Genomic DNA, 57,671 nt, shown 5'->3' with positions numbered 1-57,671 from the left:
CTGAGCCAAGCAATAAGGCACGCTTTATACCCCTTTTAAAATCAAAACTTGGTACATATAAGGTGGTTTCTGCTAATTCAGGGTTATGCGTAAACAGTGACTTGAGTTTAATTAATGCAAGTAACCCAAGTGAGGGGTTTAAGCTGGGTGAACAAATTGTGTTTGGCTCATTACATAACGGAACTCAAACTATACAAAAGCCAAACTTTTGCTTTATTACTAGTTCGTTAAAATATAAAAGTGATGGGCTTGATAATGGTTTACGAATGAGCCGTTGTGAGGATCCTGTAAACGAAAAAACAATTCGACAAAGCATTCGTTTTTTACCTAACGACATGCTTATTTATACATTAAGCTCACCAAGTGTTCAGTGTAAGTTTGAATTAAAGCGTCTATAAATCGCATTTTATTTTTGGTATATCTCGCCAGCGGGTTGTGTACTGAGGCGATAAAAAATCTCTGTTCATATGCCAGCGATCGTTTAATTTACTACTTGCTAAGCCCAACATACCCTTGCCGTATCGGGTATTAATAGCATCTAAACAGCCCATTAACTTTGGGTTATCTTGTTGTGGTGAAAATAAGTCATTTTGCTGAAATTGCTCAGCGGTGAGTTCTAGTGCACCTACACCACATTTATAAAACCGCACGCCAGGTTGGTAAATTTTTTCAAACACCTCAGACACCGCATTGGCCATAACGCAAGTATCGTTTGTTGGCATGCTAAACTGATACATATAAGACTTTTTATAAAATACATCTTCATGAGATGAGCTAGATGCAAAAATATATAATTGCTTTGTTAGCGACTTTTGGGCTCTTAGTTTTTTGCCCACAATAGTGACATGGTTAATTAAAGCAGTTTTAAGAGCGGTTGGTTCATAAATACGCTCTCCAAAGCTGCGAGTTGAGTAAATTTCGCGTTTATCTTGGCGTACATCATCCCAGTTTAAACATACTAAGCCATTAAGCTCGCTTACTGTGCGCTCTACCACCACACTAAAAGCGCGGCGCATAGTTTTTGGGTTTTGTTGTGCAAGCTGCCATGCGGTATTTATGTTCATTATTTTTAGCTTTTTAGCTAAGCGCTTGCCAATTCCCCATACATCTTGGCAGTCCATGCGCTGTAAAATAGCTCGCCGGCTTGCTTCGTCATATATGACAGCAACACCGTCAAAGCCTGTTAATTTTTTAGCTGCATGATTTGCCGCTTTTGCAAGTGTAGGCGTTGGCCCAAACCCCACGCCAACGGGGAGTTTTGTTTCTCGCCATACGGTTCGTCTAATAAGGTGCCCGTAAGTATGCCAATCTTTTACAACGTTTTCGTAGCCGCTAAAGTGCAAAAACGATTCATCAATACTGTAAATATGCTGGGTATCACAAAAGCGGCCAATCACACTCATCATTCGGTCGCTTAAATTAGCGTATAGTTCATAGTTACTAGAGCGTACAACCACATTGTTTTGTTCTAGTAACTGCTTAACTTTAAAATAAGGGCCAAATTTAGGAATATTTAAACGTCGCGCAATAGGGCATACCGCACATACGCAGCCGTCGTTATTAGTGAGCACAACCACAGGTTTTGAACGAATGGCGGGATCAAATACTTTCTCGGCGCTGGCATAAAACGCCACGGCATCGACTAAGGCATACATGAAAGTAACTCAGGGCTTTGGCGATGCATACGAATTGACAAACTGACTACGCCTTCAAGCTGAAATTCATCGCTAGGCGTAATATTAACGGGTTGATATAAAGGCGAAGCCGATAGTAATCGAGCGTTTGTTTTATCAAGTAGCTTACACACAAATAAGCCATTTAAATTAGCCACAATTACATCGCCATCTTTAGCGTGCTCTGCTCGGTCTACTACGAGTAAATCACCCTCAAAAATCCCTACTTCTTGCATAGAGCTACCCGACGCAATACCAATAAAAGTGGCATCAGGGTGCTTTATTAATAGCTCATCAAGGGAAACGCCAAGCTCAGTGTATTGTGCGGCAGGAGATTCAAACCCGCAAATACCCGCTTCTATATAAATAGGAATAACAAACATAAATAAACAACCAAAACACATGTACTGTATAAGTGTACAGTATATGTGTTTTGTTTAACTTATGCCAAGTAATGAAGTAAAGATCATTGCATATTTTTGATCATTTGCTGAGCCGTGTTTAAAAAGTCATTGATTTGATTGGGGTTTAACGTTTTACACATTTGATCGTTTACATGTTTTTCAGCGGCCAGTAATTTTTCAAAAAGCACGGCACCCTGATCTGTAAACGTTAAAATAAAACAGCGCTTATCGTGTTCGCTGGCACACTTATTTATAAGCTTTAAAGCTATAAGTTCTTTTACAAGCCGCGCTATTTGAGCCTTATCTCGTTGGGTTTTATTCACAATGTCGTTTGCTGTGCACTGCGAGGTACTTGCAATAATATGTAAGCAACGTACATGCATTGCATTTAAACCGAGCTCGCTGGCATTAATGGCTTCGCGTATGGTTACCCGGTAGTTTTGCATTAACATAAATAGCGTATTGGCTAAAGAGGTGTTCATAATACATTCCAAATGGTTGACAAAGTCAATTAAATCTATATAGTTGATTTTATCAACCAATGGGGCGTTGTGCAATGTCTGCTTTATAAAGCAGTGATTTTTAATCAATGAGGTTAATTTATATGGCAAAAAAAGTACGCAAAGCAACAGTATTAAGCACACAGCAAATAACCCCGCATTTACAACGTATAGTTTTAGGCTCTGAAGAGTTTACAGATTTAACTTCTGATCACATTGGTAGTTATGTAAAAGTGCTTATTCCAAAAAACGGTGTGGCCGACTTCAATTTAAAAACAGCGTGTATGCGTTCGTACACAATACAAAATGTAAATAAAAGTAATGGTGCAATTACGCTCGATTTTGTTATTAATATGCACCAAGGCCCTGCAACTAACTGGGCTAAAGCCGCTAAAGTAGGTGATGAACTGGCTATTGCAGGCCCCGGTCCTAAAAAGCTAGATAATTTTACCCACCCTCATTATATATTGATGGGCGATTTGACCTCAGTAAACGCTATAAAAGGCTACATTAAGCAATTGCCAATAAACGCCAAAATTGACGCGTTTATTCACGCCCCAACTGATGCGGATATAATCAGCTTAGATTCAACGCGCCAGGTCACTTGGTTAATAACTACAACGCCAGAGGTTGAGATGGCTAATGCATTAACCACACTACAGCATTATGAACAGCCACCTATTGTATTTATGGCACTTGAAGCTGGGCTAGTGCGTGAGCTTAAAGCAGCATTAACTAACACGCATTCAATACCAAGGTGCAACATAGTGGCATCAGGTTACTGGAAAAAAGGCTTAAATTCAGAAAACTACAAGTTAGAGCGCCAAGCTAATAAACAAACGGCTTAATTCTTTGTAGCTAAGTAAAATAGGTTACTTAGCTATTTAATACACTCGACAATACTCATTTTTATTTTAGTTAAGCAAGCGTACACCTAAGGCTTGTTAAAGTAGTGGCATCAATCAGTAATTTACAATTTAAATTAATTGATGTGATGCCTAAATATTTAAAATCAGAAAAACGCATTAGTCATTATTAGTTAAGTGTACTAATGGATAGTTTTTCGTTCTATTTTATCAATCAAGCTGATTTAAACAATCAATTTTAAGGCATTACTTTAATTCTATAAGATGTATTTATTGAAACAAACATTATTAAATTAAAGGCAGGTACACCGTGAACTCTCTAAACAGCGCAACAGCTTCTTCAGTAACTAAAATAGCACAGCCTAAGGTTGCGTTAATTGCTGAAGGTGGCGGGCAGCGAGGGATTTTCACCGCAGGTGTACTTGATGCGTGGTTAGAACAAAACTACGACCCATTTGATTTATTTATTGGTACGTCGGCAGGATCACAAAACTTAACAAGCTATTTAGCTCGTCAAAAAGGTTACGCTAAACGCCTGATTAGAGGGCTGTCTCGTAATAAACGTTTTTTTCAGCTAGGTCGTGGCCTAATGGGAAAACACATTGTTGATTTAGACTGGTACTTTGATAAAACAAAAGAAGTAAATAGAGCGATTGACTTTAAAACAGCTAAAACGTCTTTAGGTGAACGTGAGTTACTTATTACTGCTACAAATGCAAGAGACAGAAAAGCGTATTACTTATCGCCAACGGGTGAAGAGCACCAATGGAGAGAGCTATTAAAAGCGTCAAGTGCTTTACCATTTTTATACAAACAAGGTGTTAAATTAACGCCTTGGTTAAATGCGCAAGCGGCTAACGAAACCGCGCAAATAAACAAAGCCCAAGAAGATTTTTTTCTTGATGGTGGGCTAGCAGCACCATTACCAGTACGCGAAGCGTATAACCGTGGGGCACGTAAAATTGTGGTTATTAGAACGGTAGATGCTGATTTTCAAGCGCAATCTGCATGGGTTCAAAAGCTTAGATCGCTTGCTACAGCTGCCGGTTACTGCCCAAAAACACTCGACTACCTAATTCAGCACGAACAAGCTTACTTAGACGAACTAAACTTTATGGCAAACCCGCCAAGTGATGTAGAAATTATACAAATTTTTGCAGACGAAACACTGCACAGCAAATTATTAGGCAGTACAAACGACGATCTACGTAAAGATCACAAACTTGGTGTAAAAGCAGGCCGAGAATACTTAAAAAGCCAAAATGCACGTATTGTAGATTATGCACACAGCTACGCCATGTAGCTGTGATTAAGGCTTAAACTTAAATTACCACTTAAGTTTAAGCCTTAGTAAAGTGCCTTGGCAAAATTAAAGCGATGCTTTTTTTAGATTTATCGATGGCTTTTTATTGCTAATTGCCGCGCCTAATAAAATAAGTGCTAAAGCAATAAATACTGACCAGCTAAAGGGAGCCTGCGAGGCGAGTATTAAAATAAAAGTAGAAAGCACCGGCGTTAAAAAACTTAACGAGGCTAATAGAGAGCGGTTACCAAATTTTAAACCATGATCCCATAAATAAAATGCACCTCCCACTGGGCCTAATCCTAATAAAATAGCGCCTAGCCATTGTGAAACAGACAAACTAGTAACGGTTGTTTCAAAATAAAAATGTGCACAAAGGGCAAGCACAGCCACAATAAGTGAAAGCCAGCCTATGTCATCTACATGGCTATTAAATTGCGACATTAAATAAGAATAACTAGACCACAATACTGCGCAGCAACCTGCAAAAAAATACCCTAAGTAATACTCACTATTGATAGATAACCCACTGCCATCGGTAATTAAACTAAGCGTGCCTAAAAATCCCAGTAACCCGCCCAATATTGCTTTAAATTTAGACCCAGGGCTAGCCACAAATACACCCAGTATTAATGGCCAAAGATACACTATTAAACTTACCTCAATTAAAGGACCGTATTTTAAAGCCATAAAATAACAAAAGTGAAAACCAAATAAGCCGGTAACACCTATTACAATTTGTTTTTTAGAAAGCTTTGGAGGGGTCAATAATGGCTGTTTTGTAGCGAAACGTTTTACTAATAAAATAATAAAAGAAAGTGCAAAGCACATAAAAAGTAACTGAAAAGCAGGGAGCGCTTTGGTTAAATTACCCAGTAAAGCTAAAAGCCCCCACGAAAATATTGCTAAAAAACCTATGTGTGTTGCCATTAATTACACTCCGTAAATACTATGTACTGAGTGTATCAATATAGGTTTATAAAAATGTGCTAAAAAGACGGTGTTATTGTTTGCTCTGACGCTATTTAACCTACTCTCTGCTTGAGCTTTATTTATTATCTCGTGTGTAGGTTATCTAAATTACTGCTTTGCAAATGCTTTAGGTGGCTGTCCAAAGTATAAATTAAACCGGCGGCTAAACGCAGAGGCATCGCTATAACCAATGCGCTCGCCTACTAAAGCAATCGGTAAGTCTGAATGGGTTAAAAGGGCGCGAGCGTGCTGCATTCGCAACATAGTTAAATATTGCAGCGCACTCATAGTGGTACTTTTTTTAAACACGGTTTTAAATTGCGTAACGCTTAAACAGGCTATATCAGCCAGCTCTTTTAACGTGTAGGGGTAGGCTAAATTTTGCTTAACAGTGGTTATTACATTATCTATTCGCTTATCAATATTACTGTGGCTGCTTTGCTCACAAAGTAATAAGTAAAATAAATCAAAAGTTGAATTAGTAAGCTTTTCGTCGTTAACAACGAGCAGTTGCTGCTCTATAAACTGTAAGTAACTTAATAAACGGCTATCTATTGGGATTTTAGGGCATAAAAGGTTAATAAGGTTATCAGGAAGCGCGTCTAAATCTGCCACAATAAAACGCGCGGCTTCATCGGCTGTAAAAGCATGCACTACGTTTTTCTCTATAACGATACAACTGCCCGTACTCACCGTTGTTTTAAAGTCATTATTTAACGTTATGAAAATTTCACCGTGTAAGGGTAAAACAAGTTGATGGTAATTATGCTGGTGGCACTTTATATCTTGCGAATAATACCGAATAGAAAGCTTATTCGTTGCCTACTCCATTACCTAATAAATAAACCGAGTATTGCCTAAAATACTTAAGTAAAACATGGCGTTAATAAAACCTAAGTAGATGATAATAATATACTGGTTTCGCTATTTAAAATGCCTTCTATTTCGCGCACTTGCCTGAGTACGCCATCAAACTCACCTAAATTTGCCGCCTGTATTTCTGCTACTAAATCCCAAGCGCCGTTAGTGGTATGCAATTTAGTGAGCTCTGGTATGCCCCGCAGAGTTTTAATTACCTGCGATGTAGATTTACCCACCACTTCCACCATCATTATTGCTCTTATAGCTTCGGTTTCTATGTGTTCGTGTACACGCACCGTAAAGCCTAATATAGCGCCCGATGAAACTAAACGGTCTAAACGATTTTGTACTGTACCGCGCGACACCTTTAAAACATCGGCTAGGGCTGAAATAGAAGCACGCCCATCTTTTCTTAATTCGGCTATTAAGGCGTTATCTAATGAGTCGTAAATGTATGGGATCATTCGCTTACCTCTAATTAATTTCATACAAAATACTAAAATTTTACATTTATGCATAGCAAATTGATAAAAATTACTACTATTTGTATAAAGTATTGCCATATTAAATGGCATCTGTAGTCGATAAACTTATTTGAATTAGTTCATATTATTATTACAGAGGTAGTCATGAGTCATTTTATAGCAGAGCCAAAACAAGGCGTTCCATTTGTAAGTGTTCAAGCTATGGCTAAGCTAATAAATACAATAGGAATAGAAAACGTATTAGTTAGCCTAACTAAAACGTTAAAACACGATTTTGCTCGGTGGCATGAGTTTGATAAATCGCCGCGTTATGCAGCTCACTCTCCGGATGGTGTAATAGAGCTTATGCCGGTAAGTGATGGAAAAATGTTTAGCTGTAAATATGTCAATGGCCATCCAAAAAACACGTTTAAGGAACTTCAAACGGTTGCGGCATTTGGTATTTTGTCAGATGTTGATAGCGGCTACCCGGTAATGATTAGCGAAATGTGCTTATTAACCGCACTACGCACTGCTGCAACATCAGCGCTGGTGGCTACTTATTTAGCACCAAAAAACTCAACAACCTTAACTCTGATAGGCAATGGGGCTCAGTCAGAGTTTCAGGCTTTAGCATTTAAAGCGGTATTAGGTATTACGCACATTCGTTTATACGATATAGACGAAGCAGCTTCTCAAAAAGCATTTAATAACTTAAACAATAAAGGCTTAACCGTGACTATCTGTGAAAGTGTAGAGGAAGCAATAAAGGGCGCGCACATAATTACCACATGCACGGCCGATAAAACCAACGCAACCATTTTAACAAACGATATGATCCCACAAGGTGTTCATATTAATGCGATTGGTGGCGATTGTCCTGGAAAAACTGAGCTTGATTCAGCGTTGTTGGAGCGTGCTAATGTATTTGTAGAGTACGAACCACAAACTAGAGTAGAGGGCGAAATTCAACAAATGAGCAGGTGTTTTGCTGTAACCGAATTTCATAAAGTAATTAATAAACAGCACCTTGGTCGTACAAGCGAGAAAGAGCTTACTATTTTTGACGGTGTAGGCTTTGCAAGCGAAGACTTTAGCGCGTTAGTGTATATTCGCGAGCAGCTTATTAAGTCAGGAGAATACAAAATACTTGACCTGATCACTCAGCAGGGCGACCCGCGCAATTTATTTTCAGTTCTTGAAATACCGCATAAAGATAAAGAGAATGCAGCATGAGCCTAACACAACAAGCACCGAGCGCGGTTGTTATGGTTCGTCCGCATCACTTTACTTCTAATCCACAAACCATGCTCGACAATGCATTTCAAAGCGAATGTGAAGTAAAAAATGAAAGCGAGCAAGCATTTAAAGAGGTGACCCACGCGGTTGAGTTACTACAAAGCGAAGGTGTAACCGTTCATTTATTTGAAGATGAGCAAACACACACACCCGACTCTGTTTTTCCAAACAACTGGTTTTCTACCCATCAAAATGGGCAATTAATTATTTACCCAATGTTTGTTGAAAACAGAAGATTAGAATATCGTAAAGATATAATTGATTTTTTAACCGATCACTATAAAGTGGCGGTAGTGACTGATTATGCGCATTTAGCGAAAGAAAATTCATTTTTGGAAGGTACCGGATCACTGGTGCTCGATCACCAATATAAACTTGCCTACGCGGTAGAATCTAAACGCACAACAAGGTCGGTCGTTAATACGGTGTGTAATTTACTTTCGTTTAAGCCGGTTGTGTTTAACGCAACTGACGAGCAAGGTATAGCGGTGTATCACACTAATGTACTAATGTGTGTGGCTAGCAAGTTTGTAATGATTGGCTTAAATATGGTGCCTGAAGACCAACGCAGTGAGCTGGTAGGGCATTTTTTACAAAGCCATCACGAAGTAATTGATTTGTCGGTTGAGCAAATAAATAAATTTTGCGGCAATGCCATTGAATTACACGGTAAAAATGGCCGAATTTTAGCGCTGTCACAAACCGCTTATGATGCGCTAACAGCCGAGCAAATAATTGCAATACAAAAAACGGCTAAACTGGTCCCTTTGCCCATACCTACCATTGAATCTGCTGGTGGTTCAGTAAGATGTATGATTGCAGGGGTACATTTACAAAGCAAATAACAAAAGCTAAAGGCAACATGGTTGCCTTTATTACGTATAAAATATTAAGCGTTGCCAGTACATTTTAAAATGCCTATGTTAAAGCGCATAACTATAAAATATAATAAGGAATCTGCAATGTTCGATACGGTAGTAAAAAGTGTGAATAACCTTTTGTGGGGAGAAGGTCAGGTACTCATTTATATTTTACTTTTCACCGGCGTATGGTTTTCTGTGCGTTTAAAAGCAATTCAAATAGTTAAATTTAAGCATATGTTTAGCCTATTAAAAGGCAGCAGTAAATGTAATAAAAACGATATTTCATCATTTCAGGCATTGTGTACAGGGCTTTGTGCTCGGGTAGGTACGGGTAATTTAGCCGGTGTTGCAGTCGCTATATCGCTTGGTGGCAGTGGTGCAATATTTTGGATGTGGGTCATTGCTATATTGGGCATGGCAACCGGATTTGCAGAAAGTATATTAGGCCAAGTGTATAAAATTCGCGATAGTAACGGCGAATTTAGAGGTGGCCCTGCGTATTATATTCAACAAGGACTGGGAAGCCGTGCCTTTGCAATTGTATTTGCCGCGTGCTTATTTTTAGGGTACGGGTTTACTTTTAGCGCAATGCAAACCAATACGATTACTGATGCCTTAAACTACGCATTTGAAGTACCCACGTTTTACTCCGGTATTGTTATTACAGTCCTTGCAGGCTCAATTATATTAGGCGGCTTTAAAGCCATTGCCCGTTTTGCCGAGCGCGTTGTGCCCATTATGGGCATTATTTTTGTATTAGCCGCCGTTATTATTACCGTTATAAACTTTACTCAAGTACCGGCCATGCTCAAAGATATATTTTTGTCAGCCTTTGGATTACAAGAAGCGGGCGCAGGCGCGATGGGGGCTGCCATTAAAAATGGTATTCAACGTGGTTTATATTCTAACGAAGCCGGCGCAGGGAGTGTTCCGCATGCCAGTGCAAGTGCAAGCCCTATTCCTAATCACCCTGTAACACAGGGCTACATACAAATGCTTGGTGTGTTTTTCGATACAATCGTACTTTGTAGCTGTACAGCCGTTGTTATTTTATTAGCCGATATAGACATAAGCGGCGAAATGGAAGGCATACGTTTAACACAAAGCGCTATGACCGCGCATTTGGCGCAAGGTGGCGTGTACTTTGTAGCTGCAGCCATTACGTTATTTGCCTTTACTTCGGTGGTAGCTAACTACGCCTACGCTGAAAGTAACTTACATCTATTTAAGCTTGATAACAAAGTAGGGCGTGGTATTTACACCTTACTATATTTATCAATGATGTTGTGGGGCGCATCAGCCACATTAAAAGAAGTATGGGATTTAGCCGATATTGCGTTAGGGTTAATGACAGTCGTTAACGTAATCGCTATCATACTTTTAACGCCTACTATTTTGTCTGTAACGCAGGATTACCACACGCAAAGAGACAAAGGTATAGAACCCGAATTTAAAGTAAAAGATGTAAAAGTTCAGGGAAAATGCGAAGACGGCATTTGGGATTAACTTATGTATTTTAGCTAACTTTAACTACAAATAGCGGTTTTATGGCAGCATAAAACCGCTTTTTAGTTTTGCATAACTATTCACGTTTGTAGTGCGTTAAAGAGTATAAAATACATATATAAAAGGTAAAAGTACAGATATGATCGACATTGTCGCAGGGAAGAACGCAGCAAAAATAATAAACGAGCAAGGCTTTAAGCCTGAGCTATTTACTTCATTTTTAGGCGCAAGTGGTGGGCCTAAATGGTTTACTTTATTTGGATTAGACAAATATATTTTTGGTGAATTTTTTAAAAACCGAACCCAACCGATTAATTTAATTGGCTCATCTGCAGGGGCTTTTCGTTCAGCCTGTTTTGCACAAAACGACCAGGTTGCCGCCATTGAGCGTTTAGCAACATCGTATTCGCAAACGCGTTATTCAAGCAATAAACCAACACCAGCCGAAATTACAATTAAAGCCCGCGCATTACTTGAAGATGTATTTGGCGATAACGGCGTTACCGAAATAATAAATAACCCCGTATTTAAAGCACATTTTATAGTCGCTAAATCTAATGGCTTTATTGCCAGCGAAAATAAATTAATTCAGCTTTTAGGTTTATCAAAAAGTTATATGCTCAACCGCGTAAACCGAAAATTATTAGGCTCGCAATACGAGCGTTTTATTTTTGGTGCACCAAATAGTAATTTATCAATAACCGACAGTTATAATTTTAAAACACAAAACATAGCACTTAACCAAACAAATTTAAAAGATGCCTTACTTGCATCCGGCTCTATACCGCTTGTTATGCAAGGTATAAAAAATATTGCAGGCTCGCCACAAGGCATGTATCGCGATGGCGGAATAATCGACTACCACTTTGATTTAAAAATTAATAACCCTGGCTTAATTTTGTATCCGCATTTTAATAGCGACCCAAAAGCAGGGTGGTTTGATAAAAACTTAAAACGCAAAGTAGCACCACAAAATTACGACAACGTGGTGATGATCACCCCATCAAAAGAATTTGTAGCCGGTTTACCTTACGGAAAAATTCCAGACAGAAACGACTTTACCGATCTCGATGCCGACTCGCGTATTAAATATTGGAATACTGTGTTTAGTGAAACTGAAAAATTGGCTGAAGCTTTTGATAAAGATTTAGATACGGCTAAGTTTGATTTTAAACGGTTCTAATTTTTCATGTTACTGACAACTGACAACTGACAACTGACAACTGACAACTGACAACCCATAAATTACGTTATGTTAAATTATGGTATTAATAATAAAGCGAGCGTGATTATACAAATCAGCCCGCTTTTAGGAGAGTTATTAACGATTAATTTAGCTCAGAATCTACCCAAAACTTAGTCCCTTTTAGAACAGCTTGTAGAGCAAGCCCATTTTCGGTTACAGAATATACAGTAACTTGGTCTGCAATGGCTTCGGCCACCAATGCTCCACCTTTATCTTCGTATTTTGCTGCAGCATCTGCGTTCCCACCAAATGCCCAACCGTGTTCAATAGATCTATTTACTGCTGCTTGGGTATGAAAAACCATAACTACATTAAAATCTTTAACACCTAAACCTAACCCTAAACCAGCTTCACCCATGTTCATGTAAGTAGATTTACCTGTTAGGTTATTTTTTACTACGCCATAACCACCACCAAAACTAGCAAGAATAACGTTAACATTCGCGTTATCAAAAACAGCATAACCAGCAGAGTTTGCTATTTGCGTTTTAACATCTGGCTTTTTAGTATAAAGTTTACTAAGTGTGTTACTTTTCATACTTTGTACTAAAGAACGTTTTTCACTAGGAGATGCACTACCGGTAGTCGCACAACCTGTGAGTATTAACGAGAGTGTAAGTAAAAATAATATACTAACTTGTTTCATAACTTTTCCTTAATAAGGTTTGGCATGGCCATTTAAGCATAGTCTAAAATAAACAGTTATTTACTATGTCCAATACTGGACAGTATCGGACTTAAAGGTTATTCTGTAACTAACTTATTTAATTGAATATTTATATACTATGCTTGTTGCGTTGGTCGATACGTTAAAACAATTAAGATATCAAATAGCTCATCTTGATGACGGTACTCTTAATTCGGAATACCCAGAACTTGCAACCTTTATACAGCAAGTTGCCTTGACTGTAACTGAATCAGAATCGGATCTTAAATTTTTATATCAATTTTTATATGTCTATGGCCGAAAATCAGAAGCAACATACAGTCGATTTAGAAACGAACTTGAACGGTTTTATTTATGGTCGTGGTTAATTGCCGAAAAGTCAGTATTCGAATTAAAACGTGAAGACATTGAAGCCTATGTTGATTTTATGGTTGAACCCGATAAAAAGTGGGCATCGACTTCTGTTCAGTGGCGTTACAAAGACGAGCAAGGCATTCGCCGATTAAATAAAAACTGGCGCCCTTTTATGCTTAAAGAATCTACAGCTAGCCAACAAACATTGTCGGCTATGTTTACAGCGCTTAATGTATTTTATAAATTTTCATTACTTGAAGAAAAAACGTTTGCTAACTTTGTACCAGTAGTGAAAAAAAATAGCCCGTATTTAGTTGTGCAATCTCAAATTCAGATCCCAGACACATTAAGCGATATACAATGGGAGTATGTGTTTGGAGTAACTCGCGATTTATGTGAAAAAAACCCAGATTTAGAACGAAACTTATTTACCCTAGCGTGTTTAAAGGGATTATATTTAAGAATTTCTGAATTATCGGAGCGACCTCAGTGGTCACCGGTTATGTCTCACTTTTGGCAAGATAACGACGGCTTTTGGTTTTTACGAATAATGGGAAAAGGTAACAAGCTACGAGATGTTACGTTAAGTGATGATTTTGTTGAATATTTAAAACGTTATAGATTATACAGAGGGTTACCCGCCCTTCCCCGCGTTGATGAAGCCGAGCCACTGGTTCATAAAATTAGAGGCCAAGGTGGTATGACTGTTAGGCAAATTAGGCGATTAGTTCAACAAAGTTTTGATTATGCACAACAATCATTGTTGGATGATGGTTTTAAAGATGATGCTGAACAATTAGGTGCAGCAACTGCCCATTGGCTGCGTCATACGGGAGCAACACACGACGCGCAAACGCGGCCACTTAAGCATTTATCTGAAGATTTAGGACATGCAAAAATTGCGACCACCGATCAAATTTATATTCAAACAAATATTAAAGAGCGAGCAAAATCCGGAGCTAAAAGGAAAATTTAATGACCTACTTAGTGATAGCGTTTATAGGCGCTTTGTTTTTAATTTATTCATTGACGCTTCGCCAACTAGAAAAAACAGAAGTAACTGGTCCAATGTTTTTTGTTATTGGCGGTATTACATTAGCCAATTTAGTGCCTAATAATGGTGGTGAGTTAAAAGCGGGCGTTGATTTATTACTGCCGTTTATAGAATTAACTTTGAGTATATTTTTATTTTCGGATGCGGCTAAATCTAAACTAAGTGTATTAAGGCATAGTTTTCAATATCCTGGCTTATTATTATTTGTTGCCCTCCCCTTAACATTATTACTGGGAATAGCAGTTGGTTTATTTTTGTTTGCTGAGCTTTCGTTAATTCAAGCGGCATTAATTGCTATTATTTTAACGCCAACAGATGCAGCACTTAGCAAAGGATTACTATCAAGCAGTGAAGTGCCCGAAAAAATTCGTGAAGGTATCAATACCGAAAGCGGATTAAATGATGGATTATGTGTACCCGTATTTTTAATATTTATTTTATTGGCAAAAAATCCTGAGTCGGCAATTACAACCTCTCATGTAGTGAGTGTATTTTCAAGAGAGTTAGGTATTGCATTACTTGTTGCTATAACGAGTATTTCGATTTTTATTCCGAGTTTAAATTTTGCAATGAAGCGGCATTACTTTGCTCAAAACACTAGCCCATTTTTGTTATTAGGTTTTGCAATGGCGGTATTTTCTGTCACCCAATATTTGCATGGCAGTGGTTTTATTGCTGTGTTTGTAGCGGGTTTATTGTTTGATAAGTTTTCAACTAAAACAGTGCGTACTGAATTAATAGAAGATTCAGAACATATTGCTGACTTTACGTCTCTGATGATTTGGTGTTTATTCGGTTATGCGTGTGCTTATTTAGTCTTGCCAAAATTAAATTTTGAAATAGTAACGTATGCATTATTAAGTACTACATTGATAAGAATTATACCTGTAATGTTGTCACTACTTTTTACATCTTTAAATTTAAAAGAGCGTTTTACTTTTGCATGGTTTGGGCCAAGAGGATTGGCCTCAATTGTATTTACGCTAATGGTGATTGATGAGCAAATAGAAAATAAATTTCAGATTGCGAGCATTGCCATGACTACAATTTTGTTTAGTGTATTTATTCATGGTATTAGTACAAAACCGATTGCTGATAGTTTTAAAAGTGCAAAGTAAAATAAAAAAGGCGTAACTAAATTAAAGTTACGCCTTTTAAATATATTTAAAAAATTTTAACTTAGTACATGGGCAAGTAATTCGATAGGATGTTTAGGCTTAAATTTTTCATAGCGTTTTACTTGGCTACGACACGAAAACCCAGTTGACAAAAGTTGCTCTGATTTAGTTTTTTCAACTATGGGTTTCCAACTCATTTCGTAAAGTGCGCGTGAGTTATCTTGATTTTGTGCTTCATGTCCGTAAGTACCCGCCATACCACAGCAACCGGTATTAGTTGTATTTAAAGTTAGTCCGATATCAGCAAATATAGATTTCCAAACATTAGCTGCTTTTGGCAAAGATGTAGTTTCTGTGCAGTGACTTAATAATGTAAATTCAGTTTCATTATTATTATTTGCAGTTAGCCCTTTAAAAGATTGCGTTTCTAACCATTCGTGAGCAAGTTGTACGTTAAAATCGCCGCGGTTATTTTCTAAAATTGTGTTGTATTCATCGCGATAACACATAACCAAAGACGCATCTAATCCCACTAGTGGCGCATTAATATCGTTTAGTTGATTTAAAAATTCTGCGGCATTTTTTGCAGTTACTTTAAATTCGTGCAAAAAACCTTTTACATGTTGCGGTTTACCATTGGGTTTAAAGGGTAACAACATTGGTTTTTTACCAAGTTGAGAAATTAAGGTTATAAAACTTTCAACTAGTTCGGCTTCATAAAAGCTGGTGAACGGGTCTTGAACTATTAAAACGTATTCACTTTGTTGTTCGGCAGTTAACCTATTTAAAAATTCAAAATTAAACTGCTGTGTTTTGTTTATTCGTTTTGCTAATGACGGAATGCTCAGTTGTGGTGTATCAACATAACCCACCGTGTTTTTAATTATGCTGCTAACAAATTTTGTTTTAACAATTGGATTTATTATCTTACCGAATTTAGCCATAAGTGGCGCGCTACCTTCAATATTACCCACTAAGTAGTCTTTGAGTGGGCGCGCATAGTAACTGTGATAATAATTTAAAAAGCGAGCACGAAAAGTAGGTACATCAACTTTAATAGGGCAAGCAGTTGTACATGCTTTACAGGCTAAACATTCATCCATAGATGCTTTTACTTCGTGTGAAAAATCGTAAAGGCCTTTCTTTTTTTCGCGGCTATGTACAAACCTTTCCCACCAGGTAATTACTTCACCTTTATTTAATTCTTTTTCTACACCAAGCAGATCTATGTTTTTAGATTCTTGAAGGCGAAGCCATTCACGCATTAAACTGGCTCGCCCTTTTGGTGAGTTACGGCGATCGCCGGTTACTTTATACGACGGACACATTGGCGAGTTTTCATCATAATTAAAACAAATACCATTTCCATTACAGGTCATGGCGTTATTAAAACTCGTTTTAACGTCGATGGAAATTTGTTTGTCGAACCACGATCGTTTTTGCCCATCAACACTAACTAGTGAGTCTTCACTATCGATAGGTGTGCATATTTTACCAGGGTTTATTCGGTTATATGGGTCGAACGCTGTTTTGATTATACGAAGTTGGGTAAATAAATGTTCGCCAAAAAACTCAGGCCCATATTCACTTCGGTAGCCTTTACCATGTTCGCCCCACATTAAACCGCCGTACTTAGCTGTGAGTTTAACCACTTCATCTGAAATGGTACGTAAAAGTTTTTCTTGTTCAGGATCGCACATATCCAGTGCGGGTCTTACATGTAAAACACCGGCATCAACATGACCAAACATACCATATTGTAAATTATGACTGTCGAGTAAGGCTCTAAACTCAACTATATAATCGGCTAAATTTTCAGGCGGTACGGCGGTATCTTCTGCAAAGGCCAATGGCTTTTGGCTGCCTTTTACGTTTCCAAGTAAACCAACTGACTTTTTACGCATTGCGTAAATTTTTAAAATGTCACTTTTATCGTTTGTTAGCTGGTAGCCTATTACACCATTGGTTTGATTGGCTACACATTCATCTAACAATGTACAAAGTGTGTTTACTTTGTCTTTTATATCGTCGGGTGATACTGCATTAAACTCAACCATGTTGAGCCCTTGCATATTTTTATTTGGTACATCGGTTATTAAGTCCGATACTGAATGCCAAATGATATCTTCGCGGGCTAGGTTTAATACTTTACTATCGACAGTTTCAACTGAAGTTGCACGGGCATCAACTAAAAATGGAGAGTGTCGAAGTGCTGAATCAAAGCTATCGTATTTAATATTTATAAGTGTTTTAAATTCGGCAATCGGTGTAAGGTTTAATTTTGCCTCGGTGACAATACCTAGTGAGCCTTCTGAACCTGTTATTAAACGGCTCATATCAAAAGTAAGTAAGTCATCACTTAGGATGTGTTCTAAGTCATAGCCGGTTAAAAAACGATTTAACCGAGGAAACTTATTTAAAATAGCATCACGTTCATCAATGGCTATATTAAGTACAGTTTTATATATTGTGCCAACTAGCGTGTCTTGCTCTGCAATTATTTTTGCTTTTTCGACGTTTATTGGAGCGGTACTCATTGGTGTACCGTCTACTAAATAGGTTGTAAGGCCTAAAACATGATCACTTGTTTTACCGTAAACAAGTGAACCTTGCCCTGAAGCATCGGTGCTGATCATACCGCCTATAGTTGCACGATTACTGGTAGATAAGTCGGGAGAAAAGAAAAATCCATAAGGTCTTAAAAAGTCATTTAGCTGATCTTTTATTACGCCAGTTTGAACCCGAACCCACCCTTCTTCGACATTAATTTCGAGAATTTCACGCATGTAGCGTGATAAATCAACAACGATACCTGGTGTTAAAGACTGACCATTAGTGCCTGTTCCACCACCGCGCGGTCCAAATGTTAATGATAAAAAAGGGTCCCGTGATGCAGTTTGCAAAGCAAGTTGAATGTCTTTTTCGTTTTTGGGAAAAATGACACCTTGAGGCAATTGCTGGTAAATACTGTTATCGGTTGAAGCGGTAATACGTGTTGCATAACTTGCATCGGTATCACCGGTAAAGCCTTGCTTTTGTAATGTATTTAGGTAATTTGCGACAAGGTCTGACGCGGCATCTTGCTGAGTAATTGTTGCGATCATAACGGCATACTTTTAGACATTTGGTTAATTATATCATGCTGATTGCTAATAGAAATTGAAGAATTTACAGTTTGTAACACTCTTTTAGTCGATTTAAGCGCTGCTGTAATTATAATCAAGTTAACTACATGAGAGGTCATTTATATGAAAAAAATTGTATTACAGATCATGGGTGCGTTATTTATTTTATTAGGATTAATATTTGCGGTTGTACCTGGTCCATCACTTATATTTTTTATGGCTGGTTTATTGTGTTATTCGTTTTATTACCCAAAAGCGCGTTATTATTTGACCCTTTGCCAAAAAGCACTGACTAAATCGTGTCAGTATTTAGATAAAAAATTAGCACGCAGTTAAAATAAATTGACTAACAAAAAAGCCAGCAATATATGCTGGCTTTTACATAGCTTTAACAGGTTACTTAGCTAATTTTTTAGCTAAGTATAACCAAGTTTCGATTACTGTATCTGGGTTTAATGATACAGAGTCTATACCTTGGTCAACTAACCATGCAGCAAAGTCTTCGTGATCTGAAGGACCTTGTCCACAAATACCTACATATTTTCCTTTTGCTTTGGCTGTTTGAATTGCCATAGAAAGAAGCTTTTTAATTGCAGGGTCACGCTCGTCAAACAAATGAGCAATTAAACCAGAATCTCGGTCTAAACCTAGTGTTAACTGTGTTAAATCGTTAGATCCAATTGAAAAACCGTCAAAGTGCTCTAAAAACTCTTCGGCAAGTAATGCATTTGATGGCAGCTCACACATCATAATTACTTTAAGACCATTTTCGCCACGTTTTAGGCCATGCTCTTCTAGTAATTCAATTACACGTTTACCTTCTTCAAGTGTACGTACGAATGGAATCATGATCTCAATGTTAGTCATGTCCATAGTATTGCGTACACGCTTGATTGCTTCACACTCTAGTGCAAAACAGTCGCGGAAGTCTTCAGATATATAACGCGCTGCACCACGAAAACCGATCATTGGGTTTTCTTCTTCAGGTTCGTATTGTTGGCCGCCCACTAAGTTAGCGTATTCGTTAGATTTAAAATCAGACATACGAACAATTACTCGCTCGGGAGCAAACGCACAACCTAGCGTAGAAATACCTTCAACAAGTTTTGAAATATAAAACTCTACTGGTGAATCGTAACCAGCAATCATGTCGGTTATTTCTTCTTTAAGGGCATCTGTTTGTGCGTCGAAATTTAATAATGCTTTTGGATGCACGCCAATCATACGGTTGATGATGAATTCAACACGTGCAAGGCCAACACCTGAGTGTGGCAAACGTGCAAAGTCGAATGCGCGGTCCGGGTTACCCACGTTCATCATTACTTTCATTGGTAGGTTTGGCATTTCGTCAACACGTGAAGTAAGCACTTCAAAGTCTAAAATACCTTCGTAAATGAAACCAGTATCGCCTTCGGCACATGATACAGTGACTTCTTGACCAGCTTTGATTAGGTCGGTTGCATTGCCACATCCTACAACTGCAGGGATACCTAGTTCACGAGCAATGATTGCTGCGTGACATGTGCGGCCACCACGATTTGTAACAATCGCTGCTGCACGCTTCATGATAGGTTCCCAGTCTGGGTCGGTCATGTCGGTGACTAAAATGTCACCAACTTGCACTTGATCCATTTCATCAATCGAGTCAAGAACACGTACAACACCGTTACCAATTTTATGACCAATTGCACGACCTTCTACAACAACGTTACTTGAACCGTTTAACTGAAAACGCTCCATTACATTTGTATCTTCGTTTGAACGCACAGTTTCTGGACGAGCTTGTACTATATATAGTTTGCCGTCGTTGCCGTCTTTTGCCCATTCGATGTCCATTGGACGACCGTAATGTTTTTCAATGATTACAGCTTGCTTGGCAAGGTCTTGTACTTCTTCATCTGTAATCGAAAATTTGTTAGAAAGTTCAGGGTTTACGTCAACTATTTCTACTTGTTTACCATGTGCTTTGTCGTTTGAATAAATCATTTGAATGGCTTTAGAGCCAATATTACGACGCACTACTGATGGCTTATCTTTCAGTAATGTTGGTTTATGTACATAAAATTCGTCTGGGTTAACAGCACCCTGTACAACCATTTCACCTAAACCGTAGCTTGAGGTTACAAATACAACATCTTCAAAGCCAGATTCAGTGTCGATACTGAACATAACGCCAGATGCTGATTTATCAGAGCGTACCATACGCTGTATGCCTGCAGATAATGCAACACCACGATGATCATAACCTTGGTGAACACGATAAGAAATTGCGCGGTCGTTAAACAAAGATGCAAATACATGCTTTATAGCAACCATAACCGAATCGATACCAACAACATTTAAAAATGTTTCTTGTTGGCCTGCAAAAGATGCGTCTGGCATATCCTCTGCGGTTGCTGATGAACGTACAGCAAATGACACATCAGCTGATGTATCACCATGAAGTTGGCTGTATGCATCGCGAATGGCTTGGTCTAAATTTGGTTGGAATGGTGTATCGATTATCCATTGGCGGATATCGGCACCTACTTTGGCGAGTGTATTTACATCATCAACATCGAGAGTATCTAAGATGTCATGAATTTTGGCATTGAGTCCTGATTGGTCTAAAAACTCATTAAAAGCATCGGCGGTTGTTGCGAAACCACCCGGTACTTGTACACCAGCGTTAGCTAGGTTAGAGATCATTTCACCAAGAGAGGCATTTTTGCCGCCAACTCGAGGAACATCTTGCATACCAAGCTCTTGATACCAGAGAACGTATTCTTGCACGGGTCTTTCTCCAAAAAACAAATTGTAGTTGAAACTGTGAGAGTTAAGAAAGAAAACCTTTTATAAAGGCCACCTTCATTCTACACTGGCAACAGTCCTCGCGTAAACCGTGAGTAACCCATTTTAGGGATTAAAAGTAACAAAAAGGTTAATTATGAGAACTGCATTTTATATATCTGATGGAACAGCAATTACATCAGAAGTGTTTGGGCATGCAACGTTATCTTTGTTTCCAATCGATTTTAATCACAAAACTATTCCTTTCGTAGAAACAGAAGAAAAAGCACACGAAATTAAAGCGTTAATAAATGCAACAGCTGCAAAAACGGGTGAAAAGCCCTTTGTGTTTTTTACATTTGTTAATCATAGTTTGAGCGAAATCATAAAGTCAGCGGATGCTATCCCATATGATTTTTTGACCACGTATAGCGAAAAAATTGAAAAAGAATTACAGGTGGCGCCTGTACCAAAAATGCATCGTACACACTCTATACACGAGAAAAGTTATGACTTTAGAATAGACGCGGTGAATTATGCTTTAATGAATGACGACGGCGGCAATATCAAAAACTTTTCTGAGGCTGATATTATTTTAATAGGTGTGAGCCGAAGTGGTAAAACCCCAACGAGCTTATATTTAGCGTTGCAATATGGCATTAAAGCAGCAAACTACCCTATTACCGAAGAAGATTTAGAAAGCGAAGGCTTGCCTAAATGTTTAGTACCTTATAAACATAAATTGTTTGGTTTAACTATTGACCCAGAGAGACTTGCTGCAATTAGGCACCGTCGAATGGCCAACTCTAAATATGCATCTATAAGGCAGTGTCGTATTGAAGTACGTGAGGTTGAAATGCTTTACAAGCGTCATAAAATTGCCTACTTCAATTCAACCCATCATTCTGTTGAAGAAATTTCTGCAAAAATATTAATGGATACGGATTTAGAGCGTCGTAAGTACTAACTTAGTTAAATATTTACGCCACAAATAAGCCGCTGTTAAGCGGCTTTTTTTATATGTAAGAGTCTTTATTTACGTGCGTCTTTTAATAAGTCAGCTACTAAAAACCCTAGCTCTAATACTTGGTCTGCATTAAGACGTGGGTCACACTGTGTTTTGTAGCGTTGTGCTAAATCGTCGTCTGATAGACCATATGCTCCGCCGGTACACTCTGTAACATGCTGACCTGTCATTTCTAGATGAACGCCACCTGCATACGAACCTTCAGCTTTGTGAACAGAGAAAAACTGGCTGATTTCGCGCATTATATTGTCGAAATTACGCGTTTTGTACCCAGAGGTCGCTTTTTCAGTATTACCATGCATTGGGTCTGAACTCCAAATTACCTTACGCCCTTCTTGTTGTACTTTACGTACGAGTGCTGGTAGTTTCTCTGGCAGTACATCTGCCCCCATGCGTGTAATTAAGGTTAATCGTCCTGGAATATTGTCAGGATTTAATGCATCAATTAGGCGGATTAATTCATCTGGGTCCATACCAGGACCTACTTTTACACCAATTGGGTTTTTAATTCCTTTAAAAAACTCAATGTGTGCGTGGTCTAATTGACGTGTGCGCTCACCGATCCAAACAAAATGCGCTGAACAGTCATACCAGTCGCCTGATAAGTGATCGCGTCGTGTTAGTGCCTCTTCATAGCCCAGTAATAATGCTTCGTGAGATGTGTAGAGATCTGTCTCTTTAAGGCTTGGTGCTATAGTAGAATTAATACCGCACACTTTCATAAACTCTAGTGCGTCTTGAATTTTATCAGCAAGCTGTTGGTACTTTTGCTTTTGAGGATTGGCTGCTACAAACCCCATGTTCCAGCGATTGACCTGGTGTAAATCTGCAAGGCCACCTTGTGCAAATGCACGTAGTAAGTTTAATGTAGCTGCACTATGGTGGTAAGCCGTCATTAAACGTTGCGGATCGGGTATGCGGGCTTCAGCTGTGAAGTCTATGTTGTTAATTATGTCGCCACGGTATGATGGAAGTGAAACACCGTCAATAGTTTCTAAATCAGCAGAACGTGGTTTTGCATACTGTCCAGCCATACGGGCAATTTTTACAACAGGGCATTTACCGCCGTAGGTTAAAACTACAGCCATTTGTAAAATTGTTTTAAATGTGTCGCGAATGTTTGCTGCATTAAAATCACTAAACGATTCTGCACAGTCTCCACCTTGAAGTAAAAATGCACGGCCTTCACATACATCTTCAAGTTGCTTAAATAAACTACGAGTTTCTTCTGCAAAAACTAATGGGGGGGCAGTTTTTAATTGGCCTTCAACAGATTTTAACACGTCTTGATCTGGGTATTGTGGCTGCTGCAGAATTGGCAGCTCTCTCCAGCTATTTGGGTTCCACGATTGCATATTCTTTCCTCATTCCTACTTTACCTGATGTAATGAAATTAACGTATGCACGTACCTCTGTTCAAGTACTAAATTCACTATTTACTAATTATTTTGTTATGGGCTAGTTATAAACACCAATTAACAACTTTCCATATGTGTATATTTCATAAATTAGCTTAATCAAAATATTATTAAAACCATTTATTATCAATTAATTACACCTGTAAATGTTAATTTCAAAGAGTTCGAGAACACTAAGCTTAATACCAGATATTATATACAGAATAAGAAGGAACACATCATACTAAATTCATATCGATTGTATTCTAAACTTTACAGATAAATTTTAAAAATTATAATCATGAGGATTGTATTTATATTTATATATGCTACCGAAGCATAACCAAGTTTAAGCGGCCCACCCATAACATTAATAATATCTAATATAAAGAATAGCTTATATGTTAAACAGCAAAGAACACATCATACTTAATTTATAGTAAATGTTAATCTCAGCGCAAGATAATTTATTAAGGTCTAGCTATCAAAGCAAAGAGTTAGTATTATTTCTAATTAAAGTAAGATGTGTTCTTGGTGTGTGATGGTCTCTAAAATAAAAATAAGAAGTCAGTTTGATTTAATGAGTGAGCTTACCTCATTGTTAATTGATGAACTCAAACAATGTGAATACTCAAAAGCTGAATACTATAAATTACCTGAGGTTCTTACTAGTGAAGAAAATAATGTCCCGCAAAGTATACCCGTTTCAAAACTAACGGGAGATAATGCTCTACGAGCTATTCTTAATTCATTTACTGATATGTATACAAAGTCAGGGTTAAGTAGCCGAGTACTTAAAAGGCACCCTGGTTTGTTAGTTATAAAAAATGCTAATAAACAGGCACTCAATGATAGGATTAATCAGGTTAATAAAGCTAAAGCAGCATTTAAGGAATGTATTCTAAGTATTGATAACAACGACGCTCGTTTTGAAGCTGTTCATAATGCAGTACCAAATTTAATTACTTTAGCTGCATATAGAAAAATACACAGTGAGAGTGAATCACCTTTTTCTGTTAGATTTACATGGATGCACAAACATGCAACTAAAACCCTCACTAAAAAGATGGCTCTTGAAATGTTGAGTAAATCTGCAGGTTATACAAATCCAAGAATGATCGATCAGCAAAAGTGGCAATCTCTAGTCGCTCAAGAACAAATGAGGATTGCTAGCTTAGGTGAAAAGGAAAAACTAAGAATAAGACGCCCTACTCGAGTTAGTCCTCAAGTAAATATCAGATACACGGCACAAAATCGTTACCACGTTAGTGCTGCATTACCATTTATATTAATAAACCCAGAGCCCGATGTTAAAATAGGAACTTTACCAGATTACGAAAAGCCAGATAGTCATCCTCGAAAACGGGATTATGATTTCCTGGTTGATAGGCTTTACCTTGAACAAGTAACAAATTAATTATGTTAAAAAGGCCACATTTAGTGGCCTTTTAGTATTTGTATAGCAAAGATAAATAAAAAACTATTTTTCGACTATTTCTTCTATCTTATCTTCATCTATTAAAACGGCATTTTCAACTATGCGTTTACCGCCTTGAATTTCTATACGTTTGTTATGCTTATTCAATGTAAGTATTTCATCACAAAACTGATCTGACGGATGCATTTCATAGGTGTAATCTATAATATTACCGGTCTTATCGTCTTTAACATTGGTAATGCTGTATTCTGAAATGGCACCCTTTTCTATAAGGTCTTTCATGGTAGTTGTCATATCACGACGTAATGCTTTTAATTTGTTTTCTGTTATGTTGTCGGTTGAATATATCGAACCATATTTTTCCATAATAGAAAGTAATCTAAAATGATATGTTTTACCTGGTGCCGCGTAGCGCCATAAGTGATACAAACGCAGCATCATCCAACGTGATAAACCACGCTTTAGTTCTTGTGCACTGTTAAAATAATAACCCTTATATTCTAAGTTATCGATCATGTTATGAACGAAAGCATTTAAACAGGCAACACATTTAACATTACCGCCCTGACCTTTTTTCCCACTAAAATGCAAAGACGATAAAAAATTCATATTTGACTCGTAGAATGAATCATCTATATCTGAATTTTTAGTATCTGTTGCAGAGTATTTAAATGAAAGTTTTGAACCCTGAAGTGCTTCAAGTGATTCTTTAATTGCAGGATATGGCATGGACTGACCAACGGCTTTAAGTTCTTGTGCTAATTCGTTCATCGAAAAAACAACGGCATATTGAATACCGGACTTAAAATTTATTTTTACTATTTTACCTTTTGAGGCTAAACGGATAAGAGCTCGTTCTACTTTTTCTTCTCTGTCTGATGGCCATACTAGGTATTCAATATCTTCACCGTCTTTGCGGGTACTAACAACGGCGGGTGTTATTTTTATTTCGCCATCGTATAAAATACCATCTACTTTTTCTGATATTTTACGTGTAATGATTGTTTTTTTAGGCGCTTCTTCTAATGGAAGTTTTTTATGACCCGATCGAACAAAACGTCCCCATAAATCGTAATGATTAAATGTATTTGAATAGGCACGTAAACCATGAGCTGCATTCTCGATAGAAATGCGAACATCTTTGTTATCTGTAAATAGTGCTAAACTTTCATTATCAATTGCACTTTCCACCCCGTGAATTTGGCCTCTTAGTGTATCAGGCAAGTTATCTACCGAGATGTTGACCTTTCGGCTCATTGTTCTTATTTCCATTTATTATTGCGACAGCTAATAACAACACATAAAACAAAAAATGTTAAATGTTTAAGTTAGTATAAAAGTGATCTGGCTCTAATTAATCTACTCAGATCAGTTTTATACTAAGTACTAGCATTTTTCTTTAATTTAAGATCATTATTATACTAACACGTGCATTTCAAATCTCATTTTTACTAACTCAGTTATAAATTTGTCCACTGCTATGCTAAATTTAGACTGCAAAGCACGACAAATTTGCTCTTTTTCATACTAGCCTGTGGATAAGGACTTAGTTAGTTAGCATAGATCTGATCTGTACTTACTACAGATCAGATCTATACCAATTGATTACTTCTTTTTCTACATTGAACGGTGCATAACATTCTAATTTACTTAGTAAAAGCATGATCTTAATCGACCTATTTGTTTATAACCTTAAGGGTAAGCTGTGTATAACTATAAAATTTATTTAGCAGTTAATAAAATGATGATCTGTTAGTTATTAAAGATCTGATCTTAACCACGTATAATGCTGATCTAACTTTTTATAGTTTATCTATATTTATCATATAGTTAAACTATACTTTTAACCTCTTACCCTTTATTACCTTATATATTTAACCACCTTTAAACTTCTTTATTTATACTAAGCAATATTAAAGGTGTAAATTTATATTATGATGTCTTCTTTTTAAAACACATGTCGTCATAAATAGTTGTTTACAGGTATTTGAATGGACATTATACTAATTACTTAACTTTGAGGAAGGAAAGTATGTCAATTAACAATAATGCGCTTGATACCTATCGACTTTTAAAAGCAACTGCCGAAGTTGCTGAAAAGTCATTAGAAGGACGTATTCAACATTATCGCGCTCATCTTAAATCAGAAGAAAAAGAATTAAGAACATACACCCAAAAAGCAGCCGCTGATTTATTAGGATGTAACAATCGTACACTAAAACGTCGTCATGATAATGGCGACTTTGACGATTTGAATATCAAACGGGGCGCTAACGGCCATTATGCTTACACATTGGTTAATATATTTGCAATGGCAGATATTATGGACATAAAGCCAGATCACCGTTCTGATAGTGATAAACTACAAGTTATTGTTATTAATTCACTCAAAGGGGGCTGTGGCAAAACAACCAGTATGGTTAATATTGCAGCGGCACTTGCCACCACTAATATTAAGCGATACCGAATTGGGATTATAGATTTAGACCCTCAAGGTTCTTCATCGAGTTTTTTCCCATCGAGTGAACACGATCCCATTACTGTTGGGGATCTAATGCGCGATTGTATCGACTTAGACGACGGTGAAACCTGGCCAGAATTTGTTTCAAGTTCATTTTTACCAACACATATTCCTAATATTCGTGTTTTACCTTCAGGTATGGATGACTTTTACTTTGAACACGAAACCGCAACTTTACTCAAAGACACATCAAATTATGAAGAAACACGTCATTATCACAAATTACTCGAAAAGGTAATTGATCCGGTAAAAGACGAGTTCGACATATTACTAATCGACACTGCCCCTACCCTTAACTTTATGTTTTATAATGCATTAATGGCATCTACAGCTATGTTAATTCCTGTTCATCCAGAAGCTGTTGATTTTGATGCTAATAATAAATATTTAAAACGTTTAGGTGAGATTTATCATACTGTTGCCGCACTTGGCCATGAAGGTTGGGACTTTATGCAGTTTTTAGTTACTAATTACGTAAAAGGTAACCATTCACAACGTGACATTGTTAAAGATGTACGTAGTGCTTTTGGTCGCCAAGTAATGAGTTACCCAATTAACCACAGCTCAGCGATCACGGCGAGTTCATCATCGTTCAATACCATTTTTGATCAAAAAGCATCAGACAGTTTAGCAAGTCGCGAGTCTCTTATGCGTGCTCAAGAAAATATTAAAGACGTTGTTGACGAACTTGAAATGCTGATCCGATCTAACTGGCAATCTACTCAATCAAAATTAAATACACCTAAGTAAGGATGTTAAATAATAATGGCTAAAAAACGTAAAAACGACACCCGCTTAGACCCATTTGCAACAGCTGTAGGAAATAGCAGCCTTGATGCGCTTTTAGAACAAGCTAATGCTGGCGATGTAATTAAAATGCCAGCACCGAGTGATTCTTCGCGACAAATTACCCTTGTTTGTAAAGTAATCTCACATGCTGATATTGAAAAAACGACTCATGTTTATGGCAAAAACCGTCGTGTTCAGTCGCTTTTAAATGAAAAATCGGTGTCGGATATTCTTCCTGCTATTCGTGAAGACGGACGAAATCAGCATCCTGCTCTGCTTTGGGAGCAAGGAGATACAAGTTTAGTACTCGCTGGTTCCCGCCGCAGAATGGCGTGTATTTTAGGTAATGCAGATTATCTTGTTTTAAGTTCAAGCGATTTCACAGAGCAAGATGCTAAAATTTTAGCTGTTTCGTCTGACCAATATATAGCACCCAGCTTGTGGGAATTAGGTCAAGCTTATCAACAAACCAAAAACGAACTTCTTGAAAAAGGTAAAAAAGGATCGTATCGCGAAATTGCAGCCATTGAAGGTGTATCCCACACAGCAATTGCAGATGCAATAAAAGCGTATGAGCAAATACCGTCTTCTGTTATTGCTTTGTATCCAACAGCAAATCACGTTGGTAGAGAAGTCGCTAAAAAGCTTGTTATTGCCAAGGAGCGCGATGCTGAGAGCTTTAACCAGTTAGTAGCTGATGTTGCTAGTAATACTGAGGTAAGCGCCATCACAAGTGACGACAAGCGTGCTATGGCTATCACTAAGTTATTGACTGCAGAACCTCAAGCACCTTCAAAGAAAGAAGCTGTGTTGGAAAACGAGTATGTAATGTTGCAACGAAACTTAAAAAGTGGCGATGTGTCGATTAAAATTAATAATAAAGTAATGACCGACAAACGTTTAGAGCAGTTGACCAAGTTATTAAGTGCATTTAATTAGTTAGTAAAATAACAATCTGCTAGGTTCTATCAGTTAGTTAAACTATGATCTTGCAGTCTGTCTAGTTAGTAAAAATTTGATCTATATTAGTGTTGTTATAGCTGTTTTACTTAAATAGCCTTAATGAGATCATTTTTTTACTAACTACTACCCATTTCCTGGTCCTTCTTATGTAGTTATCTTATCTCTTAGTAAAATTATGATCTGTAAAGCCCCTACGCTGTGTGTAAGGTGTTTATATTTTGTTTGTTATTTGTGGGTTACTGTTTGTTTTTTTATTACGCTGCTGTTTAACATCATAAACCGAATTTTTACTAACCTATCAACTCCAACCAGTTTACATTACAGTGAATAGTGCTTTAGCTCAGCGCTTATAAGGCATATACTGGGAAAATTATTTTAAAAAATTAATCCTTTGAGTGACATGTCTGCTAACTTATCAAAAAATGATTTACTGGCTATTTTTGAAGAAATTAAAAATGAGCAGGCTACCCAGTTTCCTCTTTCTGAGCGTTTTATAAATAAACTGTTTAAGCCAAATGTGTTGGCAAAGGGTAAAGCGTATTATAAAAATGGTAAAATCGCCTGGTTAGAACATAACAGTGACTTTTCGGTGATAGACTCAACCGTTCAAAGTGATACCGGCGCCTCTTATAATCAGCGAATCGAGATCAGTAAATTACCAACGGGTTATTCTGTTGATACCCACTGTACGTGTAATATCAAATCAAAATGCCTACACCTAGCAGCCATTTTGTTAAAGCTTAAAATTGAGCACTCCGGTGAGTATGGCGAAGACTATTTCATAAATGATTGGTTCAGTGAATTAAGTACACTCAAAAGTACCGAATCAACAACACCGTCTCAAGTACTACTTTTTGTGTTAAGTGTTGAAAATAAAAAAGTATTTATATCTCCTAAAATAGCTAATTTCGATAAAGACCAAAATTATAACTTAGGGCGCAATCTAACAGACCAGCAATTAAATAGCTTTATAACGCCAAATGATTTACTTGAAAGCGACTTTAGACTTTATAGTTGGATTCGTTCACAAAATGCAGTTGGTAGTCTCGAGTTAAAAGGTCAATGGGGATTTAGTGCGTTACAGCAGTTGATTGCAACCGAGCGCTTATTTTTGCATCGTTCTCGAACTGCAATAAAGCCTCAAAGTGGCCAGGCGCTTAGTTTTAATTGGCAACAAGAAAAAGAGCTTACAAAATTAGTCGTTAATTTAGAACAAAGTAAAAATTGGGCGGTACTCAAAACTACACCTCCTACATACCTAGACCTTGACCACTTAAAAGTTGGCCGTATACGCACACCGTTAAGTGGCGATGAAATAGCCCACTTACAAACCATGCCTGCAATACACAGCCCTAATTTCGACCGTATTTATAAACAGCTTGCAGATAACTTTGGTGCGGGTGTTATTCCCCATCCTACCAATACGCAATCTGTTTTACCGCATACAGCAAGTAATGCAGTAATTAAAGTGTCTATGGAAGAGGCTGGTTTAAGGCTATCTTTATCATTTAAGTATAAAAATAAACATTACCCCGCAGGTACAGCGCCAAATAATTTAATTAACAGCGCGTTTGAAAACACAGTAACCAATGAGCTTGTTAATTTAGGTTTTGAGTTTTGTAAAGGGGGTTTACAAAGTGAGTTTACTTTTAATAAGCAATCAGCAATTCATTTGCACTGGTTAACTTACGAGGTATTTCCGAGCTTTAAAGAGCATGGTTGGAAAGTAACTATTGGTAAGATGGATATCGCCAATCCGCAAAGTGAAGTTATATTGATTGCGAATAGAGCTGCAGGGCATCAAATGCACTGTAAAGTGCTTATTAACAGCAGCAAGCTTTCACAACTTTTTAGCAACGAAGATTCACTTTATCAATCGTTAAATCGACAAAGTCAGTTATTTCATTACTACCCTGTTGGCCGCCAATTTGGTGTTATTAATAAGTCAGCCATGAACGTTTTGTCTGATTTTAAGCAACGTTTTGAGTTTATAAAAACACGTGACGAATTTAATATACCCCTTTCGTACTTGCCAGAACTTGTAAAACACACTGCAATTAATGTTGAGCTGCACGACGACTCACTCGAGCTCTATCTTGAGGAGCTTAACAGTACACATAAAACAATGCCGAGCGTATCGCTGCATGGTTTAAATGAGTCTGTCGAACTTAGAGAGTATCAACAGCAAGGTGTTGATTGGCTTAGTTTTTTAAAACGCCACAAACTTGGTGGCATTTTAGCTGACGATATGGGGTTGGGTAAAACACTGCAGGTCATTGCGTTTTTAACGAGTACGTACAATCGTCCGCAGGCAGGTCCTACACTAATCGTGTGTCCAACCAGTTTAGTGAGTAACTGGCAAAACGAAATACTTAAATTTACCAAAGGATTAAAGGTAACCACCATATTTGGGTCTAATCGTAACGAGCCACTGCAACACCTAGCGCAAGCACAGTGCATACTGACTACATACCCTTTGTTGAAACGTGATATAGCTTATTATTCACCGCTTTTTTTTGAAAATATAGTGCTAGACGAAGCGCAATATATTAAAAATGACACGGCGCAAGTATCTCGATTGGTAAAACGACTTAATGCTGATTTCAAATTGTGCTTAAGCGGTACCCCAATCGAAAACAACTTGCTTGAACTCAAGTCTTTACTCGACTTTGCTATGCCCTCTCTTTTAGGCTCTCAGGCTCATTTTAAACAACATTTTCAAACGCCTATTGAGCGTGAGGCCGACATGCAGCGTGCAGAGCAATTAAAAGCACTCATAATGCCGTTCATACTGCGCCGAACAAAAGCACAAGTGGCGCAAGAACTGCCGCAAAAAACAGAAATAACTAAAGAGTTTGAGTTTGAGCCCAAACAAAAAGAAATGTATCAAGGGATAACACGTGCCCTCGAAGAAAAGCTTATTGATCTATTTGCTGAGCAAGGCGTTCAAAAAAGTAAACTTGCCTTCTTAGAGGCTTTGCTTAAGCTAAGACAAATTTGTTGTCATCCAAAGCTCATTGAACCCGATACACAAGCCGGGTCTGCCAAATTAGAATGGTTATCTACTCACCTTCCTTTAATGCTAAGTTTGGGGCGTAAAGTAATTATATTTAGCCAATTTACATCAGCGTTAGATTTAATTGCTAAGCAATTAACTGAATTGGACATTAACTTTAGTTTATTAACAGGCCAAACTCGCCATCGTGATAAAGTCATTGATGAGTTTACCAGTGGCAAAACGTCTGTTTTTTTAATTAGCTTAAAAGCAGGCGGCACAGGGCTTAATTTAACGCAAGCCGATACGGTTATTCATTTCGATCCATGGTGGAACCCCGCAGTAGAAAAACAAGCCACTGATCGTGCCTATCGTATTGGACAAACAAACCCAGTTTTTGTTTATAAGTTGATTATGAGTCATTCGATTGAACAAAAAGTATTTAAAATGCAAGAAGACAAACAAGCACTTGTTGATGCATTATTTACCGATAAATCAATGAGTTTTACACAGTTCGATGAGCAACAAATGCTGTCACTTATAAAAAATTAATTTATTTTAAAATTAGTGCGATCTTTTTTGAACTTATTTAACTGCAGGGCGTCTACTATTATGCTTGTTGATTAATTGCAGTTAACACAAGTTTTCATGTTGATTCCCTATTTAGTTACTAATTTTTAGTAATGATTAAGCCAGTTCATTTTGAACTGGCTTTTTTTATGCCTGTTTTTAGTGTTTAGTTGGTTATTAGTCGGGGCTAAAGTTATTTAAATTAATTTGATTTTTTTTGAACTTATTTGAACGCACGGCGTCTACTATTATGCTTGTTGATTAATTGCAGTTAACACAAGTTTTCATGTTGATTCCCCCCCATTTAGTTACTTATTTAGTAATGATCAAGCCAGCTCACTTTGAACTGGCTTTTTTTATGTTTAATTTTTACCGTTTAATGCTTTATTTGCCAAAAATCAGTTTTTTTAAAATAATTTGATCTTTTAATGAACTTAATTCAAAACAGGGCGTCTACTATTGTGCTTGTTGATTAATTGCAGTTAATTCAAGTTTTCATGTTGATTCCCCTGTTGTGTTACTTATTTAGTAATGGTTGAGCCAGTTCATTTGAACTGGCTTTTTTTATGGCTGTTATTTGTTACCCCCTACTTCTACTCAAACTTATTCGTTATGATGGCATGTCCATAAATTTTATAAGTTTATTTTATGATTACTCAAATACTCACCCAAATTGATTGGGTAAGCACAGCTGCAGGGTTTACGGCAGGTGTTGTGCTTTATAGTGTTATTGGTGTTTTGCCTCGCAGAAAATTAAAAAAAATAATTAACGAGCAACAACAGCAACTCTCTTTATTACAAAGTCACTTCGATAACAAAGCTGAGCAACTTAGCGCCTTACAAGATGAACATGAGTTGCTTGAGCATAGCCACCAAGAGCAACGCGACGAAGCGCAGCATTTTAAAACGCGCTGCAGTGAACAAGAAAAACAAAGCATGCAATACAATCAGTTTTGGCAAAAAGCCGAAACCGAAATAACGCAGTTGCGTGCACAATATAATCAACGCGATGTAGAGCTTAACTCCATGCGAACTATGCTTGAGCAAAAGCAGCAAAGCTTTACTGAGCAGTTAGCTCAAATAGAAGAAAGTAAAAACGTACTTAAAAAAGAGTTTGAAAATTTAGCCAATAAAATCCTCGATGAAAAAACCCAAAGCTTTAAAGTGACTAACCAAGAAAGTATTGAACAACTGCTTAAACCCGTTCAAGGTGAGTTAAAAGGCTTTAGAGATAAAATGGAATCAATTCATGTTGAGGACTTAAAACAGCGTGCACAATTAAAAACTGAGCTTTTACATTTACAAGCCAAAAGCCAATCCATCACAGAGCAAGCCGATAAGCTAAGTAACGCCTTACAAGGGCAAAAGAAAACCCAAGGTAACTGGGGCGAACTCATGCTTGAAAACGTGCTTGATAGCGCAGGCTTACGCGCGGGTACCGATTACAAACGCGAGGTCTCGTTTAATACCGAGGACGGTCGTTTGCGCCCAGATGTTGTAGTGTATTTACCACAAGAGCGTCATTTAGTTATAGATGCAAAAACATCCCTTAATGCCTACACCCGTTATGTAAATGCTGAAAATGAACTTGATGCTAATCAAGCTATTAAAGAGCATGTAAATGCAGTTACGGCTCGAATAAACGAACTAGCCAGTAAATCGTATGACCGCCTACCAGGGATAAACTCGCCTGAGGTTGTTATTATGTTTGTACCCATAGAATCCGCCTTTGTAGAAGCACTTAAATACCAAAGCGACATTTACCAGCAAGCAATAGAAAAGAACATTTTGGTTGCTACCCCTACTACCCTGCTAACCAGTTTAAATATTGTTAAACAGTTATGGCGCTTTGAAGAGCAAACTAAATACTCAAAAGAGCTGGCTAATCGTGCTGAGCGTTTTTACAGTAAACTCAACGGCTTTTTAACTAGTATGGAAGGGGTGGGTAAACAGCTCGATAAAGCCAAAGAAACCTACGATAAAGCATTTTCTCAGTTATACCGTGGTAAAGGTAACTTAATTAAACAAGCCTCAGAATTTAAGGAGCTTGGTGTATCGGTGCAAAAAGAGTTACCTCAAGAAAGCGTTGAACGCGCTCACTTAGAGCTAGATGAATAAACACCGCACATAATTTTTGCGCACTGAGGTTGTGCGTTTATGTGGCTAGTTATTTACTAACTGCGCAGGCACTATAATAATATCTGTCCTTTAGGATTAACCACATGCAACGCCCAACCGTTTTTTTCATTTCTCATGGCGGCGGCCCAATGCCATTACTAGGTGATGCCAACCATGCAGAAATGCGAGCTTGCTTAGAACAGGTTGCCGCTACAATCCCAAAGCCCTCTGCTATTTTAATGGTCAGCGCGCATTGGGAAGCTCAACTAATTAGTATAACCGCGCACTCTTCACCGCCGCTTATTTACGATTACTATGGTTTTCCTAAGCAGGCGTATCAATTAACTTACCCTTGTGCTGGCCAGCCGCAACTTGCTAATTTAGTACAGCAAGCGCTCGCAACACGTAATATTGACTCAAAACTCGATTCTCAGCGTGGTTTTGATCACGGGATGTTTGTGCCGTTAAAAATTATGTACCCAGAGGCCGATATTCCCTGTGTGCAAATATCCTTGCATCCAAGTCTTGATCCGCTGTTGCATGTTGAAATTGGTAAAGCGTTGCAACATATTGATTACGATAACTTATTAATTATAGGCTCAGGCTTTACCTTCCATAATATGCGCGCTTTTGGTGTTACCCAATCAAGCGATGTTAATCAGCAAAATCAGGCATTTGAAAATTGGCTGGTAAGCACAATCGCAGATCAAACATTAACCGAGCAGCAGCGTGAACAGCAATTATTAGCATGGCAGCAAGCTCCAGCTGCACGCTTTAATCACCCCAGAGAAGAGCACTTGTTACCACTACATGTATGCTATGGCGCTGCTATGTGTTCAAGCACTGAGGTATTTGAATTAAATATTGCCAATAAGCGAGCCAGTATGTATCTGTGGCAATAATAAAAAACACGCCAGACTTTACTAGGCGTGTTTTTTGGTTCTTCTGCATTTATTGCAGCGGTTAAGCGGCAATTACCATTTCATTTCGCCTTTATGAACTTTAGCACCAATGCTAAGAGCCATAGGTAATACAGCCTCAGGGTATGAGTTGGTCATTTTATCTATCAGCAGCTTACTGCTACCACTACTTTGCTTAGCGTGTGCAAAATCCTTTAAATACTGGATTGAAAAATCGATATTTGCAGCATCTAATTGGGTGCCTGCTTTCATATGCCCAGGGATCACCACTTCAGGGTTGAGTGCTTTCATTTCATTAAGTTGCTTTGCCCATGCATTTTGCTCTGCTTGAGTTTGTGCATCGGCCATCCATAAATGAACATTAGCGTATACAGCCACATTTCCTAAAATAGCTTTATTATCAGGTATCCATAAATAAGGACGATGATTATGCTCACCCTCTGTACCACGAATTTCAATGGTATGGCCTTCTATTTTTAAGCTATTACCATTAAATATCTTAGGTACGACGGGGTTTTTAGGTGCGTTTTCACCCATTTTTGGCGTCCAAAAAGCAAGTTTGCCTTTAAGCTTTGCTGCTATTTTTTGGTGCACTGCCGGTGTGGTTATAATCTCTACGTCAGGAAAAAACTGCTGTAACACTTCAGCGCCAAAGTAGTAATCAGGATCGGCTTGGCTAATAAAAATAGTTTTTAGTTGTTTACCAGAGTCAATTACTTTGGCGGCAATGCGCAGTGCATCTGCTTTGGTAAATCCGCTATCAATTAAAATTGCATCGGTACGGCCATAAACCAGCGTGGCATTAACATGAAAGCTATTGCTGTCAGCGTTATACACATCAAGGGTTAGTGGGGTTTCGTCTGCAATAGCGATATTGCTGGCTAATAGTGTGCTTAGTAAAAGAGTGCGTAGGTTCATAGTATTCTCATCATTGGTTGCTAATGCGAGCATAATAAAGGTTTGATATGTTCAGAAAAACAACCAATAATTAGCATCATTGTTTCATAAATCGTGCAAATACTATGGATAAACTTACCGCAGCGCAGGTTTTTGTGGATGTTGCCTACTCAGGCAGTTTTACTGACACTGCCGATCGGCTTGAAATGTCACGCCCTATGGTTACTCGTCATATTGAGTCGGCAGAGGCCTGGTTAAATACGCGCTTATTGCATCGCACTACCCGTAAAGTAACGCTTACCACCGCTGGCGAGGCCTGTTTACCCGAAATAGAGCAATGGTTAGCACAGGCTAACCGTTTAGTTGAACAAACAAAAAGCCAGCAACAGTTGTCAGGTAAAATACGAGTAGCGACCAGTATGTCGTTAGGTTTTGCGCAATTAGCCCCTATATTTACACGCTTTATGAAACGTCATCCTAACGTGCAAATAGACATAGATCTTGAAGACTCAACCACAGATCTAATAGAGCAACGTGTTGATTTGGCAATACGTATTGCAGCCAATCCTGATCCTTCGTTAATAGGTAAACCTATTGCCGAGTGTGAATCTATATTAGTGGCCTCAGCCGACTACCTTGCTGATTATCCGCCAATAACGACACCACAACAGTTAAGCGCTCATCAGTGTTTAGGCTATAAAAACTTCGACCGATATATTTGGCATTTACACAACGGGGATGAGTTTCAATCTGTTGATGTTAAATGCAATTTAAGTGCAAACGAGGCCACCACATTACTTCATGCAGCCATAGCCGGTGGTGGTATTTCAGTACAGCCTACGTATTTGGCAAATCAATATATACTTGATGGTCGCTTGCAGCGTGTATTAGCGCCATGGACATTAAACCCAATGAAAATATATGTGCTTTACCCTTCTCGTCAGCATTTATCGGCAACAGTAAGAGCACTAATCGACACGCTCAGTGATGAATTTAAAAATCCAGCATGGTAATTAATTATAAAAGTTTGGGTTTAAACCATAGCTTTGTGCGTTAAGCATGCTGATATTGTGTAGGTTATTTTGTTACAGTAAATGTAATAAGCGCCTTAATCTATAAAGGTCAGCAGACCCAAGGAACAATAACAATGAATCTGATCAAAATATCGGGCTTGGCACTGGCCATTGTTGCGGGCTTAGGCTTGCAAGCATGTTCAAGTACCAGCATAACAACCAACAATAATGCAGCGATGAGCACCGTGAATAACCCATTAAGCCTAGCGCAAATTTATAAAGATAAAGAATTTAAAACCCAGCGAAGCACTTACTTTAAGTGGCTAGACGATGGCACCGGCTATACCGTACTTGAAGAGCGCGAAAGCGAAAAAGAAAAAGCAGACGATAACAACGCCGATGACGAAAAAGAGCACGGCGTAAAAGGCAACGACATTGTATTTTACAATGCTGACGGCACAGGCCGTAAAGTATTGGTTGAGTTTGAAAAGCTATTGCCAGAGGGCGCAGACGAGCCATTTGCAATCGAAAGTTACCAATGGTCAAAAGACGGTAAATGGCTGATGGTATTTACTAACAGCGAGCAAGTTTGGCGCTCACGCAGCCGAGGCGACTTTTGGTTACTTAACCTTGAGACTAACCAATTACAGCAACTTGGTGGTAAAGACGTTGAGCCAACTTCGTTAATGTTTGCTAAGTTCTCGCCAGATAGCTCAAAAGTAGCTTACGTTCGCGATAACAATATTTATATGCAAGCGGTTGGCAGTCACGATGTAACCGCGCTCACAACCGATGGTAACGCCACTATTGTTAACGGTAATTTTGATTGGGTATACGAAGAAGAGTTTACTATTGCCGATGGTTTTCGTTGGAGCCCCGACAACAAATCAATCGCCTATTGGCAGCTTGATACCAGTGACGTTAAATTTTTCACTATGATCAACAACACCGATGAGCTCTACCCTACCCTTAAAAAATTCCCGTATCCTAAAGCGGGTGAAACCAACTCTGCCGTGCGTGTTGGTGTGGTAAGCCTTGCTGATAAACAAACCCGTTGGGCTGAGCTTGAAGGCGATAACCGCGACCGTTATATTCCGCGTATTAGTTGGGCAGGCACCGGTAATGAATTAATGATTCAAGACTTAAACCGCCCACAAAGCCATAACAAAGTGTGGTTGTTTGATTGGCAAAAGCAGCAACTAACTAAAATTTTAGAAGACAAAGACGATGCGTTTATAGAATGGTTTTATAAAGCTAACTGGTCAAAAGACGGCGAGTTTTTTATTTGGCACAGTGAGCGCGACGGTTGGCGTCATCTTTATCGTGTATCGCGCGATGGCAAAACTATTATCGACCTAACCCCAGGCGATTTCGACATTATTGATATGCTTTCCATCAATGAAGACAAAAACGTAATGTATTTTATTGCCTCGCCAAACGATCCTGGTCAGCGTTATTTATACAGCACACCGCTTGATGGCAGCAGCAAACCGGTACGGGTAACACCTGCTGAGTTTGAGGGCTCAAACAGCTACTACATGTCAAAAGATGCCTCGTGGGCTATGCACACTTACTCAAAATTTGGTACGCCACCGACTAAAGAGATCATCAAAGTGAGCGATCATAGTAATGTAAAAACCTTAGTTGAAAATACAAAGCTCAAACAAAAGCTTGCTGAGCAAAGCTTACCCAAGCATGAGTTTTTTAAAGTAAACGCGCAAGATGGCACCGAGCTTGACGGCTACATTATGTTCCCTGAGAACATGGATAAAAGTAAAAAATACCCAATTGTGTTTTACGTATACGGCGAACCATGGGGCTCTACTGTGCAAGACCGCTGGGAAGGCAACAGTTACCTGTATAAATCACTGTTAACGCAAAAAGGCTTTATTGTGGCATCGGTTGATAACCGTGGTACACGTGCACCAAAAGGCCGCGATTGGCGCAAATCGATTTATAAAAAAATTGGCTCAATTACCGTGCAAGACCAAGTAGACGCCCTAGATGCTATGGCCAAACGTTGGGATGTAATAGACACCGACCGTGTTGGCGTATGGGGGCATTCTGGGGGCGGTAGTTCAACCCTTAACTTGTTATTCCGCCACGGTGATAAATTTAAAGTGGGTATTGCCTCAGCGCCAGTGCCAGACATTCGTTTGTACGACACCATTTACCAAGAACGTTATGCGGGCAACCCAAATACAGACCCTGATAGTTATGATAACACCTCGCCGATTACCTTTGCTAAAAACCTAACGGGTAAGCTATTGCTTATTCACGGCACTGGCGATGATAACGTGCATTATCAAGGTTCAGAGCGATTAATTGACGAGCTTGTAAAGCACAATAAGCAGTTTGAGTTTTTCTCATACCCAAACCGCTCACACAGCTTACGTGAAGGCAAAGGCACTACCTTGCATTACCATACTATGATGGCTGATTTTTTTGAAAAGCACTTACTAACCAAGTAATCGCTTTAAAAAGTAAAATACTAAAGCCGCACACTCATTATTAGTGTGCGGCTTTTTTAATTAAAGTGTAACGAGGGGTTACAAAGCGTTCGATGGGTTCATTGCAACAAAACCCAACAAGAAAATACTGCTCAATGGTAATAATTGAATCGTTTAATACTAAACATAGCTTAGAATTAGAGAGGCATTAAAAAAGTAGCATCCTTGCTACTACAAGTGCGATATTAAGAGCTTGGTTGCGAAGGTTGATACTTATTAACGAGAATGTGCTGCAAACTTTTAAGTGCCCGCTTTATCGCTTGCAGCATACTTCGTCCTTTTGTATGTACATTAATACTGGGTAGCCCAGGTAAAAGAATATTAATTTTGCACTGCTGCAAAGTGCCATGGCGATCACTCGAAAGATCATTTATTTGAATTTCCACTTTGCGAATATTTAAAGCATGTTTTGCCAATTGTGTTTTGATCAGCTTTAAAAGCGACATCTTTTCACTTGCGTTAATTATCTTGTTTTTAACTGTAAGTTTTAGCTTCATGAAATTACACCTTTTAATAGTACCTATGTTGCAGGCATGACTGTAATCTACTAACTTAGAGGCAAAGGAAAAAGCTGATTATTTCTTACTTTAAAACAGGTATTTTCGAATGATTACCAACATCAACTACAATCACTTATATTATTTTTGGCAGGTAAGTAAGCACGGCAGTATTGCAGCGGCGAGTAAAATACTTAATTTAACGCCGCAAACGGTCAGCTCACAAATTACTAACTTAGAGCAACGACTAGGAAAACCACTGTTTGTTCGCCAAGGGCGAGGCCTACAGTTAACGGAGTTTGGCCATGTTACACAGCAGTACACCAATGATATGTTTGCTATTGCCCACGAATGGCTCGAAACCACGCAAGGTGATGCCACGCACTATTCACGAACGTTAAAGGTCGGTATTTCAGATGTGTTGCCCAAATCACTGGTGTCAAAGTGGCTAGCCCCTTTAATTAATAACGACCGTATTACCAACTTACACTGTATTGACGGTCAGCAAGATGAACTGCTTGCACAAATGGCGATTCATAAGCTCGACTTAGTGCTAGCCGATAAACCGCTCGATACCACTTTATCGTTTAAGGCGTTTTGCCATGAAATAGGCAAAAGCCAAATTGCTCTTTTTGGAAACAAAACATGGCATTCGCAGTTACATAAGCAGTTTCCGCAATCTTTAAATAACAAGCCTTTAGTGCTGCCTGCAAAAGAAAGCCCCGTTGCGCGTGCTATGTATTATTGGCTGCAAGAACACAAGATTGAAATGACAATAGCTGGCCATGTTGACGACAGCGCATTAATGAAGTCGTTAGGTGAACAAGGGTTTGGCATATTCCCTGCGCCTATTTCGGTAAGAGCCGAAGTAGAGCGTCACTACGACGTTAATTATATTGGTACAATTGAAAATGTTTATCAGCATTATTATGCCTTTACGCCCGACAGGCTTATTAAAGACAGTATTTACGATGAATTTATAAAGCACGCTCAAACAACGTAAGCTTAGCGCTACTCGTCACGTAGTTATCAATGTGTTTAACTAAGCGCCCTATTTTTAAATACTACATTGTATTTAAAAAATAAACATTTCCTCATTTAGCTTTATATTAAATTTTTAACGTGGGTTGTGACTTTTAAGTCATTAAATTAATTAGACTTTATTAAATAGCATACCTAGCAGTACAAACGATAAGCACGTTCTAAAAGCATTGAATATTATTCAGGTTTTATATGAATAAACTGCATAGCTTACTTTATTAAATAGAAATCTAGACGTCTAAGTTGAGTTTTACCCCTCATCAGCAACTAATCAATATTGCTAACTTAATGAATTCACTCAAGCGTGAATCTGTCTCATGTTTTACCTGAAATAAACCCGTTTTTCTTCATGCTACATACCGCGTATAAATTCATTAACTCTGCAAAGCACCATTACAGTTATCCCGTTAGTTTGGTTTTAACAGCGAGTAATGTGTCATTGATAAAAGCAGTAACAACTCAAATTGAAAGGATACGGCTATGAGCACTGATCTTACATTTACTATTAAAAGCACTAACTTGGATGAAAACTACCATCCGTCAAATAACACACGAATTACGACCAATTTCGCTAATTTAGCTAGGGGTGAAAGCCGCCAACAAAACCTGCGTAATACCCTAAAAATGATCAACAATCGTTTTAATGCACTGGCCAGTTGGGATAACCCACAAGGGGATCGTTACGAGATTGAGCTCGAGATCATTTCGGTTGATTTAGATATTACTAGCAGTGGCCAGGCATTTCCGTCAATTGAGGTATTAAAAACCAATATTATTGACCGTCAAACCAACGAGCGAATAGAAGGCATGGTGGGTAATAACTTTTCATCGTATGTGCGCGACTACGACTTTAGCGTGTTACTACTTGAGCATAACAAAAGCAAACCGCAATTTAGCATTCCCGATAACTTTGGTGACTTACACGGCAAGTTGTTTAAATGCTTTGTAAACTCAAATACCTATAAACAGCACTTTAAAAAGCCACCGGTTATTTGTTTAAGCGTGTCTGATAACAAAACCTATCAGCAAACCGAAAACTTACACCCTATTTTAGGCGTAGAGTATCAGCCTAATGAGTCGTCGTTAACAGAGCGATATTTTAAAAAAATGGGCTTACAAGTGCGCTACTTTATGCCACCAAACAGCGTTGCGCCGTTAGCGTTTTACTTTTTTGGTGACCTACTTAACGACTACAGCAACCTTGAACTAATTAGCACCATTAGCACCATGGAAACGTTTCAAAAAATTTATCGTCCAGAAATTTATAACGCCAATGCCGCCGCTGGTAGCCGTTATAAACCGAATTTAAAAAATGACGACCATTCATTAACGCAAATTGTGTATGACCGCGCAGAGCGAGGTCAATTAGCGGTTGAGCAAGGCAAATTTACTGAGCAGCACTTTATTAAGCCTTATCAGTCAGTGCTGCAGCAGTTCTCAGCAAGTATCGCTTAATCACACAACAAAATTAAAGGCAGCATTTATTATGAAAAAACTATTACCCACATCATCAGCAGGCAGCTTACCAAAACCGTCATGGCTTGCTGAGCCCGAAACCTTATGGTCACCATGGAAATTACAAGGTAGTGAGCTGGTTGATGGCAAACATGACGCCCTGCGAATTGCTCTGCACGAGCAGCAAACCGCAGGCGTAGATATAGTCAGCGATGGCGAACAAACCCGCCAACACTTTGTAACCACCTTTATTGAACACTTAAATGGCGTTGATTTTGAAAACCGTAAAACAGTTAAAATTCGCGACCGCTACGACGCCAGCGTGCCCACAGTGGTTGGCCCTGTGTCTCGCACGAAATCGGTATTTGTTGAAGACGCCAAGTTTTTACGCCAGCAAACTAGCCAACCAATTAAATGGGCACTGCCTGGGCCAATGACCATGATCGACACCCTGTATGACGATCACTATAAAAGCCGTGAAAAACTAGCGTGGGAATTTGCTAAAATACTCAACCAAGAAGCCAAAGAGCTAGAAGCCGCAGGGGTCGATATAATTCAATTTGATGAACCCGCTTTTAACGTGTTTTTTGACGAGGTAAACGACTGGGGCATAGCCTGCCTTGAGCGAGCTATAGAAGGGTTAAAATGCGAAACCGCCGTGCATATTTGTTACGGCTACGGCATTAAAGCCAACACCGATTGGAAGAAAACCCTCGGCACCGAGTGGCGACAATACGAAGAAGTATTCCCTAAGCTGCAAAAATCGAATATAGATATTATTTCGCTCGAATGCCAAAACTCACATGTACCTATAGAGCTACTCGAACTCGTACGCGGTAAAAAAATAATGGTAGGCGCAATCGATGTAGCCACCAATACCATAGAACCCCCCGAAGAGGTGGCAAAAACCCTACGCGAAGCGCTTAAATATGTAGATGCTGACAAACTCTACCCCTGCACCAACTGCGGTATGGCACCCCTGCCCCGCGACATCGCAAACGGTAAACTTAACGCCCTAAGCAAAGGCGCAGAGCTAGTACGTAACGAGATCTTAGCAGCGAATGTCGCTTAATTTTTAGTTACAGCTGCTGCAAAAAAGCCACACTTTAAAAAATGTTGAGGTGTGGCTTTTTTAATCAAAATGTAACGGGGGTTTACAGCTGAATTTAGAGGTGAAAGATATCAGGAGAAAGGTCTTAAGTTCGTTGAATATTGGTTGGGTTGAGTGCAACAAAATCTAGCGTAATTAAATAAACTTAACCAAGCCGCTAGTTTTTTCAATGGGCTGGAGAGTGCCATCAGCAGACAGGTAGAAGCTATAATATCTGAAGTTTAGATTTACACTTCTAGCCTCTTTGGTTCTTCATTTTTAAACTCCGAAAATAATTTTTACTTCAGTTTAGATGTTGGAAATCCAATTACTTATTAAGTAGAAAGTCGGAAAAAGATGAATTGCTAATACATCAGGTTTGAAGTGCCACTTTGCTCATCACTTTCAGATTCAACGATGCTCCTGATGAGCATTGTTGAACCTAACTTTATTGTCGTGCCCCCTCGTATAAAAAGTTTTAGAGCACTACTCGCAAACACTAATGACGCCAATATATATCGGACTATTTTGAATATTTGCCGAAGCGAAACCTATTTCTTCAGTTTGAAATCCGGAAAACTCTGTCGCACTGTCTATCTCAAATCCCACATCACGCAGCAGTTTACAATTCAAAGAGTTGTCAGTGCCGTCCTCTACAGAGTAAAACGCGCCAGTACAGTTATTATCTGATAAGCATGCATTTTGACATTGTTCAAAACCAAAATGTGCATCTTCTGCTGGATCTGCTGAATATAATGCAATTGCAAGCATATGCCTAACATTATAAGCCACTGCATTTTCTGCTTGTAGTTTATAAGACCCTCCAGGGGTACTTTCCCATTTCCATAGCCCACAAGGATCTTGGATAGGATCTGCTGCTAAATTGTCTAGTGCATGCCAATTGCCGTCGACGGTCGCATTTTCATAGTCCTCACTTGAACCTGTAAACAATGTAATGCCTAATGCAAATGCAGAAGAATAGGATTGTCGAGTGTGTTGATTTGTTATTGTTTGCGTAGTGCTATTTACAAGAGTATTTGTGGGGCTTAAATCTATAATGGTACGACAGTCATATACATCGATAACGCCGTCGGAGTTTGTATCTTCATCAGGCATGGTTTTATTTCCATCTTCATTTAAATCCCAACAACTCAGCCCTGCTATACCCTGAGGACCAGGCTCTCCCTGAGGACCAGATTGCCCCTGTGCTCCGGAAACTCCATCATCTCCCTCGAGTTCACACCCAACAATAAAGAATGTTAAAAACCATATGGTTACTACCTTATATTTCATAATAAGAATCCAACGATAAAGACAATACTTATTTATAGTTCAGTTTATAAAATTAATATAGTTTTCAAAATGTATAAGAAACAAAAGAATCCAAAGGGGTCAAATCTTGACTCCAGACATCAAGTTTATTGACTGTCCAATTATCCTTATTTTGCTTATTAGACAAAGCTTAAGGCTATAATGTAAACCAGTAACCCCCTACTTTTAGCTATTACTTAGTTTGATTTCTAAATTGTATTTATAAACTCAACAGCCCTTCTGCCCTTCCTAAAGCAACGCGAATGTTTCTGATTTGTTCGCGCTGCTGATTAATTACTTGATCAAAAGCCACCACACTATGCGGTATTTTTAACCAAACCGTAACGGGGGTTTACAGTATTCAACTGAATGCAAAGCTGTTTGTTTAGCAAAAAATTACTATTGCTATAGCCTTGTATAAAAGCACTGTGATTAAGGATTATTTTTTGGTTTTTTAATTTATATTCAATGTGGTCGCTATATTGTTTTGAAGTGCTATTCTGATATATCAATTTGAACCAAAGGGGTCAAATCTTGACTTCAGATATCAAATTTATTGACTGACCCGTTATCCTTATTTTGCCTATTAGATAAAGTCTAAAGCAATCAGATAAATCAGTAACCCTCTACTTTTAGCTATTATTTAATTTGATTTATAACTAGCACTTATAAGCTCAACAGCCGTTCCAGCCATTCTAAAACGAGCGAGTATCTCGGGTTTGAAAGCGCTGTTTCCTTAATTAAAATGTTGCGGGGTTTCTGTTAGCGTTTATAGCGTGGGTGTTGTTGCTGTACCTTATTATATAACAAATCAACAACGTTGAGCGGTCGTTCAAAGTAAGTTAAGCTCGAAACAATTAGGCTACAAGTAATTTAAATTTTGGGAGTAAACATGGCAACCACACTCGCATTTGACGTATACGGCACGCTAATAAACACCCACGGCGTACTATCTTTACTTGAAAATATGATTGGCAATAAAGCGCAAAACTTTTCAAATACATGGCGTGAAAAACAGTTGGAGTATTCGTTTAGGCGCGGCTTAATGCAAAACTATGTTCCGTTTTCAGTGTGTACTAAACAGGCGTTAGACTACGCTTGCCTAGCGCATAAAACACCACTCTCTGATGATCAAAAACAGCAATTGCTTGAGCAATATAAAATTTTACCCGCTTTTGACGATGTTAAAAAAGGGCTTGAGCAACTTAAAGCACAAAATTACCGGTTGTTTGCATTTTCTAATGGCGCTGCTGATGCGGTAAATACCTTGCTAGAAACGGCAGGCATAAGTGATTATTTTGAAGGTGTTGTAAGCGCCGACGATATGAAAACATTTAAACCAAACCCAGGTGTTTACAGCCACTTTTTACGCGAGGCAAATTCAACGGGTGCAAACACGTGGCTTATTTCGAGTAACCCGTTTGATATAACCGGCGCTATTTCGCATGGCATGCGCGGTGCGTGGATAAAGCGTTCTGAGGATTCTATTTTTGATCCATGGGAAATTCAGCCAACCACCACTGCAACCGATTTAGTTGATTTAAAAGCCAAATTAGTAAGTTAAAAACGAGCCCCTTTTTTGAGCCTTATCAAAAACCAACGCTGTAAAGGGGCTTTACGGGCGCAGTTATAAGCGCCCTAGCCTGATTTTATTGCTTCAATTACTGTATTCATGCGTTTTGCCATTGGCCTATTACGGTGATGGCACACATAAATATTTTCGCTAATCGGATTAGCTAAATGGTGCGTTTTAATAAGCGCAGGTTTATTAAATGCGCTAACAGCATGCGCAGGTAAAACCGTAAAACCCAACCCTAGACTTACCGGCTCGAGTATTAAACTTATTTGGTTAGAAAACCCCGTTTGCTTAATTTGATCAACATGTTCAAACTCACTGTAGTTTTCGCTAAGTAATAGCTGCGCGTGGTGTTTTGCATCGGGGTGGCCAATAAAGCCAAGCTCACATAAAACCTCCCATGTTGGGTTTTTAATATGTGCAGGGGTTACTAATAATAAAGCTTCTTTACCTATTTTGTGGCTAGTAACTTCGCTAAGGGTTGGCGCTTGAGTTAAAAAGCCAATATCGGCACTATGATTGGCCACCGCTTGTTCAACACTGGTATTTGGAGCAAAGCGGTAATCTATAACTAGCTCCTTGTGCTCTACTTGCAGTGCTAATAGTTGATTGTAAAACTTTAGCCCACAACTACCAGGCGATTGTATTTTTACTAAACCGCTGTAAGGCGAGTCATCTTTTAATTGTTGTTCTAAAAATTGCCATTCTTTCAATAATAAACTGCCTTGCTGATACAAATTTTGCCCATGTACGGTAAGGGTAAATTGTTTGCCGTGGCGCTCTAATAGCGCGCAGTTTACTTGCTGCTCTAGCTTTTTAATATGCTGACTTACGCCTGATTGGGTCATAAAAAGGCGCTCGGCGGTTTGGGTAAAATGATTTACCTCAACTAACGTGCAAAACGTGTTTAACCATATCGGGTTTATCATTACAAAACATACTCAAAATGATGATTAATGATAATTTTACTTAATAACACCTGGTTCGTAAACTAACTCCATCAACTCGTTACAAAACAAGCCACACGTTAAAGAGGACAGATTATGAGTCATACATATCCACGTAGTTTTTCGCACATTGGTATTTCAGTACCAGATGTTGAAAAAGCCGTAGAGTTTTACACTAAGGTGATGGGCTGGTACACCATAATGGAGCCTACCGTGATCACCGAAGACAACAGCCCCATTGGCGAAATGTGTACCGATGTATTTGGTCCAAATTGGGAAAAATTTAAAATAGCGCACCTTTCAACAGGCGACCGTATTGGGGTAGAAATTTTCGAATTTAAAGACCAAGAAAACCCTAAAGACAACTTTGAATACTGGAAAACCGGTATCTTTCATTTCTGTGTACAAGACCCAGATGTAGAAGGCTTAGCGGATCGTATTGTTGCAGCAGGTGGTAAAAAACGTATGCCAGAGCCACGTTACTACTACCCTGGCGAAAAGCCATACCGCATGATCTACATGGAAGACCCGTTTGGTAACATCCTTGAGATTTACAGCCACAGCTACGAGCTTATTTACAGCGCAGGCGCTTACTAAACATAGCTAATCTAAAAAAGTTTAGCTAAAAACAAAGGCCGCAGTATTTATTACTGCGGCCTTTTTGTGTTAAATCGGCTTGTAGATTATTAGTTTGGCTAATTTAGGGGGTTATAAAAATCAATCTCTTCATTTGATTGATTATAGGTACGTACATTGATAGCTTACTCATTCACAAAGTTGTAAAAAAGGAAAAATATGAAACTGTCATTGGAAGACATCAACGCTGATAACTACGAAGCCATATGCGAATTGGATGTTACTAAAACACAAGAGGAATACGTAGCATGTAATATGTGGTCGTTAGTAGAGGCGCACTACAATAGCGGGTATTCCTGTAAAGCTATTTACTTAAATGGTGTACCAGTAGGCTTTTTTATGTGGGTACAAGAAACCCCTGCAAAGGTTTCTATTTGGCGCTTTATGGTAGATCAAACTCATCAAAATAAAGGCATTGGGCGCAAAGCACTGGCTATGGCAATTGAAGAGATTAAAGCAACTCCTAAGCTTGAACAAATCGAGATTTGTTATAACCCGCAAAATCCTGTTGCTAAAAACTTTTATACAAGTTTTGGGTTCGAAGAAGTTGGCCTCGATGAGGATGACGACGATATGTTAGCGGTTATTAAAATTAGCCGTTAACTCATTGATAAGTAGACCGCTAATTTTAAGGAATAATAATAGTTGGAAGGGAATACTGTGATCATAAGATCATTTTCAGAGAACGATTTTTTAGCCGTTCAAAATATTTATCAGCAAGGTATTGATACCGGCAACGCGACCTTTCAAACTGAAGCGAAAAGTTGGCAACAGTGGAATAGTTCTATGCTCAACTATTGTCGTCTTGTAGCAGTTGAGGATGAAAAGGTGCTTGGCTGGGCCGGGTTATCTGCCGTTTCTAGCCGTGAGGTATACTCAGGCGTTGCCGAGGTAAGTGTATATGTTGCAAACCAAGCCCAAGGTAAAGGTTTAGGGCACGCATTGCTTTGTGCACTCATTAATGAATCAGAAAGCAACGGTATATGGATGCTACAAGCCAGTATCTTCCCTGAAAATACTAATAGTATTGCTTTACATGCTCGCAATGGTTTTAGGCAGGTTGGAAACCGAGAGAAACTAGGTAAATTGAATGGTGTGTGGCGCAATGTAATTTTAATGGAAAGGCGCAGCGCCATAGTGGGTTTATAATCACACAAACAGCGCAATAACTACGTATGTGCCTTTGACTAGTATTAAACCATATTAGCGGCCATTGTGGCCGCCGAAAAAACTAATCAATAAAGCAAAATATCTTGACAATTATTATCAATATTCTAGGTTATCAAGTGACTGCTGAGTGCTATGAGCAGACATCGAAGGTTTTTAATGTCTGAAGTCAAGATTTGATCCCATTCACTTAATTAGTAAATAAATCAAATACATTACCTAGCGTACTAGCTTTACCACGATAAAATTCAGTGTAAGTACAATTAGAACAAATAACTGCTGTAAACTTGCGATTTTGCATATCAAAAACTTTAGACCAACCACTACCTGTGGTAGCAATTGTATCTGTGTCGTAATCAGTACAATCACATTTCGGGCATTTCCAATTCTTCGACATAGTAACTCCTTGTTTGATGAAAACACTAATACTTATAAAAAGCCTGTAGAATAACTCGTTTTTTATTTGTTTTCGTTAGTGAAGCAACCATAGCCGAGTTCCTATTTTGGTTCAATCAGTTATCGCTATTTTACATCAAATATAAGATGACAATGTGTAGTTGTTTTAATTGGCGTTTAGGAAGGAATTGCGGCGTTTGCGTGGCTTTATTTTAGGTTAAAAGGGCTTTCCCTCATACATGCAGCCTGTATAAAAGCCGAGAAAGCCGAGGGGCAAATCTTGACTGCAGACATTATGAAGCACGAACAAAGCCAACTGTTTTTTGTCCACGCTTTTAATTTGCCTTGTTAGCAATACATTGCACACGTTTCATATAGCCATTCTTAGTTAAAACCTGAGAGCCCGATGGATAACTATTAATAAGAAGAGCGCCACTTTCCAGATGCCATGTTGATACGGGCATACCGACTAAGCTATATAACTTTTCAATTTCAAAATCTGAGTTTATGAAATGAATATCACCATAATTCCACGATAAATGGGCTAAGCCTGATGTGACAACTAAACCGAAAGGCATTTCAAAAATATCTTTTACATTCATACGCTCGATGAGTGTGATCTTATCGTTTTCATCGATTAAAAGTAACTCACCTCCGAATTCACCATTATTACTAGCTGTGATGCTCTTTTTCCCCAAGTTTATAACTACATGTGGCTGTATTATTTGGTGCTCAATAGCCGTTTTTTCATCGGAGTAAGGTGAGCTTCTAGGAAAAGACTTTTTGTACTTACCTGTCGCTCTATCCAAAAGTTCAAGCTTCCATATTCTTGGCTTTGAATCATTTTGTGTAGATTCAAGAAACTCTTTTACGCCAACCTCTGTAACCTCACTTTTAACAGTACCTTTTAATACTGTTTTATTCAGATGTTTAGTAGGTTCATAAGAGGCACAATTTATCTTTTCGAATACATTAGCAAATGAATTGAAGGATAATATGAGTGCAATAATGGTAAAGTATTTCAAGAAACATCTTTGTTATTACTAACAGTTTTATTAGAAGACACTTTCCCTATTTTAGCGCGAAAACATCCTAATGTTGTGAGCTCATATTAATAACAAATACTATAAGTTATTACCAGATATATATATTATGCTTTCTGTAGCTTATATAAACATGTAAAAAAGAGGAAAGTTTCCTCTTATTATTACTAAACAAATGATGACTCAACTGAATGACTGCTTCTCGCTCATTACCGAGGCTCAGCTAAGTGCCATTAGCAGACATCGACTTTAATGTCTTAAGTCAAGATTTGACCCCATTCACTGAAAAGCATAACACCCTACATAACCAGCGTTGGCCGCTCTTGCCAATGTCCGGTTAATGTTTTTGTTAGCTTTCGTTGTTTAAACATCCTTTGGTTCCTTCAACAATTTCCAAACACTCACCGTTAACACTACAATGAAAACTGTTGGCAAATATACTCCGAACAACTGAAAAAATGACAAATGCTCATAATCTATGAACAAGATTTCTGACGCAATTCCCGAAAAAATACTTGAGAGAAACAGTCCCAAAAATGATAACAATAATAATTTCGAATTGCCTGATTTCATTTTTCTATGATATTTGACTGCGCCAATGAAAAGAATTATTGCGCACACTATGACGATAACAGCATCCAAGATGTAAAACGAATACTCCAGCAACGTTAAGCCATACATTTCGAGTAATATTTTTTCAAACATTTCCATTAGCGCGAAGTTTTCCTCAAGATAAATAACAATTTAATAGTGCGCTCATCGCGCATATTTCTGCCGACGCCATGCTCATTTTTCTACATTATATAGTTTTAACAAATTACCTAAGGTATTACTATCACTAAGTTTTCTAAATTTTTTAGGTAGAGTTAATAGAACCAATATGCGCGTGTCGCTCATTTTCATGAATGTATGCGCAAAGCGTAGTTTACCCAATCAATTAACGACGATATTTGGCCAGTATCAATGACCGCTCCTCGCTCATAACAGCCAGTCATGCATTTATAATTTTTCCATCTAAACGCTAACTTCAGGTATCAGCCACTACATGTCACGCTTCAATATTGAGCAGTGGCTGTCATTGTATATAAGGTTATAGATTAATTAACTGCAAAATCGCGAGTTTCTAAATAGCTTGGGGCGCTTTTAAAGCAGGCCTTCAGCTTACTTGCAAGCGCTGTGGTTACTGGCGCATCACACTTTAATTCTCCGTTATATTTCCCGTTAGTTAGTGCTACTAAAATTAACGAGTCATAGCTTGGTTTACTTTGTATTTTATGAATAACCAACCCTCGCCATGCAGATAGCTTTATTAAATCAAACTCTGCTTTTGTGGGTTTTGTTACAGCGAGTTTTTTAATATACAGCGGGTTTTTAAAAGTCAGCTTTGTCGAAAACAGAGCCGTGCCTCCACGCTCAAAATGGCCATTAAACACAGTGGTATTTAATGTGGGTGTCAGCTTATTTATTAATAAATTTAAATCAAATTTAGTGGGTAAAATGGTGATCTGAGATTGCTTTTTTAGTGATTCGTTTAGTGCATTTTTGATTATTTTAAGGTGGGTGTCATCTGTAGTTACTTCGTACACTATTTGGTAGTTGTGTGGGGGGGCGTATAAAGGCATGTGGCTGGCAAGTACTTTATCGCCGGCTAATATAAGCGCCATGCCATGAAACCCCACATAGCTGTGGGCTTTATGTGTGTTGTGTGCCTTGTGCTGAGAGGGGCTTGCAAGTGCTGCGCTCGACAATAAAATAAAAAATAGCAGTATGTGTTTCATGTTAATGCTCAAAAATAAATATAGCGCCACTATAAGCTGATTTTTATATACAAATAATCGATAATAAGTTGTTAGTTGTTTCCTTTTAATCAATACGGTTTGGTGCTATGCATTTAGATGACATTGAAAAAGTAATCCATATGGCGAGTTCGCAAAACCTGCACACAACCGCTAAACATTTAAATATTACCCCAGGGGCGCTGTCTAAAACGCTAAAAAAGGTTGAGGCAAACTTAGCCACGGAGCTGTTTAATCGTGTTGGCAAAACCTTAGTACTTAATGATAAAGGCAAAGAGTTTGTTAAGCACAGTAGCGATTTAGTTCATAATTACCAGCAGCTTATTAGCCGCTTTAAAAGCGATAATCATAAATTTAATGCAGTTATTGCAGGCCCTGCAATTTTACTTAAAAGTGGCTTAAAAAAGTTACTTCCCCCCCTTAGCAACCTGCCTTGCTCGGTACGTATTAATAATGTATCTGAAGGTGAAGCTATAAGCCAAGTGGCGTCGGGCGCGGCGCATATTGCGCTAGTTACTCGCGAGGCACTAAATAACAGCTCACATACTAATTTAGTGGCGGTTGATGTATTTAATACTGGGTTTAGTGTGGCTGGGTCCGCTGATCATCAGCTAGTACAAACTGGTTCTTTAACGCTTAATAAAAACCAATTACTGCACGCAGCTTTTGCATGCCCGCTGTTTTCGCCATTGTGCGGCCTTGAACAAGGAATAGGCTCCGACGGCTGGCAAGACGATATTGCACCGCGCAATATTGTATTTAGATGCAGCGATTACAGTGCATTAATAGAGGCAGTACAAAGTGGCTTGGCGTTGGCGTATTTACCAAATTTTGTGATTGACGATTTCGGGTTTATAAAATTAACTGTAAAGGGGGTTAACAGTCATTACAGTGAAGACATTGTGTTAATTTATAAACCATCGAAGGCTGATGGGTGGCTTAATAAACTTATGTATTCGTTATAAAAAGCGCTTTAGCCACTACACTAAAGCGCTTTAGGATGAAAACTACATTACAAAATAGCAAGGTGGTTAAAAATACTAACCCGCAATAATACTTAATTACTTTGCGGGGCTAAAGGTGGAAATACCTGCGTAAAAAAACTCTTATTTACGACTGCACAGATGCAGAAGGTAGAGCAAAGCAGGAGCAATTGCCGAGAGCAACTAAATAACAAATATTTTGGCTGTCTATCAACACGTTTTTCCACATTCAAGTAGCACACTTAATCAAGCGAAATGGTACAAGTACAATTAACCGACAATACAACAAAGTAAATTATGTTATATTATAACAAAAATGATAGCACAATAAATTAATAAGCAATACTTTTTTTTATTCCTACAAATGGCTAATTATTACACTAGCGACTCTGATGGCATCACGTTAGTATGGTGCTCTACTTATAGTTACATAACGATAAAAACATGACTTTAAAAACAAACGCTTTGATTTACTTTTTAGCCTTTTGCAGTGGCTTTTGCATTATGGGGATTGAGCTTTTAGGAGGGCGTATTTTAGCGCCTTACTTTGGCAGTAGTGTACATATTTGGGGCAGTATTATTACTGTGTTTATGCTTAGCTTGTCGTTTGGTTACTTGCTTGGCGGTAAGCTAAGTACAAAAAATGCGTCGCTGACTAAATATGGATTAATATTTTTAGTTGCGAGCATTATGGTTGTGCCTATTACGTTGTTTGCTGAGCCCATAATGGAATTTATTTTTACCCATATTGAAGATAGCCGTTATGGCTCGTTACTCGCTTCTACTGCGTTGTTTTTTATTCCAACCATTATATTAGGTATGATTTCGCCGTACTCAGTCAGGTTGCTGGTTACCGACAGCGAAAGAAGCGGCCAAGTTGCAGGTATTTTGTATTTTGTAAGCACGCTTGGCAGTGCCTTGGGCACTATTATTACCTCTTTTTACTTTGTACTCGCGTTTGATGTAAACACCATTATTAGTGCCTTTGCTACTACGTTGGGTGTGCTAGGTGTTGTTGCAATTGCTGTAAACAGTGTTGCTAATAATAAGGAGCTTGCGCATGCTTAAATATGTATTTTTAGCACTTAGTGTGTTTTCAGGCGCTGCTTTAGCTAATGTTATTCACGAAGAGCGCTCTTTATATCGTAATATTATTGTTGATGAAACTCGCGATTTACGCTGCTTAAAATTTAACACTAAAAGTAGCCAAACAAGTCAAAGTTGCATGTACAAAAACGACCCCGACAAGCTCGTTTTCAACTACACAAAGCTTACTTTTGCGAGTTTATTAGTAACCGAAAACCCTAAAAATGTATTAATTATTGGGCTTGGGGGAGGCACATTGTCGAATGTTATTCATGAGTTATACCCTGCGGCTAAAATACACAATGTAGAAATAGACCCCGCTGTATTGAGTGTGGCTCGCGACTACTTTAGCTTTATTGAAAACGATAAAGTGACATCTAGTGTTCAAGATGGCCGTATTTTTATTAAACGCGCGGCTATTAAAAAGAAAAAGTACGATTGGATCATTCTTGATGCGTTTAACGGTGACTACATTCCTGAGCACCTGTTAACCAAAGAGTTTTTTGAAGAGGTTAAAGGTGTGTTGGCTGATGGCGGCGTAGTTGCTGCAAATACATTTTCGAGTAGTAAACTATACGAGCACGAGTCGGCAACTTACCATAGCGTGTTTGGCGATTTTATTAACGTAAGCCGTGCTAATCGGAGCAACCGTATTATTTTAGCGGGTTTTAAAGCTATGCCAACTAAGGCTCAACTTAACGAACGTGTTAAAGCGCTTGGGCCCAAGCTTAAAAAATATGATGTAGATATAAACGCCATAAGCAATTACATGCAGTACACACAAGATGAGCAAGATTGGCCTAAAAATATCAAAATTCTAACCGACCAATACTCTCCTGCTAACCTACTTAACTTTTAATATGTAATGCGCCTTGCACTAATATAGTTAGGCGCATCCATTTAGGTTTATTGCTAAAACTTAATATTACCGCGCAATGCTTTTGTTTGGCCGTGTTTAGTTTTTTTATCCATGCGTTTACGCTGCGAATTACGGCTTGGTTTAGTTGCACGGCGGGCTTTATTGACCTTGGTAGCGCTTAATATGAGATCTTTTAAGCGTTTTAACGCGTCTTCGCGGTTAAGCTCTTGGGTACGGTGGCTTTGTGCTTTAATGATGAGAACGCCCTCTTTAGTGATCCTCGAATCGTTTAAAGCAAGTAAACGTTCTTTATAAAAGTCTGGTAATTTAGAGCGATTAATATCAAAACGTAAATGAATAGCGCTGGCGACTTTGTTAACGTTTTGGCCACCGGCACCTTGAGAACGAATAGCGGTGAGCTCTAATTCCCACTCATCAATAGTGACTGTATTTGAAATTGTTAACATTGCGTTCAGTTTCCGTTGTTAAAAATGCATTGTACCATTTGTACATTGACTTAGGGTGAATAAGCTAAATAGGCGGTTTATGCAAAGTTGAGTAAACATTTACGCCAATAAATAAATTTAGGTTGGCATAGGCAATTATTTAGTTTTTAATTGCGCAGCCCTTATACGGGCCTAATATAATAATCGATTTTCGATAATAGGAAGTACCTGCATGAAAAAATTACTTGTATCACTGAGCTTGTTAGCAATGAGCTTTTCTAGTTTTGCTAAAGATATCACCGAAGGTGATTTACAAAGCTACATGAAAGCCTTACCTGCTGTAACAAGCTGGGCGAGCTCTCAGGAGGCGTTAAAAAACGTAGACTTAGGCAGCATGCTAGGTGCAACCGCAGATCAAACTACAGCAGAGCAAGGCGCGCTTGCAAATACAGCCCTCAATATGATTAAAGAGCAATCACTGTATAAAAGCTTTGCGAGCGTAACAACTCGCTATGGCTTTACGCCTGAGCAGTTAATTACCGTGGGTTCTGAAGTGTCTATGGCATACATAGAAAACCTTAAATCGGGTTTGTCTGATGAAAATAAAGAAACTGCAAACAAATTAATGGGTGGTTTTCAAAGCATGAAAAGCGCTAAAGATAAAGGCGCTACATCGTTAATGGGTTCGTTAGGTAATGCGTCAAGCGCTGCTGATACAACCGAGTCACTTGTTAGCGAAAGTAATTTAGCATTAGTAAGTGAATACATGCCACAGCTTAAAAAGTTGTTTGCACTTTTATAAGTATTAAACAATTAAAAAAGGTGGCATTTGCCACCTTTTTTAATACCTAAAATTTATAACACTCACGACATTTTACGAATTGTACTCAGCGGTGCTATGCGTAAAATCCAATGCAGGAATGCCCACGGCCAGCTTGGCACAAAGCTGTTGGCTTTTTCTTTATTTATTGCTTTTACCAGTGCTTTGCAGCCAGTTTCGGTATCAACAATAAACGGCACTGTTTTTACTTTTTCGTTTATTTCGCTTCTTATAAAACCTGGATGTACACAGCTTACTTTTATAGGCGTGTGCATTACATCTATGCGTATGCCCTCACTTAATGAGGTAATAGCCGCTTT

At 38.4% G+C, this 57,671-nt stretch carries 50 protein-coding genes (2 of these 50 only partly in view); 30 read left to right on the top strand and 20 right to left on the bottom strand.

Annotated features, from left to right (window positions below):
• A protein-coding gene (locus RF53_RS08805) for a hypothetical protein (protein WP_039037356.1) crosses the window boundary here: on the top strand, window positions 1–398 show its 3' portion. The gene continues 58 nt to the left of window position 1, outside the view; only the last 398 of its 456 coding nucleotides appear in the window; its start codon lies beyond the left edge, outside the window; it ends in the stop codon at window positions 396–398.
• On the opposite strand, the gene RF53_RS08800 is transcribed toward RF53_RS08805, so the two are convergent.
• From RF53_RS08800 to RF53_RS08790, 3 genes are all read right to left on the bottom strand, one after another.
• Entirely contained in the window at window positions 393–1,655 is a 1,263-nt protein-coding gene (locus RF53_RS08800) for a Y-family DNA polymerase (RefSeq protein ID WP_039037355.1), read from the bottom strand. The genes RF53_RS08805 and RF53_RS08800 overlap by 6 nt on opposite strands.
• Window positions 1,643–2,056 (bottom strand): translesion error-prone DNA polymerase V autoproteolytic subunit, encoded by a 414-nt coding sequence (gene umuD / locus RF53_RS08795; RefSeq protein ID WP_010556176.1) that lies wholly within the window; start codon window positions 2,054–2,056, stop codon window positions 1,643–1,645. Before umuD ends, RF53_RS08800 begins: the two co-directional genes overlap by 13 nt.
• Window positions 2,057–2,139: 83 nt before the next feature.
• Window positions 2,140–2,559 carry a MarR family winged helix-turn-helix transcriptional regulator gene (locus RF53_RS08790; RefSeq protein WP_008131764.1) on the bottom strand — a complete coding sequence of 140 codons (420 nt, stop codon included), beginning with the start codon at window positions 2,557–2,559 and terminating at the stop codon, window positions 2,140–2,142.
• Window positions 2,560–2,681: 122 nt separating this feature from the next.
• Between RF53_RS08790 and RF53_RS08785 the strand changes: the two genes are divergently transcribed.
• Together RF53_RS08785 and RF53_RS08780 are read left to right on the top strand one after the other, a co-directional pair.
• Window positions 2,682–3,425 (top strand): siderophore-interacting protein, encoded by a 744-nt coding sequence (locus RF53_RS08785; RefSeq protein ID WP_039037354.1) that lies wholly within the window; start codon window positions 2,682–2,684, stop codon window positions 3,423–3,425.
• 328 nt (window positions 3,426–3,753) lie between these two features.
• Window positions 3,754–4,746 (top strand): patatin-like phospholipase family protein, encoded by a 993-nt coding sequence (locus tag RF53_RS08780; protein WP_039037353.1) that lies wholly within the window; start codon window positions 3,754–3,756, stop codon window positions 4,744–4,746.
• Window positions 4,747–4,812: 66 nt separating this feature from the next.
• Here RF53_RS08780 and RF53_RS08775 read toward each other — a convergent pair whose 3' ends face one another.
• The 3 genes from RF53_RS08775 to RF53_RS08765 form a co-directional block, all read right to left on the bottom strand.
• Window positions 4,813–5,676 (bottom strand): DMT family transporter, encoded by an 864-nt coding sequence (locus tag RF53_RS08775; RefSeq protein WP_039037352.1) that lies wholly within the window; start codon window positions 5,674–5,676, stop codon window positions 4,813–4,815.
• A gap of 150 nt (window positions 5,677–5,826) precedes the next feature.
• Entirely contained in the window at window positions 5,827–6,501 is a 675-nt protein-coding gene (locus RF53_RS08770; protein WP_327077538.1) for an AraC family transcriptional regulator, read from the bottom strand.
• 110 nt (window positions 6,502–6,611) lie between these two features.
• On the bottom strand, window positions 6,612–7,043 hold the full coding sequence (locus RF53_RS08765; protein WP_039037473.1) for an Lrp/AsnC family transcriptional regulator: 432 nt from the start codon (window positions 7,041–7,043) through the stop codon (window positions 6,612–6,614).
• Between the two features lie 165 nt (window positions 7,044–7,208).
• Between RF53_RS08765 and RF53_RS08760 the strand changes: the two genes are divergently transcribed.
• The 4 genes from RF53_RS08760 (at window position 7,209) to RF53_RS08745 (ending at window position 11,894) form a co-directional block, all read left to right on the top strand.
• Window positions 7,209–8,279, top strand: a complete 1,071-nt coding sequence (locus tag RF53_RS08760) for an ornithine cyclodeaminase (RefSeq protein WP_039037350.1) — start codon at window positions 7,209–7,211, stop codon at window positions 8,277–8,279.
• Window positions 8,276–9,187, top strand: a complete 912-nt coding sequence (ctlX, locus tag RF53_RS08755; protein WP_039037349.1) for a citrulline utilization hydrolase CtlX — start codon at window positions 8,276–8,278, stop codon at window positions 9,185–9,187. The genes RF53_RS08760 and ctlX overlap by 4 nt, the downstream gene beginning before the upstream one ends.
• A gap of 117 nt (window positions 9,188–9,304) precedes the next feature.
• Complete coding sequence (locus RF53_RS08750) at window positions 9,305–10,711, top strand: alanine/glycine:cation symporter family protein (protein ID WP_008131780.1); 1,407 nt, start codon at window positions 9,305–9,307, stop codon at window positions 10,709–10,711.
• A 139-nt stretch (window positions 10,712–10,850) separates the two neighbouring features.
• Window positions 10,851–11,894 carry a patatin-like phospholipase family protein gene (locus RF53_RS08745; protein ID WP_039037348.1) on the top strand — a complete coding sequence of 348 codons (1,044 nt, stop codon included), beginning with the start codon at window positions 10,851–10,853 and terminating at the stop codon, window positions 11,892–11,894.
• Between the two features lie 145 nt (window positions 11,895–12,039).
• Here RF53_RS08745 and RF53_RS08740 read toward each other — a convergent pair whose 3' ends face one another.
• Entirely contained in the window at window positions 12,040–12,603 is a 564-nt protein-coding gene (locus RF53_RS08740; RefSeq protein ID WP_039037347.1) for a YSC84-related protein, read from the bottom strand.
• Between the two features lie 139 nt (window positions 12,604–12,742).
• On the opposite strand from RF53_RS08740, the gene RF53_RS08735 reads away from it, so the two are divergent.
• Entirely contained in the window at window positions 12,743–13,954 is a 1,212-nt protein-coding gene (locus RF53_RS08735) for a tyrosine-type recombinase/integrase (RefSeq protein ID WP_039037346.1), read from the top strand.
• Window positions 13,954–15,150, top strand: a complete 1,197-nt coding sequence (locus RF53_RS08730) for a cation:proton antiporter (protein ID WP_039037345.1) — start codon at window positions 13,954–13,956, stop codon at window positions 15,148–15,150. Before RF53_RS08735 ends, RF53_RS08730 begins: the two co-directional genes overlap by 1 nt.
• A gap of 56 nt (window positions 15,151–15,206) precedes the next feature.
• Here RF53_RS08730 and ydiJ read toward each other — a convergent pair whose 3' ends face one another.
• On the bottom strand, window positions 15,207–18,254 hold the full coding sequence (gene ydiJ / locus RF53_RS08725; RefSeq protein ID WP_039037344.1) for a D-2-hydroxyglutarate dehydrogenase YdiJ: 3,048 nt from the start codon (window positions 18,252–18,254) through the stop codon (window positions 15,207–15,209).
• Between the two features lie 144 nt (window positions 18,255–18,398).
• Between ydiJ and RF53_RS08720 the strand changes: the two genes are divergently transcribed.
• Window positions 18,399–18,611 carry a PGPGW domain-containing protein gene (locus RF53_RS08720; RefSeq protein ID WP_008131796.1) on the top strand — a complete coding sequence of 71 codons (213 nt, stop codon included), beginning with the start codon at window positions 18,399–18,401 and terminating at the stop codon, window positions 18,609–18,611.
• Between the two features lie 60 nt (window positions 18,612–18,671).
• Here the strand turns inward: RF53_RS08720 and ppsA are convergent, their stop codons facing one another.
• The gene (gene ppsA, locus RF53_RS08715; protein ID WP_039037343.1) at window positions 18,672–21,047 is read right to left on the bottom strand and encodes a phosphoenolpyruvate synthase; all 2,376 of its coding nucleotides are present in this window, start codon (window positions 21,045–21,047) and stop codon (window positions 18,672–18,674) included.
• 154 nt (window positions 21,048–21,201) lie between these two features.
• Between ppsA and ppsR the strand changes: the two genes are divergently transcribed.
• Window positions 21,202–22,011 carry a posphoenolpyruvate synthetase regulatory kinase/phosphorylase PpsR gene (ppsR, locus tag RF53_RS08710; protein ID WP_006793240.1) on the top strand — a complete coding sequence of 270 codons (810 nt, stop codon included), beginning with the start codon at window positions 21,202–21,204 and terminating at the stop codon, window positions 22,009–22,011.
• A gap of 65 nt (window positions 22,012–22,076) precedes the next feature.
• On the opposite strand, the gene RF53_RS08705 is transcribed toward ppsR, so the two are convergent.
• Window positions 22,077–23,426 carry a class II 3-deoxy-7-phosphoheptulonate synthase gene (locus tag RF53_RS08705; protein WP_039037342.1) on the bottom strand — a complete coding sequence of 450 codons (1,350 nt, stop codon included), beginning with the start codon at window positions 23,424–23,426 and terminating at the stop codon, window positions 22,077–22,079.
• A 583-nt stretch (window positions 23,427–24,009) separates the two neighbouring features.
• Here RF53_RS08705 and RF53_RS08700 point away from each other — a divergent pair.
• On the top strand, window positions 24,010–24,885 hold the full coding sequence (locus RF53_RS08700) for a DNA replication terminus site-binding protein (protein WP_039037341.1): 876 nt from the start codon (window positions 24,010–24,012) through the stop codon (window positions 24,883–24,885).
• 63 nt (window positions 24,886–24,948) lie between these two features.
• Here RF53_RS08700 and RF53_RS08695 read toward each other — a convergent pair whose 3' ends face one another.
• Window positions 24,949–26,163, bottom strand: a complete 1,215-nt coding sequence (locus RF53_RS08695; protein ID WP_006793243.1) for a hypothetical protein — start codon at window positions 26,161–26,163, stop codon at window positions 24,949–24,951.
• 775 nt (window positions 26,164–26,938) lie between these two features.
• Between RF53_RS08695 and RF53_RS08690 the strand changes: the two genes are divergently transcribed.
• From RF53_RS08690 to RF53_RS08670, 5 genes are all read left to right on the top strand, one after another.
• Window positions 26,939–28,177, top strand: coding sequence for an AAA family ATPase (locus RF53_RS08690; protein WP_006793244.1), 1,239 nt, complete (start codon window positions 26,939–26,941; stop codon window positions 28,175–28,177).
• Between the two features lie 15 nt (window positions 28,178–28,192).
• A complete protein-coding gene (locus RF53_RS08685; protein WP_039037340.1) occupies window positions 28,193–29,155 on the top strand; it encodes a transcriptional regulator in 963 nt (320 codons plus the stop codon).
• Between the two features lie 424 nt (window positions 29,156–29,579).
• Window positions 29,580–32,726 carry a DEAD/DEAH box helicase gene (locus tag RF53_RS08680; protein ID WP_039037339.1) on the top strand — a complete coding sequence of 1,049 codons (3,147 nt, stop codon included), beginning with the start codon at window positions 29,580–29,582 and terminating at the stop codon, window positions 32,724–32,726.
• A gap of 666 nt (window positions 32,727–33,392) precedes the next feature.
• Window positions 33,393–34,862: a DNA recombination protein RmuC gene (gene rmuC, locus RF53_RS08675; protein WP_039037338.1), complete on the top strand. Its 1,470-nt coding sequence runs from the start codon at window positions 33,393–33,395 to the stop codon at window positions 34,860–34,862.
• A 104-nt stretch (window positions 34,863–34,966) separates the two neighbouring features.
• Window positions 34,967–35,764, top strand: a complete 798-nt coding sequence (locus RF53_RS08670) for a DODA-type extradiol aromatic ring-opening family dioxygenase (protein ID WP_039037337.1) — start codon at window positions 34,967–34,969, stop codon at window positions 35,762–35,764.
• 72 nt (window positions 35,765–35,836) lie between these two features.
• Here the strand turns inward: RF53_RS08670 and RF53_RS08665 are convergent, their stop codons facing one another.
• Window positions 35,837–36,700 carry an MBL fold metallo-hydrolase gene (locus RF53_RS08665; RefSeq protein ID WP_039037472.1) on the bottom strand — a complete coding sequence of 288 codons (864 nt, stop codon included), beginning with the start codon at window positions 36,698–36,700 and terminating at the stop codon, window positions 35,837–35,839.
• Between the two features lie 104 nt (window positions 36,701–36,804).
• On the opposite strand from RF53_RS08665, the gene RF53_RS08660 reads away from it, so the two are divergent.
• Together RF53_RS08660 and RF53_RS08655 are read left to right on the top strand one after the other, a co-directional pair.
• Window positions 36,805–37,692, top strand: coding sequence for a LysR family transcriptional regulator (locus RF53_RS08660; RefSeq protein ID WP_039037336.1), 888 nt, complete (start codon window positions 36,805–36,807; stop codon window positions 37,690–37,692).
• 134 nt (window positions 37,693–37,826) lie between these two features.
• Window positions 37,827–40,163 carry a S9 family peptidase gene (locus RF53_RS08655; protein WP_039037335.1) on the top strand — a complete coding sequence of 779 codons (2,337 nt, stop codon included), beginning with the start codon at window positions 37,827–37,829 and terminating at the stop codon, window positions 40,161–40,163.
• Window positions 40,164–40,387: 224 nt separating this feature from the next.
• Here the strand turns inward: RF53_RS08655 and RF53_RS08650 are convergent, their stop codons facing one another.
• Window positions 40,388–40,699: a hypothetical protein gene (locus RF53_RS08650; protein WP_039037334.1), complete on the bottom strand. Its 312-nt coding sequence runs from the start codon at window positions 40,697–40,699 to the stop codon at window positions 40,388–40,390.
• Window positions 40,700–40,808: 109 nt separating this feature from the next.
• On the opposite strand from RF53_RS08650, the gene nhaR reads away from it, so the two are divergent.
• From nhaR to RF53_RS08635, 3 genes are all read left to right on the top strand, one after another.
• Window positions 40,809–41,702: a transcriptional activator NhaR gene (gene nhaR, locus RF53_RS08645; protein WP_039037333.1), complete on the top strand. Its 894-nt coding sequence runs from the start codon at window positions 40,809–40,811 to the stop codon at window positions 41,700–41,702.
• Window positions 41,703–42,220: 518 nt separating this feature from the next.
• Complete coding sequence (locus RF53_RS08640) at window positions 42,221–43,195, top strand: DUF1852 domain-containing protein (protein ID WP_039037332.1); 975 nt, start codon at window positions 42,221–42,223, stop codon at window positions 43,193–43,195.
• A 31-nt stretch (window positions 43,196–43,226) separates the two neighbouring features.
• Window positions 43,227–44,267 (top strand): methionine synthase, encoded by a 1,041-nt coding sequence (locus tag RF53_RS08635; protein ID WP_039037331.1) that lies wholly within the window; start codon window positions 43,227–43,229, stop codon window positions 44,265–44,267.
• A 504-nt stretch (window positions 44,268–44,771) separates the two neighbouring features.
• Here RF53_RS08635 and RF53_RS08630 read toward each other — a convergent pair.
• The gene (locus tag RF53_RS08630) at window positions 44,772–45,578 is read right to left on the bottom strand and encodes a collagen-like triple helix repeat-containing protein (protein ID WP_006793257.1); all 807 of its coding nucleotides are present in this window, start codon (window positions 45,576–45,578) and stop codon (window positions 44,772–44,774) included.
• 910 nt (window positions 45,579–46,488) lie between these two features.
• Here RF53_RS08630 and RF53_RS08625 point away from each other — a divergent pair.
• Window positions 46,489–47,160 (top strand): haloacid dehalogenase type II, encoded by a 672-nt coding sequence (locus tag RF53_RS08625; RefSeq protein WP_039037330.1) that lies wholly within the window; start codon window positions 46,489–46,491, stop codon window positions 47,158–47,160.
• Window positions 47,161–47,234: 74 nt separating this feature from the next.
• Here RF53_RS08625 and RF53_RS08620 read toward each other — a convergent pair whose 3' ends face one another.
• Entirely contained in the window at window positions 47,235–48,101 is an 867-nt protein-coding gene (locus tag RF53_RS08620; RefSeq protein WP_039037329.1) for a LysR family transcriptional regulator, read from the bottom strand.
• A 114-nt stretch (window positions 48,102–48,215) separates the two neighbouring features.
• Between RF53_RS08620 and RF53_RS08615 the strand changes: the two genes are divergently transcribed.
• The 3 genes from RF53_RS08615 to RF53_RS08605 all read left to right on the top strand — a co-directional run bounded on the left by RF53_RS08615 (window position 48,216) and on the right by RF53_RS08605 (window position 49,904).
• Window positions 48,216–48,716 (top strand): lactoylglutathione lyase family protein, encoded by a 501-nt coding sequence (locus RF53_RS08615; RefSeq protein WP_008130525.1) that lies wholly within the window; start codon window positions 48,216–48,218, stop codon window positions 48,714–48,716.
• Window positions 48,717–48,914: 198 nt separating this feature from the next.
• The gene (locus tag RF53_RS08610; RefSeq protein ID WP_039037328.1) at window positions 48,915–49,358 is read left to right on the top strand and encodes a GNAT family N-acetyltransferase; all 444 of its coding nucleotides are present in this window, start codon (window positions 48,915–48,917) and stop codon (window positions 49,356–49,358) included.
• 57 nt (window positions 49,359–49,415) lie between these two features.
• On the top strand, window positions 49,416–49,904 hold the full coding sequence (locus RF53_RS08605) for a GNAT family N-acetyltransferase (RefSeq protein ID WP_039037327.1): 489 nt from the start codon (window positions 49,416–49,418) through the stop codon (window positions 49,902–49,904).
• Between the two features lie 208 nt (window positions 49,905–50,112).
• On the opposite strand, the gene RF53_RS08600 is transcribed toward RF53_RS08605, so the two are convergent.
• The 3 genes from RF53_RS08600 to RF53_RS08585 form a co-directional block, all read right to left on the bottom strand.
• On the bottom strand, window positions 50,113–50,319 hold the full coding sequence (locus RF53_RS08600) for a zinc ribbon domain-containing protein (protein WP_006793268.1): 207 nt from the start codon (window positions 50,317–50,319) through the stop codon (window positions 50,113–50,115).
• 334 nt (window positions 50,320–50,653) lie between these two features.
• Window positions 50,654–51,343, bottom strand: a complete 690-nt coding sequence (locus RF53_RS08595) for a hypothetical protein (protein WP_039037326.1) — start codon at window positions 51,341–51,343, stop codon at window positions 50,654–50,656.
• 1,115 nt (window positions 51,344–52,458) lie between these two features.
• Window positions 52,459–53,139 (bottom strand): hypothetical protein, encoded by a 681-nt coding sequence (locus RF53_RS08585; RefSeq protein WP_039037324.1) that lies wholly within the window; start codon window positions 53,137–53,139, stop codon window positions 52,459–52,461.
• A gap of 107 nt (window positions 53,140–53,246) precedes the next feature.
• Here RF53_RS08585 and RF53_RS08580 point away from each other — a divergent pair, with 107 nt between their 5' ends.
• The 3 genes from RF53_RS08580 (at window position 53,247) to RF53_RS08570 (ending at window position 56,085) form a co-directional block, all read left to right on the top strand.
• A complete protein-coding gene (locus RF53_RS08580) occupies window positions 53,247–54,122 on the top strand; it encodes a LysR family transcriptional regulator (protein ID WP_039037323.1) in 876 nt (291 codons plus the stop codon).
• Window positions 54,123–54,584: 462 nt separating this feature from the next.
• Window positions 54,585–55,208: a fused MFS/spermidine synthase gene (locus RF53_RS08575; RefSeq protein ID WP_039037322.1), complete on the top strand. Its 624-nt coding sequence runs from the start codon at window positions 54,585–54,587 to the stop codon at window positions 55,206–55,208.
• Window positions 55,201–56,085 (top strand): spermidine synthase, encoded by an 885-nt coding sequence (locus RF53_RS08570; protein ID WP_039037321.1) that lies wholly within the window; start codon window positions 55,201–55,203, stop codon window positions 56,083–56,085. The genes RF53_RS08575 and RF53_RS08570 overlap by 8 nt, the downstream gene beginning before the upstream one ends.
• Before the next feature lie 53 nt (window positions 56,086–56,138).
• Here the strand turns inward: RF53_RS08570 and arfB are convergent, their stop codons facing one another.
• On the bottom strand, window positions 56,139–56,552 hold the full coding sequence (arfB, locus tag RF53_RS08565; protein WP_006793276.1) for an alternative ribosome rescue aminoacyl-tRNA hydrolase ArfB: 414 nt from the start codon (window positions 56,550–56,552) through the stop codon (window positions 56,139–56,141).
• A 211-nt stretch (window positions 56,553–56,763) separates the two neighbouring features.
• Here arfB and RF53_RS08560 point away from each other — a divergent pair, with 211 nt between their 5' ends.
• On the top strand, window positions 56,764–57,333 hold the full coding sequence (locus RF53_RS08560) for a hypothetical protein (RefSeq protein ID WP_039037320.1): 570 nt from the start codon (window positions 56,764–56,766) through the stop codon (window positions 57,331–57,333).
• Window positions 57,334–57,395: 62 nt separating this feature from the next.
• Here the strand turns inward: RF53_RS08560 and RF53_RS08555 are convergent, their stop codons facing one another.
• A protein-coding gene (locus RF53_RS08555) for an SDR family oxidoreductase (RefSeq protein ID WP_170865589.1) crosses the window boundary here: on the bottom strand, window positions 57,396–57,671 show its final stretch. Its footprint extends 471 nt past the window's final position; only the last 276 of its 747 coding nucleotides appear in the window; its start codon lies off the right edge, out of view; its stop codon occupies window positions 57,396–57,398.

This window comes from Pseudoalteromonas sp. ECSMB14103, from assembly GCF_000813065.1.
GTDB lineage: Bacteria > Pseudomonadota > Gammaproteobacteria > Enterobacterales > Alteromonadaceae > Pseudoalteromonas > Pseudoalteromonas marina.
The sequence above is the reverse complement of the archived record's forward strand: the minus strand, read 5'-3'. Positions and strand labels throughout refer to the sequence as shown.

Coding starts and splice junctions, on each gene's coding strand:
- RF53_RS08800 (WP_039037355.1), bottom strand. CDS start 1,655: ATGTATGCCTTAGTCGATGCCGTGGCGTTTTATGCCAGCGCCGAGAAA.
- umuD (WP_010556176.1), bottom strand. CDS start 2,056: ATGTTTGTTATTCCTATTTATATAGAAGCGGGTATTTGCGGGTTTGAA.
- RF53_RS08790 (WP_008131764.1), bottom strand. CDS start 2,559: ATGAACACCTCTTTAGCCAATACGCTATTTATGTTAATGCAAAACTAC.
- RF53_RS08785 (WP_039037354.1), top strand. CDS start 2,682: ATGGCAAAAAAAGTACGCAAAGCAACAGTATTAAGCACACAGCAAATA.
- RF53_RS08775 (WP_039037352.1), bottom strand. CDS start 5,676: ATGGCAACACACATAGGTTTTTTAGCAATATTTTCGTGGGGGCTTTTA.
- RF53_RS08765 (WP_039037473.1), bottom strand. CDS start 7,043: ATGATCCCATACATTTACGACTCATTAGATAACGCCTTAATAGCCGAA.
- RF53_RS08760 (WP_039037350.1), top strand. CDS start 7,209: ATGAGTCATTTTATAGCAGAGCCAAAACAAGGCGTTCCATTTGTAAGT.
- ctlX (WP_039037349.1), top strand. CDS start 8,276: ATGAGCCTAACACAACAAGCACCGAGCGCGGTTGTTATGGTTCGTCCG.
- RF53_RS08750 (WP_008131780.1), top strand. CDS start 9,305: ATGTTCGATACGGTAGTAAAAAGTGTGAATAACCTTTTGTGGGGAGAA.
- RF53_RS08745 (WP_039037348.1), top strand. CDS start 10,851: ATGATCGACATTGTCGCAGGGAAGAACGCAGCAAAAATAATAAACGAG.
- RF53_RS08740 (WP_039037347.1), bottom strand. CDS start 12,603: ATGAAACAAGTTAGTATATTATTTTTACTTACACTCTCGTTAATACTC.
- RF53_RS08735 (WP_039037346.1), top strand. CDS start 12,743: ATGCTTGTTGCGTTGGTCGATACGTTAAAACAATTAAGATATCAAATA.
- RF53_RS08730 (WP_039037345.1), top strand. CDS start 13,954: ATGACCTACTTAGTGATAGCGTTTATAGGCGCTTTGTTTTTAATTTAT.
- ydiJ (WP_039037344.1), bottom strand. CDS start 18,254: ATGATCGCAACAATTACTCAGCAAGATGCCGCGTCAGACCTTGTCGCA.
- RF53_RS08720 (WP_008131796.1), top strand. CDS start 18,399: ATGAAAAAAATTGTATTACAGATCATGGGTGCGTTATTTATTTTATTA.
- ppsR (WP_006793240.1), top strand. CDS start 21,202: ATGAGAACTGCATTTTATATATCTGATGGAACAGCAATTACATCAGAA.
- RF53_RS08705 (WP_039037342.1), bottom strand. CDS start 23,426: ATGCAATCGTGGAACCCAAATAGCTGGAGAGAGCTGCCAATTCTGCAG.
- RF53_RS08700 (WP_039037341.1), top strand. CDS start 24,010: ATGGTCTCTAAAATAAAAATAAGAAGTCAGTTTGATTTAATGAGTGAG.
- RF53_RS08695 (WP_006793243.1), bottom strand. CDS start 26,163: ATGAGCCGAAAGGTCAACATCTCGGTAGATAACTTGCCTGATACACTA.
- RF53_RS08690 (WP_006793244.1), top strand. CDS start 26,939: ATGTCAATTAACAATAATGCGCTTGATACCTATCGACTTTTAAAAGCA.
- RF53_RS08685 (WP_039037340.1), top strand. CDS start 28,193: ATGGCTAAAAAACGTAAAAACGACACCCGCTTAGACCCATTTGCAACA.
- RF53_RS08680 (WP_039037339.1), top strand. CDS start 29,580: ATGTCTGCTAACTTATCAAAAAATGATTTACTGGCTATTTTTGAAGAA.
- rmuC (WP_039037338.1), top strand. CDS start 33,393: ATGATTACTCAAATACTCACCCAAATTGATTGGGTAAGCACAGCTGCA.
- RF53_RS08670 (WP_039037337.1), top strand. CDS start 34,967: ATGCAACGCCCAACCGTTTTTTTCATTTCTCATGGCGGCGGCCCAATG.
- RF53_RS08665 (WP_039037472.1), bottom strand. CDS start 36,700: ATGAACCTACGCACTCTTTTACTAAGCACACTATTAGCCAGCAATATC.
- RF53_RS08660 (WP_039037336.1), top strand. CDS start 36,805: ATGGATAAACTTACCGCAGCGCAGGTTTTTGTGGATGTTGCCTACTCA.
- RF53_RS08655 (WP_039037335.1), top strand. CDS start 37,827: ATGAATCTGATCAAAATATCGGGCTTGGCACTGGCCATTGTTGCGGGC.
- RF53_RS08650 (WP_039037334.1), bottom strand. CDS start 40,699: ATGAAGCTAAAACTTACAGTTAAAAACAAGATAATTAACGCAAGTGAA.
- nhaR (WP_039037333.1), top strand. CDS start 40,809: ATGATTACCAACATCAACTACAATCACTTATATTATTTTTGGCAGGTA.
- RF53_RS08640 (WP_039037332.1), top strand. CDS start 42,221: ATGAGCACTGATCTTACATTTACTATTAAAAGCACTAACTTGGATGAA.
- RF53_RS08635 (WP_039037331.1), top strand. CDS start 43,227: ATGAAAAAACTATTACCCACATCATCAGCAGGCAGCTTACCAAAACCG.
- RF53_RS08630 (WP_006793257.1), bottom strand. CDS start 45,578: ATGAAATATAAGGTAGTAACCATATGGTTTTTAACATTCTTTATTGTT.
- RF53_RS08625 (WP_039037330.1), top strand. CDS start 46,489: ATGGCAACCACACTCGCATTTGACGTATACGGCACGCTAATAAACACC.
- RF53_RS08620 (WP_039037329.1), bottom strand. CDS start 48,101: ATGATAAACCCGATATGGTTAAACACGTTTTGCACGTTAGTTGAGGTA.
- RF53_RS08615 (WP_008130525.1), top strand. CDS start 48,216: ATGAGTCATACATATCCACGTAGTTTTTCGCACATTGGTATTTCAGTA.
- RF53_RS08610 (WP_039037328.1), top strand. CDS start 48,915: ATGAAACTGTCATTGGAAGACATCAACGCTGATAACTACGAAGCCATA.
- RF53_RS08600 (WP_006793268.1), bottom strand. CDS start 50,319: ATGTCGAAGAATTGGAAATGCCCGAAATGTGATTGTACTGATTACGAC.
- RF53_RS08585 (WP_039037324.1), bottom strand. CDS start 53,139: ATGAAACACATACTGCTATTTTTTATTTTATTGTCGAGCGCAGCACTT.
- RF53_RS08580 (WP_039037323.1), top strand. CDS start 53,247: ATGCATTTAGATGACATTGAAAAAGTAATCCATATGGCGAGTTCGCAA.
- RF53_RS08575 (WP_039037322.1), top strand. CDS start 54,585: ATGACTTTAAAAACAAACGCTTTGATTTACTTTTTAGCCTTTTGCAGT.
- RF53_RS08570 (WP_039037321.1), top strand. CDS start 55,201: ATGCTTAAATATGTATTTTTAGCACTTAGTGTGTTTTCAGGCGCTGCT.
- arfB (WP_006793276.1), bottom strand. CDS start 56,552: ATGTTAACAATTTCAAATACAGTCACTATTGATGAGTGGGAATTAGAG.
- RF53_RS08560 (WP_039037320.1), top strand. CDS start 56,764: ATGAAAAAATTACTTGTATCACTGAGCTTGTTAGCAATGAGCTTTTCT.